This window comes from Arcobacter sp. CECT 8985, from assembly GCF_004116495.1.
Lineage (GTDB): Bacteria > Campylobacterota > Campylobacteria > Campylobacterales > Arcobacteraceae > Malaciobacter.
Genome location: NZ_PDKC01000014.1, coordinates 1 through 57,671, shown reverse-complemented (window position 1 = coordinate 57,671; position 57,671 = coordinate 1). Strand labels below are relative to the sequence as shown.

Annotated in this window: 59 protein-coding genes (1 of these 59 running past the window's edge); 35 read left to right on the top strand and 24 right to left on the bottom strand. The window is 27.1% G+C overall.

Annotated features, from left to right (window positions below; translation table 11 throughout):
- From CRU93_RS07700 to CRU93_RS07685, 4 genes are all read left to right on the top strand, one after another.
- Positions 1-370: the 3' portion of a cache domain-containing protein gene (locus tag CRU93_RS07700; RefSeq protein ID WP_129103613.1), read on the top strand. It extends 383 nt beyond the left edge of the window; only the last 370 of its 753 coding nucleotides appear in the window; its start codon lies beyond the left edge, outside the window; it ends in the stop codon at positions 368-370.
- 71 nt (positions 371-441) lie between these two features.
- Positions 442-708, top strand: a complete 267-nt coding sequence (locus tag CRU93_RS07695) for a DnaJ domain-containing protein (protein WP_129103612.1) — start codon at positions 442-444, stop codon at positions 706-708.
- Between the two features lie 14 nt (positions 709-722).
- Positions 723-1,577, top strand: coding sequence for an ADP-ribosylglycohydrolase family protein (locus tag CRU93_RS07690; RefSeq protein WP_129103611.1), 855 nt, complete (start codon positions 723-725; stop codon positions 1,575-1,577).
- Between the two features lie 225 nt (positions 1,578-1,802).
- Positions 1,803-2,081 (top strand): RNA-binding protein, encoded by a 279-nt coding sequence (locus CRU93_RS07685; RefSeq protein WP_129103610.1) that lies wholly within the window; start codon positions 1,803-1,805, stop codon positions 2,079-2,081.
- A gap of 59 nt (positions 2,082-2,140) precedes the next feature.
- Here the strand turns inward: CRU93_RS07685 and CRU93_RS07680 are convergent, their stop codons facing one another.
- Genes CRU93_RS07680 through CRU93_RS07670 form a run of 3 tightly spaced genes read right to left on the bottom strand, consistent with a single transcriptional unit; the run spans position 2,141 to position 3,404 of the window.
- Entirely contained in the window at positions 2,141-2,926 is a 786-nt protein-coding gene (locus CRU93_RS07680; RefSeq protein ID WP_129103609.1) for an exodeoxyribonuclease III, read from the bottom strand.
- Positions 2,927-2,929: 3 nt separating this feature from the next.
- On the bottom strand, positions 2,930-3,163 hold the full coding sequence (locus CRU93_RS07675; protein ID WP_129103608.1) for a hypothetical protein: 234 nt from the start codon (positions 3,161-3,163) through the stop codon (positions 2,930-2,932).
- A complete protein-coding gene (locus CRU93_RS07670; RefSeq protein ID WP_129103607.1) occupies positions 3,135-3,404 on the bottom strand; it encodes a hypothetical protein in 270 nt (89 codons plus the stop codon). Before CRU93_RS07670 ends, CRU93_RS07675 begins: the two co-directional genes overlap by 29 nt.
- Positions 3,405-3,511: 107 nt before the next feature.
- Here CRU93_RS07670 and CRU93_RS07665 point away from each other — a divergent pair, with 107 nt between their 5' ends.
- The 8 genes from CRU93_RS07665 to CRU93_RS07630 all read left to right on the top strand — a co-directional run bounded on the left by CRU93_RS07665 (position 3,512) and on the right by CRU93_RS07630 (position 12,036).
- Entirely contained in the window at positions 3,512-3,970 is a 459-nt protein-coding gene (locus CRU93_RS07665) for a hypothetical protein (RefSeq protein ID WP_129103606.1), read from the top strand.
- A gap of 56 nt (positions 3,971-4,026) precedes the next feature.
- Positions 4,027-4,743 (top strand): sulfite exporter TauE/SafE family protein, encoded by a 717-nt coding sequence (locus CRU93_RS07660; RefSeq protein ID WP_129103605.1) that lies wholly within the window; start codon positions 4,027-4,029, stop codon positions 4,741-4,743.
- 118 nt (positions 4,744-4,861) lie between these two features.
- A complete protein-coding gene (locus tag CRU93_RS07655) occupies positions 4,862-6,268 on the top strand; it encodes an ethanolamine ammonia-lyase subunit EutB (protein ID WP_129103604.1) in 1,407 nt (468 codons plus the stop codon).
- On the top strand, positions 6,265-7,134 hold the full coding sequence (gene eutC, locus CRU93_RS07650; protein WP_129103603.1) for an ethanolamine ammonia-lyase subunit EutC: 870 nt from the start codon (positions 6,265-6,267) through the stop codon (positions 7,132-7,134). Before CRU93_RS07655 ends, eutC begins: the two co-directional genes overlap by 4 nt.
- A 9-nt stretch (positions 7,135-7,143) precedes the next feature.
- A complete protein-coding gene (gene eat / locus CRU93_RS07645) occupies positions 7,144-8,547 on the top strand; it encodes an ethanolamine permease (RefSeq protein WP_129103602.1) in 1,404 nt (467 codons plus the stop codon).
- 117 nt (positions 8,548-8,664) lie between these two features.
- Positions 8,665-10,113, top strand: coding sequence for a sodium:alanine symporter family protein (locus CRU93_RS07640; protein WP_129103601.1), 1,449 nt, complete (start codon positions 8,665-8,667; stop codon positions 10,111-10,113).
- 116 nt (positions 10,114-10,229) lie between these two features.
- On the top strand, positions 10,230-11,366 hold the full coding sequence (locus tag CRU93_RS07635; protein ID WP_129103600.1) for a sensor histidine kinase: 1,137 nt from the start codon (positions 10,230-10,232) through the stop codon (positions 11,364-11,366).
- Positions 11,359-12,036 (top strand): response regulator transcription factor, encoded by a 678-nt coding sequence (locus CRU93_RS07630; RefSeq protein WP_129103599.1) that lies wholly within the window; start codon positions 11,359-11,361, stop codon positions 12,034-12,036. Before CRU93_RS07635 ends, CRU93_RS07630 begins: the two co-directional genes overlap by 8 nt.
- A 2-nt stretch (positions 12,037-12,038) precedes the next feature.
- Here CRU93_RS07630 and doeB2 read toward each other — a convergent pair whose 3' ends face one another.
- The 8 genes from doeB2 to CRU93_RS14160 all read right to left on the bottom strand — a co-directional run bounded on the left by doeB2 (position 12,039) and on the right by CRU93_RS14160 (position 20,391).
- Positions 12,039-13,199 carry a N(2)-acetyl-L-2,4-diaminobutanoate deacetylase DoeB2 gene (doeB2, locus tag CRU93_RS07625; protein ID WP_129103598.1) on the bottom strand — a complete coding sequence of 387 codons (1,161 nt, stop codon included), beginning with the start codon at positions 13,197-13,199 and terminating at the stop codon, positions 12,039-12,041.
- A 24-nt stretch (positions 13,200-13,223) separates the two neighbouring features.
- On the bottom strand, positions 13,224-14,507 hold the full coding sequence (locus CRU93_RS07620) for a TRAP transporter large permease (protein ID WP_129103597.1): 1,284 nt from the start codon (positions 14,505-14,507) through the stop codon (positions 13,224-13,226).
- 9 nt (positions 14,508-14,516) lie between these two features.
- Positions 14,517-15,104 carry a TRAP transporter small permease gene (locus tag CRU93_RS07615; RefSeq protein ID WP_129103596.1) on the bottom strand — a complete coding sequence of 196 codons (588 nt, stop codon included), beginning with the start codon at positions 15,102-15,104 and terminating at the stop codon, positions 14,517-14,519.
- Between the two features lie 60 nt (positions 15,105-15,164).
- Positions 15,165-16,178 carry a TRAP transporter substrate-binding protein DctP gene (gene dctP, locus CRU93_RS07610; RefSeq protein WP_129103595.1) on the bottom strand — a complete coding sequence of 338 codons (1,014 nt, stop codon included), beginning with the start codon at positions 16,176-16,178 and terminating at the stop codon, positions 15,165-15,167.
- Positions 16,179-16,243: 65 nt separating this feature from the next.
- The gene (locus tag CRU93_RS07605; protein WP_129103594.1) at positions 16,244-17,428 is read right to left on the bottom strand and encodes a M24 family metallopeptidase; all 1,185 of its coding nucleotides are present in this window, start codon (positions 17,426-17,428) and stop codon (positions 16,244-16,246) included.
- A 26-nt stretch (positions 17,429-17,454) separates the two neighbouring features.
- Positions 17,455-18,849 (bottom strand): NAD-dependent succinate-semialdehyde dehydrogenase, encoded by a 1,395-nt coding sequence (locus tag CRU93_RS07600; RefSeq protein ID WP_129103593.1) that lies wholly within the window; start codon positions 18,847-18,849, stop codon positions 17,455-17,457.
- A 10-nt stretch (positions 18,850-18,859) separates the two neighbouring features.
- Complete coding sequence (locus CRU93_RS07595) at positions 18,860-20,104, bottom strand: diaminobutyrate--2-oxoglutarate transaminase (protein ID WP_129103592.1); 1,245 nt, start codon at positions 20,102-20,104, stop codon at positions 18,860-18,862.
- Positions 20,105-20,235: 131 nt separating this feature from the next.
- Positions 20,236-20,391, bottom strand: coding sequence for a hypothetical protein (locus CRU93_RS14160; RefSeq protein ID WP_164967647.1), 156 nt, complete (start codon positions 20,389-20,391; stop codon positions 20,236-20,238).
- Between the two features lie 257 nt (positions 20,392-20,648).
- On the opposite strand from CRU93_RS14160, the gene aspA reads away from it, so the two are divergent.
- From aspA to CRU93_RS07555, 8 genes are all read left to right on the top strand, one after another.
- On the top strand, positions 20,649-22,061 hold the full coding sequence (gene aspA, locus CRU93_RS07590; protein WP_129103591.1) for an aspartate ammonia-lyase: 1,413 nt from the start codon (positions 20,649-20,651) through the stop codon (positions 22,059-22,061).
- Entirely contained in the window at positions 22,061-22,555 is a 495-nt protein-coding gene (locus CRU93_RS07585; protein WP_129103590.1) for an asparaginase domain-containing protein, read from the top strand. Before aspA ends, CRU93_RS07585 begins: the two co-directional genes overlap by 1 nt.
- Positions 22,556-22,684: 129 nt before the next feature.
- Positions 22,685-23,605 (top strand): manganese-dependent inorganic pyrophosphatase, encoded by a 921-nt coding sequence (locus tag CRU93_RS07580; protein WP_129103589.1) that lies wholly within the window; start codon positions 22,685-22,687, stop codon positions 23,603-23,605.
- Positions 23,606-23,664: 59 nt separating this feature from the next.
- Positions 23,665-24,432, top strand: coding sequence for a TSUP family transporter (locus CRU93_RS07575; RefSeq protein ID WP_129103588.1), 768 nt, complete (start codon positions 23,665-23,667; stop codon positions 24,430-24,432).
- Positions 24,433-24,434: 2 nt separating this feature from the next.
- A complete protein-coding gene (locus CRU93_RS07570) occupies positions 24,435-25,190 on the top strand; it encodes an AraC family transcriptional regulator (RefSeq protein ID WP_129103587.1) in 756 nt (251 codons plus the stop codon).
- A 207-nt stretch (positions 25,191-25,397) separates the two neighbouring features.
- Positions 25,398-26,699 carry a 2-isopropylmalate synthase gene (locus CRU93_RS07565; RefSeq protein WP_129103586.1) on the top strand — a complete coding sequence of 434 codons (1,302 nt, stop codon included), beginning with the start codon at positions 25,398-25,400 and terminating at the stop codon, positions 26,697-26,699.
- 509 nt (positions 26,700-27,208) lie between these two features.
- Positions 27,209-27,640, top strand: a complete 432-nt coding sequence (locus tag CRU93_RS07560; protein ID WP_129103585.1) for a hypothetical protein — start codon at positions 27,209-27,211, stop codon at positions 27,638-27,640.
- Positions 27,641-28,051, top strand: a complete 411-nt coding sequence (locus CRU93_RS07555) for a hypothetical protein (RefSeq protein ID WP_129103584.1) — start codon at positions 27,641-27,643, stop codon at positions 28,049-28,051.
- Positions 28,052-28,134: 83 nt separating this feature from the next.
- On the opposite strand, the gene CRU93_RS07550 is transcribed toward CRU93_RS07555, so the two are convergent.
- Both CRU93_RS07550 and CRU93_RS07545 read right to left on the bottom strand, forming a co-directional pair.
- The gene (locus CRU93_RS07550; protein WP_129103583.1) at positions 28,135-29,196 is read right to left on the bottom strand and encodes an agmatinase family protein; all 1,062 of its coding nucleotides are present in this window, start codon (positions 29,194-29,196) and stop codon (positions 28,135-28,137) included.
- A gap of 51 nt (positions 29,197-29,247) precedes the next feature.
- The gene (locus CRU93_RS07545; protein ID WP_129103582.1) at positions 29,248-30,459 is read right to left on the bottom strand and encodes an HD-GYP domain-containing protein; all 1,212 of its coding nucleotides are present in this window, start codon (positions 30,457-30,459) and stop codon (positions 29,248-29,250) included.
- A gap of 71 nt (positions 30,460-30,530) precedes the next feature.
- On the opposite strand from CRU93_RS07545, the gene CRU93_RS07540 reads away from it, so the two are divergent.
- From CRU93_RS07540 to CRU93_RS07520, 5 genes are all read left to right on the top strand, one after another.
- Positions 30,531-31,604 (top strand): DNA alkylation repair protein, encoded by a 1,074-nt coding sequence (locus tag CRU93_RS07540; protein WP_129103581.1) that lies wholly within the window; start codon positions 30,531-30,533, stop codon positions 31,602-31,604.
- Complete coding sequence (gene ybaK / locus CRU93_RS07535; RefSeq protein ID WP_129103580.1) at positions 31,601-32,068, top strand: Cys-tRNA(Pro) deacylase; 468 nt, start codon at positions 31,601-31,603, stop codon at positions 32,066-32,068. Before CRU93_RS07540 ends, ybaK begins: the two co-directional genes overlap by 4 nt.
- Before the next feature lie 125 nt (positions 32,069-32,193).
- The gene (locus tag CRU93_RS07530; protein WP_129103579.1) at positions 32,194-35,382 is read left to right on the top strand and encodes an NAD-glutamate dehydrogenase domain-containing protein; all 3,189 of its coding nucleotides are present in this window, start codon (positions 32,194-32,196) and stop codon (positions 35,380-35,382) included.
- Between the two features lie 110 nt (positions 35,383-35,492).
- A complete protein-coding gene (locus CRU93_RS07525; protein ID WP_129103578.1) occupies positions 35,493-35,702 on the top strand; it encodes a hypothetical protein in 210 nt (69 codons plus the stop codon).
- Between the two features lie 2 nt (positions 35,703-35,704).
- Complete coding sequence (locus CRU93_RS07520) at positions 35,705-36,982, top strand: SagB family peptide dehydrogenase (protein WP_129103577.1); 1,278 nt, start codon at positions 35,705-35,707, stop codon at positions 36,980-36,982.
- 11 nt (positions 36,983-36,993) lie between these two features.
- Here CRU93_RS07520 and CRU93_RS07515 read toward each other — a convergent pair whose 3' ends face one another.
- From CRU93_RS07515 to CRU93_RS07500, 4 genes are all read right to left on the bottom strand, one after another.
- Positions 36,994-37,428: a globin gene (locus tag CRU93_RS07515; RefSeq protein WP_129103576.1), complete on the bottom strand. Its 435-nt coding sequence runs from the start codon at positions 37,426-37,428 to the stop codon at positions 36,994-36,996.
- A 94-nt stretch (positions 37,429-37,522) separates the two neighbouring features.
- The gene (locus CRU93_RS07510) at positions 37,523-38,944 is read right to left on the bottom strand and encodes an SDR family oxidoreductase (RefSeq protein ID WP_129103575.1); all 1,422 of its coding nucleotides are present in this window, start codon (positions 38,942-38,944) and stop codon (positions 37,523-37,525) included.
- A 116-nt stretch (positions 38,945-39,060) separates the two neighbouring features.
- Positions 39,061-40,938, bottom strand: a complete 1,878-nt coding sequence (gene ciaB, locus CRU93_RS07505; RefSeq protein ID WP_129103574.1) for an invasion protein CiaB — start codon at positions 40,936-40,938, stop codon at positions 39,061-39,063.
- 83 nt (positions 40,939-41,021) lie between these two features.
- Positions 41,022-41,399 (bottom strand): DoxX family protein, encoded by a 378-nt coding sequence (locus CRU93_RS07500; RefSeq protein WP_129103573.1) that lies wholly within the window; start codon positions 41,397-41,399, stop codon positions 41,022-41,024.
- A gap of 199 nt (positions 41,400-41,598) precedes the next feature.
- Here CRU93_RS07500 and htpG point away from each other — a divergent pair, with 199 nt between their 5' ends.
- Together htpG and CRU93_RS07490 are read left to right on the top strand one after the other, a co-directional pair.
- Entirely contained in the window at positions 41,599-43,512 is a 1,914-nt protein-coding gene (gene htpG / locus CRU93_RS07495; protein WP_129103572.1) for a molecular chaperone HtpG, read from the top strand.
- 172 nt (positions 43,513-43,684) lie between these two features.
- Complete coding sequence (locus CRU93_RS07490; protein WP_129103571.1) at positions 43,685-44,704, top strand: DUF6602 domain-containing protein; 1,020 nt, start codon at positions 43,685-43,687, stop codon at positions 44,702-44,704.
- Between the two features lie 69 nt (positions 44,705-44,773).
- Here CRU93_RS07490 and CRU93_RS07485 read toward each other — a convergent pair whose 3' ends face one another.
- On the bottom strand, positions 44,774-45,109 hold the full coding sequence (locus CRU93_RS07485) for a DUF6172 family protein (protein WP_129103570.1): 336 nt from the start codon (positions 45,107-45,109) through the stop codon (positions 44,774-44,776).
- Between the two features lie 148 nt (positions 45,110-45,257).
- Here CRU93_RS07485 and CRU93_RS07480 point away from each other — a divergent pair, with 148 nt between their 5' ends.
- From CRU93_RS07480 to CRU93_RS07470, 3 genes are all read left to right on the top strand, one after another.
- On the top strand, positions 45,258-46,001 hold the full coding sequence (locus CRU93_RS07480) for a sulfite exporter TauE/SafE family protein (RefSeq protein WP_129103569.1): 744 nt from the start codon (positions 45,258-45,260) through the stop codon (positions 45,999-46,001).
- An 11-nt stretch (positions 46,002-46,012) separates the two neighbouring features.
- Positions 46,013-46,834 carry a LysR family transcriptional regulator gene (locus tag CRU93_RS07475; protein ID WP_129103568.1) on the top strand — a complete coding sequence of 274 codons (822 nt, stop codon included), beginning with the start codon at positions 46,013-46,015 and terminating at the stop codon, positions 46,832-46,834.
- Between the two features lie 94 nt (positions 46,835-46,928).
- The gene (locus CRU93_RS07470; RefSeq protein ID WP_129103567.1) at positions 46,929-47,885 is read left to right on the top strand and encodes a tetratricopeptide repeat protein; all 957 of its coding nucleotides are present in this window, start codon (positions 46,929-46,931) and stop codon (positions 47,883-47,885) included.
- Positions 47,886-47,896: 11 nt separating this feature from the next.
- Here the strand turns inward: CRU93_RS07470 and CRU93_RS07465 are convergent, their stop codons facing one another.
- Genes CRU93_RS07465 through CRU93_RS07445 form a run of 5 tightly spaced genes read right to left on the bottom strand, consistent with a single transcriptional unit; the run spans position 47,897 to position 52,941 of the window.
- Entirely contained in the window at positions 47,897-48,769 is an 873-nt protein-coding gene (locus CRU93_RS07465; RefSeq protein ID WP_129103566.1) for an efflux RND transporter periplasmic adaptor subunit, read from the bottom strand.
- A 13-nt stretch (positions 48,770-48,782) separates the two neighbouring features.
- Positions 48,783-48,983 (bottom strand): DUF1656 domain-containing protein, encoded by a 201-nt coding sequence (locus tag CRU93_RS07460; RefSeq protein ID WP_129103565.1) that lies wholly within the window; start codon positions 48,981-48,983, stop codon positions 48,783-48,785.
- Positions 48,983-51,091, bottom strand: a complete 2,109-nt coding sequence (locus CRU93_RS07455) for an FUSC family protein (protein WP_129103564.1) — start codon at positions 51,089-51,091, stop codon at positions 48,983-48,985. Before CRU93_RS07455 ends, CRU93_RS07460 begins: the two co-directional genes overlap by 1 nt.
- The gene (locus tag CRU93_RS07450; protein ID WP_129103563.1) at positions 51,075-52,508 is read right to left on the bottom strand and encodes a TolC family protein; all 1,434 of its coding nucleotides are present in this window, start codon (positions 52,506-52,508) and stop codon (positions 51,075-51,077) included. The genes CRU93_RS07455 and CRU93_RS07450 overlap by 17 nt, the downstream gene beginning before the upstream one ends.
- A 7-nt stretch (positions 52,509-52,515) precedes the next feature.
- Positions 52,516-52,941, bottom strand: a complete 426-nt coding sequence (locus tag CRU93_RS07445) for a MarR family winged helix-turn-helix transcriptional regulator (protein WP_129103562.1) — start codon at positions 52,939-52,941, stop codon at positions 52,516-52,518.
- Between the two features lie 197 nt (positions 52,942-53,138).
- On the opposite strand from CRU93_RS07445, the gene CRU93_RS07440 reads away from it, so the two are divergent.
- From CRU93_RS07440 to CRU93_RS07430, 3 genes are read left to right on the top strand one after another with little or no spacing between them, the layout of a single operon-like run.
- Positions 53,139-54,086, top strand: coding sequence for a TAXI family TRAP transporter solute-binding subunit (locus CRU93_RS07440; protein WP_129103561.1), 948 nt, complete (start codon positions 53,139-53,141; stop codon positions 54,084-54,086).
- 4 nt (positions 54,087-54,090) lie between these two features.
- On the top strand, positions 54,091-55,887 hold the full coding sequence (locus CRU93_RS07435) for a TRAP transporter fused permease subunit (protein ID WP_129103560.1): 1,797 nt from the start codon (positions 54,091-54,093) through the stop codon (positions 55,885-55,887).
- A gap of 12 nt (positions 55,888-55,899) precedes the next feature.
- Positions 55,900-56,382, top strand: coding sequence for a GNAT family N-acetyltransferase (locus tag CRU93_RS07430; protein ID WP_129103559.1), 483 nt, complete (start codon positions 55,900-55,902; stop codon positions 56,380-56,382).
- On the opposite strand, the gene CRU93_RS07425 is transcribed toward CRU93_RS07430, so the two are convergent.
- Positions 56,379-56,849 carry a hypothetical protein gene (locus CRU93_RS07425; protein ID WP_129103558.1) on the bottom strand — a complete coding sequence of 157 codons (471 nt, stop codon included), beginning with the start codon at positions 56,847-56,849 and terminating at the stop codon, positions 56,379-56,381. The genes CRU93_RS07430 and CRU93_RS07425 overlap by 4 nt on opposite strands.
- A gap of 136 nt (positions 56,850-56,985) precedes the next feature.
- Between CRU93_RS07425 and CRU93_RS14335 the strand changes: the two genes are divergently transcribed.
- Positions 56,986-57,120 carry a hypothetical protein gene (locus CRU93_RS14335; RefSeq protein ID WP_258238861.1) on the top strand — a complete coding sequence of 45 codons (135 nt, stop codon included), beginning with the start codon at positions 56,986-56,988 and terminating at the stop codon, positions 57,118-57,120.
- Positions 57,121-57,227: 107 nt separating this feature from the next.
- On the top strand, positions 57,228-57,671 hold a 444-nt coding region (locus tag CRU93_RS07420), incomplete at its 3' end, for a hypothetical protein (RefSeq protein WP_129103557.1).

Here is a 57,671-nt window from a genome sequence, read left to right as displayed (position 1 = left end):
AGATTTGACAAATATGAAAGACAAGGAAGGGAATTTTATGTTTAAAGATATTGTCTTTTTAGCAAATCAAAAAAAAGAGGGTGGTGTGGTTATGTATATGTGGCCTAAGCCAAATGAAAAATTAGCAAAAGAAAAATTTTCATATGTAAAAAAGTTTGAACCTTGGGATTGGATTGTAGGAACAGGTGCATATTTAGATGAGGTAGATGCTAAAGTAGCAAAGATGAAAAAAAACTCTGAAGAGAGTTTTGAAATAGTTATTTTAATTTGTTCTATAATTTTTGTTATTGTACTAATTATTATATCTTTGATGACTCTTGCTCTATCAACAAAAAGAGATAAAAAAAGTACAAAAGAAGAGTATGAATAAAAATATACTAATACAAATTTATAATATTAAAATAAATAATTTATGATATATTTTTATAAAGGTTAATGTTAATGGATAAAGAAGAGTTTGAAAAAGCAGTTGATCTGTTTGGTATCTTAACAAAAACATCAAAAAAAGAGTTAAAACAGAAGTATTTAAAGTTATCTAAAAAATATCATCCAGATACTCCAACAGGAAGTGATGAAAAATTTCAAGAATTAAAAGAATCATATGAACTTTTATTAAATTATATAGATAATTATAAGTTTAGTTTTGAAGAGGATGAGTTTAAAAAACAATATCCATCTTTTACAAACTATAAAAATTGGAATATTTAAAAAAAGGAAGATAAATGTTTGAGTTAAAAAAAGTAAAAGAGATAGTTTTGGCAACACTTATTACAGATTCATATTGTTTGGGTTCTCATTGGATATATGATGAAAAACAACTAAAAAACTTAAATATAGATTGGAATGAATTAAATAATGCTTGTTCTGTATGGCATAAAGGAAAAATTGCAGGAGAATTTACACATTATGGGGATCATACTTACTGGTTATATGAGTTTATAAAACAAAATGATACTTTTGATGAAAAAGAGTATGCAAAATATTGGTTAAAAAAAATGGATTCATATAATGGATATATTGATTCTTCTTCACGAAATAGTATTGAAAAATTAAAAGAGGGATTAGTAGAAGGTTCTAGTTCATCAGATTTTTCAATTGTAGGAAGAATTCCTTCTTTATTATTTGTATCAAAAGATAAAAATGAATTTTTTAGTAATGTAGAAAAATTTACAAAATTAACACATAATTCATATGAATCTTTAGCCGCAAGCTCTTTTTTTGCTAAATTATTAATAAAGGTATTAGAAGGAGAAGATATATCAAATGCAATAACTTCATTAAAAGAAAGTTCTCCTAAAGATATTCAAAAATACATAAAAAGTGCTTTTTCATCAATAAATGATGATACTTTTGAGACAATAAGACAAAATGGCCCAGCTTGTGATACAAAAGAATCTTTTCCAAGTGTTTTACATCTTCTACTAAAATATAAAAGTTTAAAAGAACTTCTAATTAACAATGCAAAAGCAGGTGGAGATTCTAGTGCAAGAGGTATGGTTGCATCGATGATATTTGTTGCTAAAAATGGTATAAATTCTCTTCCAATTTCATGGTCAAAGATAAAAGTTATTATCTAATGATAAAAAATGTTGCATTTTGTTACCATTAATAGGGCTTTTTGATTAAAATTTATAATTATTTTAATATTTATACTAAAAATTGACATATTTTCCCTTTTTTTATAGTATAATCTTCTTACTAATATATTTAATGTTCCTTAACTGGCAATATTCATATTCCCAAATATAAATAAAGTTAAGTAAAGGTTCGTTAATTATATAATATTTAAAGGAAAAGAAATTATGCAAATTTACGTTGGGAATATGTCTTATGGGACTACTGAAGAGAGTTTAAGAGCTTTATTTGCTCAGTATGGAGAAGTTAATTCTGTTAAAATCATCACAGATAGAGAGACTGGAAGAGCAAAAGGTTTCGGTTTCATTGGTATGGATGACAATGCAGCTGGACAAAATGCAATTGATGAATTAAATGGAAAAGAATTCGAAGGTAGAACTCTTAAAATTAATGAGGCAAAACCAAGAGAAGAGAGACCAAGAAGAAACTTTAATAATAGATTCTAGTATATTATTTTAAAGTTTTAAGGTTTTTATTTGGAGGGGTGTATTTTACACCCCTTTTTTTATAGCTCAATCTCTAATGCGATCGGACAATGATCACTTCCCATATAATCATCTAAAATATAAGCACTTTTTATATTGTCTTTTAAATCTTCACTTACATAAAAATAATCAATTCTCCAGCCTACATTATTAGCCCTTGCATTTGCTCTATAACTCCACCAGCTATATTTATCTTTTAAATCTTTATTCATGTATCTAAAAGTATCAATATATCCATGATTTAAAAAATTAGTAATCCACTCCCTTTCCATTGGAAGAAATCCTGAAGTTTTTTCATTTGCCTTTGGTCTTGCAATATCAATTTCTGTATGTGCAGTATTTACATCTCCACAAATTATTATAGAAAATCCATCTTTTTTTAAGTTTTCACAATGTTCTAAAAATCTATCATAAAATTCCATTTTGTAAACAAGTCTTTCTTCTTTACTTTGTCCATTTGGAAAATATACATTAAAATAGGCTACTTTTTTCCCATTAAAATCAAAATGTGCTTCGTTTATTCTTCCTTCTTTTAATATATCTACATTTATAGTATTGTCACTAAAGAAAGGTTCAATTTGACTATAAAGTGCAGTTCCCGAACGTCCTTTTATGCTACAAGGATTAATATGTTTAAATTTGTACTCTTTTTCGAATATAGTTTTTGGAATTTGATTCTCTTCTGCTTTTATTTCTTGTAACCCTAAAATATCAACGCTATCTTCATCAATCCATTTTAAACCATCTTTTCTATCAACTGCTCTTATTCCATTTACATTCCAAGATATAAATTTGTATTTTTGCATATGTTAATCCTTCTTTTTCTTTTTTTTATCGTTTTTATTATTTTTTCTTTTTAGCTCTTTTTTATTATTATCTTTTGTAAAAGAATTTGAAAAACTATTAAAATTTTTCTTTTTAAAACTATTACTATTATTTATTAAACTATCTTGCTTTCCTCCATGCATATCTATTTTTCCATAAGTAGAATTTGCAAAAGAAAAAGTAGCTAAACTAAGAATTAAAATTAGAATTTTTTTCATTTTTTTTACCTTTTAAATTTTTTAATATACCATATATTGTAATAACAATCCAGAATACCTCAATTACAAAAGAACCAAGATTAAAATGTACAAAAAGAGAAATTAATAACAGTATTGCACCTGTTAAATTCAATATTTGATATGAAGTAGAGTAAATATTACATTTATTCACTTGTAATAGCATATATGCAGTTACTACAAATGACATACCTAAAAAACCAATCCATTGAAAGATATCCATAATTTTATGCCTTTTTAAATAGCACATTAAAAAATTATTTTAATGTGCTATTATAAGTTGTGTTTTTATTTTATTCCATATAATTTTTGTCTTCAAAAGGAATAATAATGAAATTAATTTTCATATCTGTTTTTTTATCAGTTTTTATGCATGGATCTTCATATAAATATAATAATATTTTAATGCAAGGAAAATTTAATGTATCATACAATAAAAACAAAATAAAAAATTTAAATTTTTTTTATAATTTAGGAATTTATCAGAATATAAAAAATGACTTTAAAGTACCATCTTTTTGCTTTTTGGTACCTAAAGAAGATAGAAAATACTATGTAAAAAATAAATCAAAATTTAAAGTATGTATTTACGCTAATAAAAATATAGTATACATATTAAATAAAACAAATAGATATACTAAAAATGATGACTTTATTGTAAAATTAGATAATGTAAAAATATCTGTATCTGGTGAAAAGCATAAGAATAAATGTACTTCTAATGCAAAAAGCTTTTTATCAATGACAAATAAAATTAATTACTGTTTAAAAGATATAAATAATATGTAATAAATCTATAATTATTAAGGCAACTTTTGTTATTTTATTTCATTTAACGAGGTCTTATGCTTATTGATTTACTACTTGGATTAATTACTTTTTTCACTTCTACTGTTGCAGGTGTTGTTGGATTAGGTGGAGGAATGATTTTAATTGCAATTCTACCTTCTTTTTTACCTGTTAATGCTCTTATTCCTGTACATGGGTTAACACAAATGACAAGTAACTTTAGTAGAGCAGTTTTTGGTTATAAAGATGTACAATTTCAAGTACTTCCTAAGTTTATTTTAGGTTCTTTACTTGGAATTGCATTGATTTCTTCAATTATATATTATATCTCATTAGAGTATGTACCTTTATTTATTGGTGTATATATTCTTCTTTCTTTGTGGTCACAAAAATTCAATGAAAAAATAAAAAGATTTGAGAGTTATTTTATTATTGGTTTTTTTCAAACTGGATTATCTTTAGTTGTTGGAGCAACTGGACCTTTAACAATGACACTTCTTTATAAAGATTTTGAAGATAAAAATAGAGTTGTTGCAACTGCTGCTGCACTTATGGGAATTACACATATCTTTAAAGTGTTTGTTTTTATATTTTTTGGTTTTGCATTTTTTGATTATATTTCTACTTTACTTTTTATGATTATTGGTGCAGTATTGGGAAGCTATGCAGGAACTAAATTAAGAGATAAAATAGATGGAAAAAAATTTAGAAATATACTTAAAATCCTTTTATCTTTATTAGCCATAAAAGTAATAGTAAGTGTTTTTTTATAAAATATAATTTTATATATTAAATGTTCAATATATATGTATATTTTATATACATAAAAAAGTGTTACTATATAAATAAAAAATGATATCATTCTTCTATCAACTTTAAAGGATAGAATGAATGACAAGTCCTTATAGATATAATTTAGGTAATAGAACTTACAGTTTTAAAAACTTAGCTGAACTTATGGCTAAAGCAACTCCAAAAAGATCAGGAGATGTACTTGCACAAGTTGCAGCTAGCTCTTCACAAGAAAGAGTTGTTGCTCAAATGAAACTTGCAGAAGTACCTTTAAAAACTTTTCTAAATGAAGCATTAATACCATACGAAGAAGATGAAATTACAAGACTTATTTTAGATGAACATGATAAAGAAGCTTTTAGTTGTATTTCTCATATGACAGTAGGCGATTTTAGAAACTGGTTATTAAGTGATGAAACAACAACAGAAGTAATTCATAAAGCTCAAGATGGTTTTACTCCAGAAATGATTGCAGCAGTTAGTAAAATAATGAGAAATCAAGAACTTATTTTAGTTGCAAAAAAAGCAAAAGTTGTTAAATCTTTTAGAAATACAATTGGATTAGATGGAAGACTCTCAACAAGATTGCAACCAAATCATCCAACAGATGATGTTGTTGGAATTGCTGCAAGTATTTTAGATGGTTTATTATATGCAAATGGTGATGCAGTAATTGGAATAAACCCAGCAACAGATAATATATCTCAAGCTACAAAACTTCTTAAACTTATGGATGAAGTAATTCAAAAATATGAAATTCCTACACAATCTTGTGTATTAACACATGTTACAAATACTATTGAATGTATTGAAAATGGTGCTCCTGTTGATTTAGTATTCCAATCAATTGGTGGAACGCAAGCTACAAACTCAAGTTTTGGATTTAATTTAAATACTTTAAAAGAAGCACAAGATGCAGCACTATGTTTAAAAAGAGGTACAGTTGGAAATAGTGTGATGTATTTTGAAACAGGACAAGGAAGTTCACTATCTGCAAATGCGCATCATAACGTTGACCAACAAACTTGTGAAGCAAGAGCTTACGCAGTTGCTAAAAAGTTTGACCCACTATTAGTAAATACTGTTGTTGGATTTATAGGTCCTGAATATTTATATGATGGAAAAGAGATAACTAGAGCAGGACTAGAAGATCATTTTTGTGGGAAACTTTTAGGTGTACCTATGGGATGTGATATTTGTTATACAAATCATGCACAAGCAGACCAAAATGATATGGATGATTTATTAACTTTATTATCTGTTGCTGGATGTAATTTCATTATTGGAGTTCCTGGAGCTGATGATATTATGCTTAATTACCAAAGTACATCATTTCATGATGCTTTATATGCAAGAAAAGTATTAGGATTAAAGCCTGCTCCTGAGTTTGAACAATGGCTAGAAAAAATGGATATTTTTAGTGATATGAAAAACTTCATATTAAATAAAAAAATGCCACTAGCTTTCTCAAAACCTTTAAATAACTTAATAGGAGTTAGTGCATGAGTAAATCAGAAGATTGTGTAATAAAAAATAGATGGGATGTACTTAAAGAGTTTACTGAAGCTAGAATTGGTTTAGGTAGAGTAGGAGTAAATCTTCCTACAAATGAGTTATTGGCTTTTCAATTAGCACATGCACAAGCACAAGATGCTGTACATTTACCATTAGATGTTGAAAGCTTAAGTCAAGAGTTAAATAATATGCCAATTGATATGAAACTTTTAAATAATCAAATCACTGAGACTGGATTAATCCAAGATGGTTGTACTCCAATACTTTTACATTCAAAAGCACAAAATAGAAGTATATATCTTCAAAGACCAGATTTAGGAAGAAGGTTAGATGAACACTCAATTAACTTATTAAAAAACTTTTCAAATGAAGATACTACGTATGATTTAGCAATAGTTATTGTTGATGGGTTATCTTCTTTTGCTATAAAAGAAAATGCAGTTAAATATATACAAAAATTAACTTCATCATTGGCAAATGAACAAGATAGTTGGAAATTAGCTCCTATTACAATTGTTCAACAAGGAAGAGTTGCAATTGGTGATGAGGTAGGCTCACTTTTGAATGCAAAAGCAGTAATGGTTTTAGTTGGTGAAAGACCTGGACTTAGTTCTCCTGATAGTTTAGGATTATACTTAACATATAATCCTAAAGTAGGGCTTACTGATGCATATAGAAATTGTATTTCCAATGTTAGACTAGATGGTTTATCTTATGATGAAGCTGTAAATAAATCAATGTACTTAATTAAAGAGTCAAGAAGGGTTAAATTAAGTGGAGTGAATTTAAAAGAAAGGACGCAAGATAACATAATAGAAAATAGTTTTGATGAAGAGAAAAATTTTTTAATTAAATAAGGAAGAGGAATGGAAACATTAAATAAAGATTATTTAGCAAAAAGACAACTAAAAAGAGGAACAGCAGGTTGGCTATTATTAACTGGATTAGGAATTTCATATGTAATTTCAGGTGATTTTGCAGGTTGGAATTTTGGTATAGCAGAAGCAGGTTGGGGTGGTTTTGCAATTGCAGCAGGACTTATGGCTTTAATGTATTTTTGTTTGGTTTTATCATTAGCTGAAATGTCAGCAGCAATTCCAGCTGCAGGTGGTGGTTATAGTTTCGCAAGACAAGTTATGGGTCCAGCAGGTGGGTATTTAACTGGTCTTGCAATTCTAATTGAGTATGCATTAGCACCAGCTGCTATTGTTATTTTTATTGGTTCTGCAGTTGAGGCACTACTAGGAATAAATGGTCCAATTGTATATGCTACTTTTTATGCTGTATTTATTGCAATTCATCTTTTAGGTGTTGGTGAAGCATTAAAAAGTATGATGATTATTAGTGGATTTGCTGTATTTGCAATTATTGCTACAGCTTTTGCGTTACTTGGTGATTTTAATGTTACAAATTTATTTGATATAAAAGCAAGTGCTGATGCGATGGGTGCAAGTGAATTTTTACCATATGGTTGGTATGGAGTATGGGCTGCTTTACCTTTTGGTATGTGGTTATTCTTAGCAGTTGAAGGTGTGCCTTTAGCAGCAGAAGAAGCAAAAAATCCAGCAAAAGATGTACCTAAAGGTATAATTGCAGCAATGGTATTTCTATTTTTTACTGCAGTATTAGTACTATTTTTATTAGCTGGTTCTTCAAGTGCAAGTATGATTGGAAAAAGTGCAGTACCTTTAGTTGATGCATTAAATGCAACTGGAAGTACTACTTTAGCAACAATAGTAAATGTATTAGGGTTAGCTGGTTTAATTGCATCATTCTTTTCTATTATTTTTGGATATAGTAGATTGATTTTTGCTCTATCAAGAGCAGGATATTTACCAAAATTTTTATCTTTAACAAGTAAAAGAAAAACTCCTACTTGGGCTTTAGTTATTCCTGGTATATTAGGATTTTTAGCATCATTAAGTGGTGAAGGTGACTTGATGTTAGCTATGGCAGTTGTTGGTGCAACTATTTCATATGCATTGATGTCTTTAAGTCATATATTATTAAGAATAAAAAGAAAAGATTTACAAAGACCATATAAAACTCCAGGTGGTGTTATTACATCATCAATTTCATTGATTTTAAGTCTAGTTGCTTTAACAGGTGTTTATGCATTTGATCCAAGAGCATTTAACTATACATTGATTATATATGCAATAGGGGCAATATATTATTTCTTCTATAGTAAAAATACACTTGTTGCAAAAACAGCAGATGAAGAGTTTGCTATGCTTGAACAAGCAGAAAGTGAACTAGAAGCAGCATAATAATAAAATAAGAGATTTTCTCTTATTTTTTATTATATCTATCAATTTACATATAAATTACACTTTTACCCCACCTTGATATGTTAAAGTTTTTTAATAACATATAAGGAGAGAATAATGTTATCAGAAATAAATGAATTTTTGAATAATTTAATATGGGGTAATATCTTACTTTATTTACTTCCAATATTAGGTCTATTTTTCACAATAAGTTCAAGATTTGTACAGTTTAGATATTTTTTTAAGATGTTTAATATATTAAGAGATACAGTACATGATAAAGAGGGGCATATTAGTTCGTTCCAAGCATTAATGTTAAGTGTTGCTGGTCGTGTTGGTGGTGGAAACATTGCCGGTGTTGCAGTTGCAATTACTTTAGGTGGACCAGGAGCAGTTTTTTGGATGTGGATTATCGGTCTTATTGGTATGAGTACAAGTTTCTTTGAGTGTTCTTTAGCTCAACTTTATAAAGAAAAAGATGGTATTGATTCTAATGTATATAGAGGTGGACCAGCATATTATGTAACTAAAGCATTAGGTCAAAGATGGTTAGGTATTATTATTTCTATATTACTTATGATTACTTTTGGCTTTGCTTTTAATGCAACACAATCTTTTATTATTACTACTTCTTTTGAATCTTCATTTTCTATTCCTACTTGGGTAACTGGTATTGCATTAACTTTAGTTTTTGGTTTTGCAGTTTTTGGAGGAATTAAAAGAATTACAAAAATTTCTGAAGTTATTGTTCCTATTATGGCATTAGGATATTTATTAATTGCAATAGTTGTTATTGGACTTAATATATCTGAAATTCCATCTTTAATCTCTTTAATTGTTAAAGAAGCATTTGCACCAAGTTCTGCAATTGCAGGTGGTTTAGGTGCTGTTATTTTACAAGGTGCAAAAAGAGGAATGTTCTCAAATGAAGCAGGTCTTGGTTCAGCACCAAACGTTGCAGCAGTAGCTTATGTTGCTCACCCAGTACAACAAGGTATTGTTCAATCTTTTTCTGTATTTATTGATACAATTATTTTATGTTCGTGTACTGCATTTATTATTCTTCTATCTGGTGTTTATACTCCTGGTATTTCTGGTGTTGATGGAGTTTTATTAACTCAAAACTCTTTAATTGAACATATTGGGCCATTAGGTGGATATTTTGTAACAATAGCACTATTTTTATTTGGTTTTTCTTCAATTTTATATAATTATTACCTTGCAGAAAACTCATTAAACTTCTTCTCAAAAGGAAATAAATTATACTTTAATTTATTTAGACTTTTTGTAGCTGGATTAATTATTTGGGGATCATTACAAGATTTAGGTTCAATCTTCTCATTTGCAGATTTATCTATGGGATTATTAGCAGTTATTAATATGACAGCAATTGCTTTATTATATAAACCTGCATTAAGACTTATTAAAGGTTATGATAGACAAATAAAAGAGGGTAAAAAACCTGTTCTAAGATATAACGATTATAAAGAATTTAAAATCGATGAAACTACTTGGAAAGAGATTGTTGATAATATCAACGACAAAAGAGAGACTACTAAAGCGTAAGAGATTCAATCTCTTACACTTTATTTATATGCTACTTTAACTAACTAGGAATAATACCTATTATTAAAACTTTGTTATAATATTTTAAATTAAATAGATATTTTCAAGGGACTACTATGTTTACAAAAGAGGGAATACCTTTTTTTACTATTATCATGCCTTTTTTATTTGTAATATTTATATCTTTTTTTGCTACTTCTTATTATTTGAAATTATCAGAAGAGAATTTTTATGAAGATTTAACTGAATATAGAACTATATATGTAAAACAAAATAAGTCTAAAGAAGAGATAACTAGACTTCTTACTAATATAAAACAAAAACATGAAAAAAGAGAACAAAAATATAAAGAATTTATGATGTTATTAACTCAAATAGTAGTAATTACAATGGCAATATTCTCTTTTATTATGGTCTCAATTATAAATGATGTTGTAAGAAAATATAAAAACCAAGTAGAATCAAAAGAGAAAAAACTTCAAAATTTAAACCAAAGCTTATCCCAAAAAGTAAATGAAGGAATCCAAGAAGCAAAAAGAAAAGACAAGAAAATTCTTCAACAATCGCGACTTGCAAGAATGGGTACAATGTTAAGTATGATTGCTCATCAATGGAGGCAACCTTTAACTCAATTATCTGTGATTTTAATGGAATTAGAAGTTGCAACAAGATTAAAAAAAGTAAACAATAATCACATTTTGGACTCTGTTGAAAAAAGTGATAAAATGATTGAATTTATGTCAAATACTATTGATGATTTTAGAAATTTTTATAAACCAGATAAGAAAAAAGAACATTTTCTTGCAATTGATGCTTGTAATAAAGCAATAAATTTAATTAATGCAACTTTAGATTATAGTTCTATAAAATTAAATATAAAAAATGAAGATGGTAAATCTATTTATGGTTATCCAAGTGAATATTCACAAGTTATTTTAAATCTTTTATCAAATGCAAGAGATATTTTAGTAGAAAGAAAAATAAAAAATCCTAAAATTGATATAATAATACAAAATAAAGAAAATGCAAGAATTGTTAAAATAAAAGATAATGCAGGTGGAATAGAAGAGGATAATATTGATTTGATTTTTGATCCATATTATAGTACAAAAGATTCATCCAAAGGTACTGGCTTAGGTCTTTATATCTCTAAACTAATAATTGAAACAAATATGCATGGGCAATTAGAAGTTTATAATGATATTGATGGAGCAGTATTTAAAATTACAATAATGGAAGAAAATAATGAATAACAGATTATTAAAAGAGTTAAAAGATATACCAATTTTATGTGTAGAAGATGAAAGTGGAATTAGAGAAGTAATAGTTCAAACTTTAAAATACTATTTTGATGATGTTTATGAAGCTCAAGATGGAGATGAAGGTTTTGAGTTATATGAATATTATAAACCTAAAATTATATTAACTGATATTCAAATGAAAAATTGTAATGGAGTTGAATTTATCAAAAGAGTAAGAAAAGTTGATAAAGATATTACTATCTTTGTGATAACTGCTTATTCAAATGAAGAGTATTTGATGGATTTAATAAACCTAAATATAAATCATTATATTTTAAAACCTTTAAATTTAAAAAAATTAAATGAAGCATTGGTGAAATTTATTGAAAAGAATTCAAAACCAATTGTTTTATGTGAAGATTTAGTTTTAGATATTGAAAAAAGACAATTACATTATAAAAATAAAGAAACAATAGTTCTAAGAAAAAGAGAAAAAGATTTTTTGCAACTACTAGCTAAAAGAAAAAACTCTATTGTAACATATGAGCAAATAGAACAAGAACTTTGGGTTGAAAAAGAGATGACAACCCATGCTTTAAAATCTTTTATAAAAGACTTACGTTCAAAACTACCTGTAAATATAATCAAAAATGTTCCTCAAGAAGGTTATATTTTAATTTAGTATTACTCCTTAAAATCAAAATTTGCTAATTTCATAAGAGAAATACTTACAGGTTTTATTAGTTTGTCATTAAAATCATAATAGACATTGTGACAAGGCTTTTGGTGCTTTTCTTCACCATCATTACTACCTATTAATGCAAAAGCACCAGGGATTGTATTTAAATAATAACTAAAATCTTCACTTGCCATAATTGGTGTAGCAATGGAACTTTGCCAATTTTCTCCTAGAGTGTCTTTTAAAACTTCTCTAAATCTTGATGCAGGTTCTTTATGATTTATTGTAGGATTATATCTTTCTTTTAATTCTACTTCAACATCTACATTATATGCAGTTGCAATACTTTGGCTAATTTCTTTTATTTGTTTAAATACTTTTTGTTTTAATTCAATTTTTGGAACACGAATTGAACCTTCTATTTTTGCTTTGTCTGGAATTACAGTAACACCGCTAATTGCATCAATTGAAGTTACAGAAAGAACAACTGCTTCTTGAGGTGATATTTGACGACTTACAATTTGTTGTAGTGCCATTGTAAGTGCAGATGCTGCAAGTACTGGGTCTTTACATAGTTCAGGCTGGGAAGAATGACCACCTAAACCTTTTAATGTTATATGAAAAGTTGCATTTCCTGCCATTACTGTGCCATCTGGACATACTGCTTTGCCATACTCAATTGCAGGCCAATTATGCCAACCAAAAATCATATCAACACCTTCTAAACAACCCTCTTCAATCATTTTTTTAGAACCATGTCCTCCTTCTTCAGCAGGCTGAAAAATCAAAGAAATAGGATTTGTTAATTTATCTTCATTTTGTTTTAACCATATTGCTGTAGCAATTAAAGTTGCCGTATGTCCATCATGCCCACAAGCATGCATGCATTTTGGTTTTGTTGATTTATATTTAACATCTGTTTTTTCTTCTAAAGGTAAAGCATCTATATCACCTCTTAATGCAATATGCACTCCTTTTTTATTTTCTCCAAGAAGTCCAACAGTTCCTGTATTAGCATAGGTTTTATATGAAATATTATGTTTACTTAAAATCTCTCTAATTTTTTTTGCAGTATTTATTTCATCCCATGTTAACTCTGGATTTTTATGTAAATTATGTCTAAAGTTTGTAGCAAATTCTACTACTTCATCAAAATTTTTATACATTTGAACTTCCTTTTTATAATAAGTTTATCTAAAAGCTAAATCCCTAAAATATAGTGCAATTTGAGGGAAAAATATCAGTAATACTGCAACTGTTAATAAAATAAATATAAAAGGAGGTGTTCCTTTTATCACATCAAAATATGGTCTTTTAAATATTGCAATTGCAGTAAATATATCACATCCAAAAGGAGGTGTGGCAGAACCAATAGCAACTTGAAGTGTGATTATTGTTCCTACTAATACTGGGTCTAATCCTACTTGATTAACAACTGGCATAAAAATTGGTACTAATACTAAGATTACAACTATTGGATCAACAAACATACAACCTACAAAAAAAGCAAGCGATATTATACCAAGCACTTGGTATTTACCCATTTGTGCAATACCAATAGAAGATAAAATATCTTGCGGTACTTGTGCAAAAGATAAAACCCAAGCAAATGCAGCACCTGCACCTACTAATATAAATACAACTGCTGTTACAAGACCAGTTGCAACTGCAGAATTATAAAAATCTTTTAGTTTCATAGTTCTGAAAATTATTGCTTCCAAAAATAATGCATATGCAACACTAACAGCAGCAGCTTCAGTTGGACTAAATATTCCGCCAAATATTCCACCAATAATAATTACTGGAAATCCAAGTGGCCATAAAGCATGATAAAATGCAACAAATCTTTCTTTCCAAGTAGATTTTCTTTGTGTTGGAATATCATGTTTATATGCATAAAAAATACTATATGCAGAAAATAATAAAAGTATTAAAAGTCCAGGACCAATACCTGCTATAAATAGTTCAGGTATAGATGCTTTTGCAACAATTCCATAAATAATCATTCCAATACTTGGAGGAATTAAAAATGCGATATCACTGGAGTTTATTATTAAAGCTAAAATAAATGAGTCTTTGTATCCTCCCTCTTGTAATTTGGGTCTAAGAGGAGAACCTATTGCAACAACAGTTGCTTGTGTTGAACCAGACACTGCTCCAAACATAGTACATGCGCAAGCAGTACTTACAGCTAATCCACCTTTTATGTGTCCTACAAAGGACATTACCAAATCAATTAGTTTTTCAGCTGATTTTCCTCTTGTCATAATATCAGCAGATAAAATAAACATAGGTACTGCAATAAGTGCTGCTGGTCTAATTCCTGCCATCATTTGCTGTATCATAAATTGCATTTTATTTAAATCACCAAAAATTTCATAAAATCCAACTGTAGATCCTGCAATTAAAGGTACCATCATAGGAAAACCGATTAATAATAATACTACCATTATAGAAAAAATTAAAAGAGCCATCTCTATCCTTTAAGCTTCTGCTTCATTAAATTCATTTTTATATCCGTCTTTTATACTTGTAGATAGATAAACATCTTCTTGTGTAATATTTTTTATAATAGTAGAGTAATATTGAAAACCAGTTATGATAAATCCTATTGGAACCCAAAGATAGATTACATAAACAGGTATTCCTAATGCTGGCAATATTCTTCCACTTGAATAAACATCATTAATATATAAAACTGAGAAATATGCTAGAAAAAGCATAAATGAACCAGTTACAAATGATATAATTACCATTACTACTTTTTTTAAGTTTTTACCTAATAAGTCATATATAGCAGACATTCTAATATGTCTTCCTTGTCTTGCTGCAAAACTTAATCCAGCAAAAGTAATAACAACTATAAAAATCATATTTAATTCATCTGTTGATACAATTGCATCATCAAATATAAATCTACTTATAACTGCTGCAATTGTATTTAGAGCCATGGCTATTACTCCAATTCCAAGCATAAACTTCTCAAATTTACTAATTACCAAATCAATATAATCAAGACTACTTAGAAAATATTTGATACTATTTTGGAAATTATCTTCTGAATTATTCATTATATAACTCCTGCAAAAAAATAGTATTTCTCATATTTTAAATAAGACCATAAAAAGGTCTTATTTACTATTGTTTTTTTCTGCTTCATGTAAATCTTCTTTCATTTGATTTAATAACTTCTTATTTGAAACGCTTTTTGAAGCAAACTTATCTTGAACTTTTTTTGCTTTTTCTTTAAATAAACTTTTTTCTTTTTCAGATAATCTAACTATTTTATAATCAGGATTATTTTTCTTGATTTTTTCAATTCCTTTTTTGTCAAGATTTTTTGCAGCTTTTAAAATAACTTTATGTGCATATTTTGCTGCTTCTTGAACAAGCTTTTTATTTTTTTTACTTAATCTATCATAAAAGTCTTTATTTGCAACTGCAACTGCATTAAAACTACTATGACCAATATAAGTTAATACTTTTGATAATTTATCTAAATTATAAGCTGCTATCCAAACTGTAGGATTTTCTTGTCCATCAACCATATTTGTTTTAAGTGCACCAATTAAATCACCCCAACTCATAGGTACAGGAGAAGCACCAAAAGCTTCATATGTATCAACTAAAATAGGAGAACCTGGCATAACTCTCATTTTTTTACCTTCTAAATCAGCAGGAGAATGAAACTCTTCATTTGTAGTAATTGCCATTTCACCTTCTGGGAATACTGATAGTAGTTCAAGTTTATGCTTATTGAAAATTGGAGGTAACATTTTATTTATTACTTTAGAGTGTTTAAAAAAGTAATCTAACTCTTTTGTATCTGTTGGTAAAACATAAGGTAGAGTAAATAAATCCATTTCAGGAATTGTTGCACCCATATATCCTGTAGATTGACCTAAAAATTGAATAATACCGAATCTAGTTTGTTCCATCATGTCAGTCTCTTCTCCCAAAGAACCAACTGGATAGATTTCTATTTTATTATCAGAGTGTTTTTCAATATAGTTTTTAAAAGCAACTGCATAAATACCTTGTGGATCTTTCTTGCCTTCTCCCATGGCATATTTCCATGTTGCTGCACTTAAGCTTGTAACTGTAATTAGACTTGCTAAAACAAGTAATTTAAAATTAAATTTCATATTCTTCCTTTTTTTTTAATTTGAAATGGTAATTAAATGCCGCTTTTTTATCACTTATGCATGTATTACTTAATAAACAATTCTCTTGGAAAATCACAAAAAGTTTCAACTCCTGTATCAGTTATGTATATACTTTCAGTTATTTCTATTCCCCAATCGTCTTGCCAAATTCCAGGCATAAAATGAAAAGTCATTCCAGGTTCTAAAACAGTTAAATCTGATGATCTTAAACTACAAGTTCTTTCACCCCAATCAGGTGGATAGCTAACTCCTACTGGATAACCACATCTTGCACCATTTCTATTAATTCCAAATTTTTTCATAATTGCATCAACAGCATTTGCAATATCACAAGTCCTATTTCCAGGTTTTGCTTGTTCTAATCCAGTCAAAATTGCTTCTTGTAAAGCCTTTTCAGCATCAAGATATTTTTGTTCAGGTTTACCCATGAAAATTGTTCTTGACATTGGGCAGTGGTATCTTTTATAACAACCTGATATTTCAAAATATGTTGCTTCTTTTCTCTTAAAAGGCCTTTCATCCCATGTAATATGAGATGCAGATGCATCAGCTCCAGAAGGTAACAATGGAACAATTGAAGGATAATCCCCACCATATCCATCAACACCTTCAATTGCAGTTTCATAAATTTGTGATACTACATGACTTTTGGGAATACCAACTCTAACTACATCTAAAACTCTTTGATGAATTTTTTGTGTAATTTTTCCTGCAATTTTCATATATTCAATCTCTTTTTTAGATTTAATACCTCTTGCCCAATTAACCAAATTATTTGCATTTATAAATGTTGCATTTGGTAAAGTTGCAGTTAGTCTAAAATGTGCTTCAGCTGTATAATAATATGTATCTCTTTCTGTTGCAATAATACCTTTAGTCCAACCTTTTTTTTGAAAGACATTTTCACCTATCCATGTCATTGGATGTTCATCTAGATTTTGTACATATTTTTCAGGATAACCATAAAGATTATCCTCTTTCATAAAACATTTTATAAGTGCTGCATTTCTATCCATAAGTCTTCCAAACCAAATCGGTTCTTCTTCATCTAAAGAGATAATTACTCCTTGGTGAACGTAAAAAGACCAACCATCATAACCTGTTAACCAATTCATATTTCCTGGGTCAGTTGCAACAAGAACATCTATTCTTCTTTGTTGCATTAAAGATTTTACTTTTCGTACCCTTTGGATATACTCTTTTTTTGTAAATGGTAATTTACCCTTCATCTTTTAATCCCTTTGATACTTATAAGTTATTTTACAGGTCCAACCCAAACTTGTTGAGTATTTACAAACATTTTTATGCCATGTGGTCCTAACTCTTTTCCTAACCCAGATTTTTTTACTCCACCACTTGGAAGTCTTGGATCTGATTTCACAATGCCATTTACTGATACTTGTCCAGTGACAATTTTGCTAGCTATTTTTTTACCTTTTTCTATATCTCCTGTCCATACAGAACCTCCAAGACCATAATCTGTATCATTTGCAATTTTTATTGCATCATCTATATCTTTAGCTTTTATAACTGCTGCAATTGGACCAAAAGTCTCTTGGCAAGAAACAACCATACCTGGATCAACATCTGCTAAAAGTGTAACAGGGAAAAAGAAAGCTTTTCCTTCATATTTTTGCCCTCCTAAAACCAATCTTGCTCCAGCAGCTATAGATCTGTCAACTTGACTATGCATCTCATCAACTAGTTCTTTTCTAGCAATTGGGCCTATATTTGTTGATTCATCTTTCGGGTCACCAAGTTTTAATTTAGAGAATTTTTCTTTAAGTAATTCTATGAACTCTTCATAAATTGGTTCTTCTACAATTATTCTTTTTGCAGCAATACAAGATTGTCCTGCATTAATATATCTTGATAATACAATAACATCTGCTGCTTCATTTAAGTCTTTTGTATCAGCTAAAACAATCGCAGGATCACTTCCTCCTAATTCTAAAACAACAGGTTTTATTTCGCTACCTGCAATTGCACCAATAATTGAACCAGCTTTTGATGAACCAGTTAAAGAAACACCTGTAATAAAAGGGTGTCTTATTATTGGTTCAATTTGTGTATGATCAATAACAATATTTTGAACAAGATTTTTAGGCATTCCTGCTTTTTCAAATGCTTCAACAATCTTTAAAGCACATAATGGAGTATGAGAATCATGTTTCATAATACAACTATTGCCTGACATTAGTGCAGGAGCAAGATATCTAAATGCTAGCCAAAAAGGGGCATTCCAAGGTAAAATACCAAGTGTTGCACCTAATGGTAAATATTGAACATAACTTTGTGTAGCATCAGATTCTAAATATTCAGTTTTTAAATATTCTTCACCAAATTGGGCATAATGTTCAGCAGCCCATGCAGCTTTTTTTACTTCACCTCTTGCTTCATTGATTGGTTTACCCATCTCTTCAGTCATAGGAAGTGCATATTCATCAAGATTATCAAGCATCTGTTTTGCAACTTCATTTAATAGTTGAGCTCTTTGTTTAAAAGGTGTATCTCTCCAAACATTTATATATACATCTTGAGCATTTTCGATAATCTGTTTTACTTGCTCATTTGTATGCATAGGGATTTCGCATACAGTCTCTTGTGTATAAGGATTAATTGATTTAAAATGTGTTGAACTATAACTCATAATATTCTCCTTAACCTAAGATTGACTCTACTGATTTTACAAATCTGCTAAGTCCCTCTTTTAAAGTATCTTCTTCAATTGTTAATGGTGGAATAAATTTAACAATTTCACCAGTACTACAAGCTCCAATAATTAACCCATTTTCAAAACATTTAGTTGTAATTTGTTTGGCTAATGCAGCATTTTCAAAATCAATTGCTAACATCATTCCTTTATGTCGTACACCTTTTACTTGATCATATTTTGAATTTAATGAGTCTAAAGTATCTTTTATTATTTGACCTTTTCTTTTTGTCTCATTATTAAATTCTTCATCTTTAAAGTTTTCTAGTCCAATTTTACCTGCTACATAAGATATTCCTTGACCTCTAAATGTACCAGTATGTTGACCTGGACTCCATGCTTTGTCATATTCTGCTTTATTTAAGCACATACCAATAGGAGTTCCTATTCCTCCAAGACCTTTTGCAAGTACAACAATATCTGGATCAATTTCTAAATCATCAAAACTAAAATAACTTCCTGTTCTTCCACTTGCACCTTGAATATCATCAACAATGAAAAGTGCACCAGTATCACGTGCAAGTTTTTGAACTTCTAAAATCCATTGTTTATCTGCTTCATGTACTCCACCTTCTGCTTGAAGAGTTTCTACCATAAATGCTGCAGGGGGAACAAGTCCAGAACCTGTATGTTCAATTTGCTCTCTCATTAATTTTAATGCATGCATATCATTAAAAGTTCCTCTTATTACATTATTTAAAGGAACTCCTGATGAACTTCTAAAAGCATTATTTGCTGTGCAAGCTAATGATCCTAAAGTCATACCATGAAAACCTCTATGAAAAGCAACTACTTCTGTTCTTCCTGTTACTTTTCTTGCTAGTTTTAATGCAGCTTCAACTGCGTTTGTTCCAGTAGGGCCTGTAAATTGTAATTTTCTATCTTCCCAACCTCTTGGTTTTAAAATTAGTTTAACAAATGTATCAATGAATTCTCTTTTTACATCTGTAAACATATCTAAAGATTGAATTACTCCATCATTTTCAATAAATTTGATAATTGCTTCTTTCATTTTTGGATTATTATGTCCAAAATTTAAAACTCCTGCACCCGCAAAAAAATCTACATATTCTTTTTCATTTTCATCTATCATTTTTGCATTAGATGCTGATTTGAAAACTGTTGGTGCCGCTCTACAATATGCTCTGATTTCTGATTCATACTCTTCAAATATATTCATTTCATTTGCCATTTTAAATTCCTTAAAAAAAATATTTAATATATAAAATTGGAATGACCCACTAAATTAATCAATAGTATTCTAAAAATAAAGTCAATTGATTAAAATCACAATTAACATTGGACTGGATTAATTGCGGGGGTCTAAATGGCAGCCATTATGAAGTTTTTATCTTGAATAAGTAAGTTTTGTATTCTTTTGATAGGTTTTGTAAATATTTCTACAAGTCTAAATAGTTTTATAAGGAGTAAACTTAGTTCATGTTTTAGTTTCATTGTTAAAAAACAAAAAAAGTTCATTTTATCTCCTTTTTTTTAGTTCATAGAAAATTGTAACTAAAATTATATATTTATGCAAATTTTGATTGTTTATAAAGTGTACAGATTTATTCAATTAAGGTGTTTACAATACCTGCTCTTTTTAGTATATTTACATATGATTTTGAGGCTATTAAGCTTATTTTTTATAAAAATAATAAGCATAAATTTAAAAGCACACTTTTTATATACTTTTATAATATATGCTTTTGAAATTAAATTATAATAAAGAGGATGACATGGCAGATAGCATTAGAATCGAACACGATTTTATAGGTGAAAAAGAGATTGAAAAAGATTGTTATTATGGAATTCAAACATTAAGAGCAAAAGAGAATTTTGATATTACGAAAACTAGTTTATCACTATTTCCTACTTTTATTAAATCACTTGCAAAAGTTAAAAAAGCTTGTGCCTTAACTAATTTTGAATTAGGTGATTTAACACTTGAACAAAAAGATGCAATCATACAAGCTTGTAATGAAATTATTGATGGGAAATTTCATGATCAGTTTATTGTTGACCCAATTCAAGGGGGAGCAGGTACTTCTACAAATATGAATGCAAATGAAGTAATTGCTAATAGAGCACTTGAAATATTAGGATATCCTAGAAGTTCATATGATATTATACATCCAAATAATCATATTAATATGAGTCAGTCTACAAATGATGTTTATCCAACAGCAATAAAAGTAACTCTTTATGAACTAATTTATAAGTTAAAAGATTCATTAAGAGATTTAAGGGATGCTTTTCATGATAAATCTATTGAGTTTAAAGATGTATTAAAAATGGGAAGAACACAGCTTCAAGATGCTGTTCCTATGACTTTAGGACAAGAGTTTCAAACTTTTGCAGTAATGTTAAATGAAGATATTTTTAGATTAAGTGAATCTCAAGCTTTATTAAAAGAAGTAAATTTAGGTGCTACTGCTATTGGTACTGGAATTAATGCAAAAAAAGAGTATCAAAAAAAAGTTATAAACCATTTAAGAAGCGTAACTGGTATTGATTATGAAAGTGCTGGGGATTTAATTGAAGCAACTCAAGATACTGGAGTTTTTGTGCATATTTCTGGTATACTTAAAAGAGTTGCAATCAAAGTTTCTAAAGTTTGTAATGACTTGAGATTACTAAGTTCAGGTCCTAGAGCTGGGTTTAATGAAATAAATTTACCAAAAATGCAACCAGGAAGTTCAATCATGCCAGGAAAAGTAAATCCTGTAATTCCTGAAGTAGTAAATCAAGTGGCATTTGAAGTAATTGGTTCAGATTCTACAATTTCAATTGCTTGTGAAAGTGGACAACTTCAACTTAATGTTTTTGAACCATTAGTTGCATATAAATTAATGAATTCAATAAATATGATGAGAAGAGCATTTGATTCATTAGGTGAAAAATGTGTGAAAGGTATAACTGCAAATGAAGATGTTTGTATGGAATATATCTTAAATTCAGTAACACTTGTTACTTGTTTAAATCCAATTTTAGGTTATGAAAAAAGTTCAGCAATTGCAAAAGAGGCACTAGCAACAAATAAAAGAGTTTATGATCTTCTTTTAGAAAAAGAGTTATTTACAAAAGAAGAGTTAGAAGATTTACTTCACCCAAAAAATATGGTAAATAATTATGAAGGAAAGGACGTTTAATGAAAGTAACTATTATCAATACTGGTGGTACTTTTAATAAAAGATATAATCCAATTAAAGGACAATTAGAAGTTCCAGCTGATAATATAGCTTTAGATAAAATTGTAGCATCATGCCACAATGTAGATTTTGAAATTGTAAATGTTGTATCAAAAGATAGTTTAGATATGACAGATGAAGATAGAAAAGAGATTTGTGATGCTATAAAAAATACACAAAATGATAATATTATTATAATTCATGGAACAGATACTGTTCATTTGACAAGTGCATTAATAAAAGAAGAAAAAATAGCTAAAAAAATTGTATTTACAGGGGCAATGGTTCCAATGAGTATAGATACAATTGAAGCTACTATGAACTTTTCTCAGGCTTTAGGATTTTTAAGTGCTGAGGTTAATAATGGTACTTATATCTCTATGCATGGAGTTGTAGTTGATTCTTCTAAACTTGTAAAAAATAGAGAACTTGGACAATTTCTTATCCAAAACTAACTAAAATAAGAGGAATCTTCCTCTTATTTTAACTTTTTTTCTCAACAAATAACTCTAACTTCACTTTTTAAAATTAAAATAACTTAACTTTAGGTAAAATCACAAAAACTTAAATATAGGATATTTTTTATGGCAATTTATACATGTGGACATACTACTCCTGATTCAGATTCAATCTGTTCAGCGATTTCATTAGCTTACCTTTTAAATAAAATTGGGCGTGAAGCAATACCTGCAAGACAAGGACCAGTTAGCCCTGAAACTCAATTTATCTTAGATAGATTTGGTTTTGAAGCACCTGAACTTAAAACTGAATTTGCAGGTTGTGAACTATTTATTACAGATTATTCAGATAGAGGACAAGCACCAAAAGATTTAGATGAAGCAACTGTTGTTGGTATAGTTGATCATCATAAATTAGGAGATATTACTACTTCTACTCCATTAGAGTGTTGGATTAGACCTGTTGGATGTACTAATACAATCGTAAAAGAGATGTATGACTTCCATGGTGTTGAAATTCCTGCTAATATTGCTGGAGTAATGTTATGTGCAATTTTAAGTGATACAGTAATTTTTAAATCACCAACATGTACACAAACTGATATTAAAGCAGTAAGAGAATTGGCAGAAATTGCTGGTGTTGAAGATTTTGGTGCACTTGGAATGGAGATGTTTAAAGTTAAATCAGCAGTTGAAGGTGTTCCTGTAAGAGATTTAATTTTAAGAGATTATAAACCATTTGATATGCATGGAAAAAATGTTGGTATTGGACAATTAGAAGTAATTGATTTAAGCTTATTTGATAGTATAAAATCTGAATTACAAGCAGATTTAGATAAATTAAGAGAAGAAAACAATTTACATACAGCATGTTTACTTCTTACAGATATTATGAAAGAAGGTTCTGAAGTATTAGTTTCTTCAGAAGATACATCAATTTTTGAAAAAGCATTTGATGTAAAACTTGAAGACAACAAAGTTTGGTTAGATGGTTGTCTATCAAGAAAAAAACAGATTATTCCTTTCTTACAACCTGCATTTGCATAAATTTTAAAAGATAGCTTTTTGCTATCTTTTATTGTATTTAATATTAAGGCATTCACATAATGGAACTTTTTAATGATATTGCCCTTTCATGGGTTATTTTTCTTCTTGTAGCTGGTTTTATTGCTGGTTATATTGACTCAATTGCTGGTGGAGGAGGAATGATTCAAGTTCCTGCACTTCTTTTTATGGGAATATCTCCCGTTCATGTTTTAGCTTCAAATAAAGTAGCAAGTTTTTTTGGTGTATTTATGGCAACAATAAAATATGCATTAAGTAAAAAAATATCTTGGTATGTTGTCTCAATCGCGATTATTCCTTGTTTAGTATTCTCTTATATTGGAAGCTCTTTAGTTATGTTTTTATCAGATGAAACTATAAAATGGGCTATATTAATAGCAATTCCAATTGCATTAGCTTTTCTTTTTAAAAAGAGTAAACACATAAAAAAAGATAAAGAAGAAGTGACTAAAAAAAGAATTATTCTTTCAACTGCTCCAATTGGATTTTATGATGGTTTACTTGGCCCTGGAACAGGGACATATTTAACTATTTCAATGAAGAAATTTTTGAGTTTAGATTATTTAACTGCGACAGCTTCAACAAAACCTTTAAATTTTGCAACAAATGTAGGTTCTGCAATTGCATTTATTTTTGCAGGAAAAGTTCTTTGGGCAGTTGCACTTCCTTTAGGATTAGCAAATGTAGCTGGATCTTATGCAGGAAGCCATTTTGCTATTAAAGGTGGAGAAGAGTTTATAAAAAAAGTGCTTATCTTTGTGCTTATTTTTATGTTAGTTGGAAATATTATTAAAATATTTGTGTCGTAATTATGAATGAAATTAAGATTTTTAAAAATGATAAATTACCTTTTTTAGAGTTAAGATATATAAAACATATTAAAGAGTGTGAGAAATTACACTCTCATAATCAAATAACAATAACTTCGATAAAACAAAATAGTATAAATATCAATTTTAAAGATGAATCTATTTTATTAAAACCAAATAACTTTATAATAATAAATAAATTAGTAGCACATAGTGCAACTTTACAAAGTGAAGCTAAAGATGGTTATGTTTTGTATTTGGATACTTCATTTTTAAATAGTATTGGCTTATTTTTTAATAGTGATTATACTTATAAAGAAAATAGTTTAGACTTTGAAAATTTATGCCAAATTATCTTAGATGAAAAAGTAAGCATAATTCAAAAAGAGGAGTTTGTCTTAGAATTTTGTATAAAATTTTTTAGTTATAAAAAAATAAAAGAAGATTTTAAAAATGATATTTGCTTTAAAATAAAAGAGTATTTAGATGAAAATTACTTAGAAGAACTTAGTTTGGAATATATTTCTAAGATATTTAATATAACCCAAATTCACCTAATTAGAGTCTTTAAAAAGACAATACACTCATACATCTTAAATAAAAAAGTACATAAAGCAAAAGAGCTTTTATCAAAAAATATACCAATTGTTGATGTTGCTTTACAGTGTGGTTTTTTTGATCAAAGCCACTTAAATAGAAACTTTAAACGAGTATTTCAACTAACACCTAAAGAGTATCAATCAAATATATCTTCATAAATGTTAATTTTGTACAAGATTTAAATTCTTTTATTTTATATACTTAGGCAAATAAAAGGAGAAACTATAAATAGTATGAAAAAATATAACATTATTCAAATAAACAATCTACTCTTAAACCTCTAATTCCTAAAATAATTTTCAAATCATACCTTATCAATTTTAGTCGCAAATATTTGCAAAATATATAAAATCATGGAGAATAAAATGACTTATAAAAAATATAGACAATATCCTATTGTCAAAAACTTCGTACGTACTTGGCCAAATAATCAAATCACAAAAGCACCTATTTATGGAAGTGTAGATTTAAGAGATGGAAATCAAGCTTTAGTAAACCCTTTAAATATTGAACAAAAGTTGCAGTATTTTAATACTTTAGTAAAGATGGGATTTAAACAAATAGAAGTAAGCTATCCAAGTGCTAGTGATACTGATTTTAATTTTACAAGAAAATTAATTGAAGAAAATCTTATACCTGATGATGTTGCTATTCAAGTATTAATACCAGCAAAAAAAGAGTGGATAAAAAAAAGTGTTGAAGCTATGAGAGGAGTGAAAAATGGAATTTTTCATCTATACAATCCTACAAATGAGTTCCAAAGAAGAGTAGTTTTTAAAAAAAGTGATGAAGAGATAATAAATATGGCAGTTGAGTCAATGAAATACTTAAGGGAACTTACTAAAGATTTTGAGGGCAATGTTATATATGATTATTCCCCAGAGAGTTTTTCCCAAACCAATTTAGAGTTTGCAGTAAAAATATGTAATAAAGTAATCGATGTAGTAAAACCAACAGTACAAAACAAGATGATAATAAATTTACCAAACACTCTAGAAGCTTGCACTTCAAATATTTATGCAGATAGAATAGAGTGGATGTGCAATAATTTGAACAATAAAGATGCCCTTATAATAAGTGTTCATCCTCACAATGACAGAGGAACATCAGTAGCCTCAGCAGAACTTGCAGTTTTAGCAGGTGCAAATAGAGTTGAAGGAACACTTTTTGGAAATGGTGAGAGAGCAGGGAACTTAGATTTAGTAAATTTTGCTTTTAATTTACACTCACAAGGTATTGATTCTACTCTTGATTTGTCAATTATAGATGAAGTAAAAAAGATGTATGAAGAAAAAACAAGTTTAAAAGTTCACTCAAGACATCCTTATGTGGGAGATATGATTTTTACAGCTTTTAGTGGAGGCCATCAAGATGCTATAAAAAAAGGAATAGACTTTTATAGAGAAAACTCTTGTCAAGAGTGGAATGTCCCATACTTGCCAATAGACCCAAAAGATATAAAAAGGGGATATGAAGATGTTATTAGAGTAAATTCCCAATCAGGGAAAGGGGGAGTTGCTTTTATCATAAGTGAGTTTTTTGGAGAAAATTTAACTAAAGAAGAGTCTATAAAATTTGGTATTTTAGTAAAAGAGCAAAGTGATAAATTGAAAAGGGAATTGAGTAAAGAGGAGATTATTGAACTTTATGAGGGGCATAAAAAATAGTATTCTCTTGAAGAGGATAAACCTCTTTGTTCTCTTACTTTTGTGTTGACGAAAAGTAAGCAAAAACAACTACGGCTTCGGAGGCAAAGCTTCCCGCATTTATTATTTTTAATTTCTATCTTGCGGGACTTATAAAAAAGAGTGAGATTATCACTCTTTTTTATTTCAAATAACTCCTTGTTCGACTAATTTGTCAAGGTCAACAATATTACACTTTTAATTTTAAACTTTTTATTCATACTTAATACTATGCCTTTTTGAAAATCATTTTTTATCTATAACGTCAAGTATAGATTTATTATTAAATATCATCTTTCCAATGAATTCTTTTTCATCTACATCTTTTACAATCACTTTATCAATCTCATCTGTTTCATCTAATGATACCCAGATTATTGGAGATAAAGCTCTTTTTTGGTATAAAAAGATGTAATAATTATGTTGTTAATGTGATGCACATATGATAACTTATGTTAGATAAAACCTAAGTATAACAAGGATAATGTTAAGTGATAAAGTTCATATATGTGGCTGTATTAGTTTTGATTTTTACGGCTTGCTCATCTACTAATGAGCAAAAAGAAATATATCTTTACGGTACGCCTGCATATAATGCACAATTAAAAAATGCAAAAGTATCATTGCAAGGTGCAAAAAATATAGTTTGTCAAACTGTTTTGAATGATACAAAATTAAGAGATATTTTTTTTAGAAATACTAAAGAAGTCGGTTACTATTTTATTTATAAAGACAACTATCTTTTTGCAACTTCATATCTCATAACTAATCATGACGGCAGTACCACTATTACTAGCTGGATTGAGGTTGATATTTATACAGGTGAGTTAAAAAAATATAGATATCCCCAAAACAAAATGCTCTATGTTAATCAGTTAAAAAATATAATTGAATCGTTTAATTGTAAGAAATCGGAGAAATAAATGGCAGAAATTTTCATGCAACTTTATATATATGTATGTATTCCATTTACAATACTTGTATATATATACACATTAAACTATAAGTTAAGTACTCAAATATTAATTTTAAGTATATCAATTATAATACTTTATTTATTGATAAATCCTACATTTTTATATGAAGTTCAAAATCAAAATATAATCTCATCAACTCAAGGATTACTATTTTGGACACTTGTAAAAGAAGGAGTTATAACATTCTTAATCTTAATTGGATTAAAAAGAAGTTATTTAGTTGATCATGAAAGTATTGATATATCAAATAAGTTTTTTAAGATAGTTAAAATTGTCTCATTATCAATCGTAATTATTGTTGTTTTTATAATAATAAGTATGAGATTACTTTTTTTCTTTGATTCTGATTTTTTTTAATTTTACTATTGAAATAAAGGGCAAGTTATAACGATAACATAAAACATTTCATTTTAATCCTTTAATTTAGCATAATACATATTTTAATTATAATTTATCTTATTTTGACTTGCAAGTAATGCAGCACAAAGTTGATATAAAACTCTTGCCCCCACATTTTCATCCCAATCATTCTCACTACTTCCTACTTCACATAAATCAAATCCTATTATATTTTTATTACTTTTTACAACCATATAAATTAAGTGTTCTAATTGGCTATATCTTAATCCACCTGGAACTGGTGTTCCTGTATTTGGGCAGTTTAAAGGTTCTAATCCATCAATATCAATAGAAAGATATACATTTTTAGGTAGTTGTTCAATATAAGAAGAAAAAATATTTTCTAAAGATTCTCCTTTTGCAAGAAGTTGTTGCATATTTGTATCATATAAACATGCACCTTTTTGTTTATAATTTTTCATTCGTAAAGATTCTTCACTACTATAATCTCTTATTCCAACTTGAACAAGTTTATTAACTTTTTCACACTCTTTCATAGTATTATAAAAAATTGAAGCGTGTGAATAAGTAAAACCTTCATATGCCTCTCTTAAGTCATGGTGAGCATCAACATGAAGTATTCCAAATGGTTCTTTTTGAGTATCATTTAATGCTTTTAAAAGACCTAAAGGTGAAGAGTGGTCACCTCCTACAACACCTACAAATTTTCCTTTTTTTAATTGTTTTAAACATTTTTTATAAATAGAGGCATTTAATATATTTGATGCTTTATTTACAAAATCTAATGCTTTTTTATTTGTTGAATTATTTTCTAATGCTTCAATTACTTTAATAGCTTTTTTTCTTGCTTTATTGCTTAACTTTAAAAGTTTTTTATCTGTTTTAAGCATTGCAATTCCTGCAGCATATGGTTTTTCATAGTGAAAAGTTTCTAAATCAAGTTGATGACTTGATATTTTAATTTTATCAGGGGCTTTTGCTGTTCCTTCACCAAATGAAACAGTAGCTTCCCAAGGAACTGGAATCAAAATCAAATTAGCTTCTTTGGGATTTAGTTTTCCTCCTATAAATCCATCATCTTCTTGTGGAGGTAAACCTTGTTCTAATACTTCTATTTCTTCTTTTAAAGTTCTATAAGACATCAATCTTCCTATTAAATAATATATTGTAATTATAGACTAAATTAATCAAATTCAACTAAAAACCTTATGTATATCATTGACAATTGTGCTATCAATATAACCTTTTGAAGCTTGCTCTTTTAATATTTCCATTGTTTTTGTATGTGACATACCTTTTCTATATGGTCTATCTTCGGTTAAAGCTTGGTAAATATCTAAACAAGTCATTAATCTTGAATCAAAACATAATCTTTTAGCATCAAAACCATATGGGTATCCATTACCATCTAATTTTTCATGATGATTTGATGCCCATTCAACTATATCTTCAAAGCCATTTACTTTTTGTAATGCTTGTCTTGTATAATAAGTATGGCATTTTATGATTTCAAATTCATCTTTTGTAAGTGCTGATTGTTTATCAAGTATTTTATTTGGTACGGCTAGTTTTCCTAAATCATGAAGATTTGCAGCAATTATAAGTTTCATTATTTTTTCACTACTATAGTTGTAATGGTAACTCATCTTTTCAACTTTATTGCTAAGTCCAGATGAGTGTCTAGATGTAAATGCAGAGTTAGAATCAATAATAGTAGTAAAAACAGAAGATAATTTTACTAAATGTTCCAATTCAATATTCATAGTGAAATTCTCAACTTTGCTCAAGACAAGTTTTTCTAAATTTGAAGATTGTAAATCCAACCAAAATGATGTTTTATTTGCTAAAAAGTTAAAGTTATTTACTAACTCTTCTGAATATAAAATATTTTTTTTATCATTTATAAATCTAATTATTTTTTGTCTATTTTCTATTGTTGGTGTTTCAAAATGAAAAATATTATCTACAGTATCTGCCAATGCAATAATTTGTGCTAAAAGAGGAATTTGATCATCTTTTAATTTAAAAAAACCACTTCCATCAAAATTTTCATGATGATATTTTACTATATCTTTATGTTCTGATAAAAAAGGAAAACCTTTTATATTCTTTTCTCCAATATGACAATGTTTAGAATTTTGTTCTAAAATAGAATGATTTTCATTTTTTGGATCTTGCTCAAATTTACTTATTGTAACTTCTTCAGCCAATCCATTATCATGTAAAATTGAAAAAGAGCATAAATCAAATTTTTCTTTTTTATTTAAGATATAAAAATCTGCTAATCTTAAAGCTATATAAGCTACTCTTTTAGAATGAAAAGAAGTTGAACCTAAAGTATTTATTTCTACAAAATCCAAAGCATCAGATAAAGCAAGAAGAAATTGATTTAAGTTAAATTTCATAATAAACCTTTTTATATTATTATTTTATTATATCAAAATAAATAAAATATTATAAAACTCTTGGAGTATAAATGGCAGAACTATTAAAAAATGTATATACAAAAGATTATATTGAAAACTTAGCAAATAATATATCTATATTTTATGAAAAATTTGAAAAACAAAATTTTATTAAAACAATATTTTGTAAGAATTGGGATAATTATGAATTAAAACAAAGAATGAGACATATTGCAAAATCACTTAATACTTTTTTGCCTTTTTCTTATGAAAAGCAAATAGAAATTTTAAAAGAAGTTTCAAAAGAATTTTCATCTTTTGAATCAATGTTTTTTCAAGATTTTGTAGAAGTTTATGGTCTTGATAATTTTGATATTTCAATGCAAGCACTTGAAGTTTTTACTATTGATTCAAGTAGTGAATTTGCAATCAGAGCTTTTATTTTAAAATATGAAGATAAAACAATGAAACAAATGAAAAAGTGGGCAAAATCAGAAAATGAACATATAAGAAGATTAGCAAGTGAAGGTTGTAGACCAAGACTTCCTTGGGCAGTTGCTTTACAAAATTTTAAAAATAACCCTTCAAAACTATTTGAAATAATTGAAATTTTAAAAACTGACAAAAGTAAATATGTACAAAAGAGTGTAGCAAATAATCTTAATGATATTTCAAAAGATAATCCAGACTTAATTATTGAGTTTGTTAAAAATAACCTAGGAAATTCTTCTACTTTAGATTGGATATGTAAACATGCTTCTAGAACTTTACTTAAAAAAGGCAATAAGCAAATATTAGAGTTATTTTCATATGGAAAAACAGATCATATAAATATTTTAAATTTTGCATATGATAAAATTGTAAATATTGATGATTATTTAAACTTCTCTTTTGAAATTGATTCTTTTGAGACAATAGGAAATGTAAGAGTTGAATATATAATATATTATTTAAAATCAAATAATATTCATAATAAAAAAGTTTTTATGATAAGTCAAAATGAGATAAAATCAAAATATAAAAAATTTTCTAAAAAACAGAGTTTTAAAAACATGACTACAAGAAAACACTATTTAGGGAAACACTATATCTCTATTATGATAAATGGTAAAGAAATGATAAAAAAGGAATTTATTTTAAAATGACACCAGCAATAAATATATTAAAAAAAAATAAAATAGAATACAAATTACATAAGTATGAGCATGATCCTGATAATACAGATTTTGGAAATGAAGCAGTTGAGAAATTAAATTTAAATGCACAACAAGTATTTAAAACTCTTTTAGTTGAATTGGCACCTAAAAAATTAGCAGTAGCAGTAGTTCCAGTATCAAATCAATTAAGTTTAAAAAAAGTAGCTTCTAGTTTAGGCGAAAAAAAAGCAGTTATGGCAAATAAAGATGAAGCTTCAAAAGTAACAGGATATTTACTTGGAGGTATCTCTCCATTAGGACAGAAAAAAAGACTTCCTACAATTATCGATGAAGTTGCATTTTCTTTTGGAACTATATATATAAGTGGTGGTAAAAGAGGTTTAGATATTGAGTTAAATCCTATTGATTTACAAAAAATATTAAATGCAAAAAAATCTGATATTAAAGCATAAGATTAAACTTAAATTAAAAAATTAGTTTCTGTGGTAATTTTAAAACTTATTTAATTGTAACTATAGTGTAATTAGGATATAAAATATATTGGAATAATTATATAAACTACTTAAAAGGAAAGACTATGGCTACTGCAGATATAGAAGCTGTGTGCTCGCAGCTACTAACAAAAGATGATTTAAAAATCACAGACGAGTTTTTCAATGAGATTAAAAATAGAAAAGTAATTACTGAAATATCAAAAAAAGATGATGTTCATTATATTAAGATTTTTTCTCAAAAACAGTTATATTTATCTTCAATCACACCAATTTTACATGATGTTGGTTTTGAAATTATTGATGAGGTAACATACAATATTTCAAAAAAATCAGATGTTATTTTTGTAAGTAGATTTAATCTATTTGTAGAAGATGAAGAATCACTTCACACTGCAAGCAAAAATTTAGAAACTATTATAACAGATGCATTATTTGACTCTTCAATGAAACATTCGAAGATATTTTCATTAGTTTTATTAGAAAACTTTACAATAAGAAAGATACAGCTTTTAAAAGCTTTTATTGAGTATTTGGATCAAGTTGTTTTGACAATAAATACAGAGACAATATTGCATACTTTTACTACACATCATAAAATTGCAAATCTTTTTATTGATTATTTTCTTACAAAATTTAATCCTGAATACAAAGGTAAAAGAGAAGATGCATTAGCTAAGTTAAGTAAAGATATTGAAAGTAAAATTAAAACTATTCCACAAATAATGGATGATAAAATTCTAAAATTAACATTTAGTTTTTTACAAGCACTTTTAAGAACAAATTACTTTTTAGAAAAACAGACAATTGCATTAAAAATTGATACAAAGTGTTTCTCTGAGAGTTTAAAAGGTATACAGCCTAATTTGGAGAATTTTATTTATCATCCAGAGTTTTATGGTGTTCACTTAAGAATGAGTAAAATTTCAAGGGGTGGATTAAGATGGAGTGATAGACATGAAGATTATAGACAAGAAGTAAAATCTTTGATGATTACTCAAGAGGGTAAAAACTCTATTATTATTCCAGATGGTTCAAAGGGTGGTTTTGTAATAAATAAAGAGACTTCAGAAGTTACAAAAGAGTATTTTGAACATATCTATTCTATGTATATTAATGCAAACTTGGATTTAGTTGATAATATGGTTGATGGAAAGGTAGTAAAAGATAAAAAAATCATTTCATATGATGGTGATGATGCATATTTTGTAGTTGCTGCTGATAAAGGAACTGCATCAATGAGTGATGTGGCAAATGGTATTGCAATTAGTCGTGGCTATTGGTTGGGTGATGCATTTGCAAGTGGTGGAAGCAATGGATATGGACATAAAGATTTAGGTATCACTGCAAAAGGTTCAATTATGTCAACCAAAAGATTTTTTTTAGAAGATGGAGTTGATATTTACAAAGATTCAATTACAGTAATGGGACTTGGTTCTATGAGTGGAGATGTTTTTGGAAATGGAATGATTGAATCAGATAAATTCAAGCTTCTTGCTGCAATTGGACATAAAGAGATTTTTATTGATCCAAATCCAAATTTAAAAGAGAGTTTTGAAGAAAGAAAAAGACTATTTTATTCAAAACAAGCAAGTTGGAGAAATTATGATAAAACAAAAATCTCAAAAGGTGGAGGAGTCTTTTTACGAAGTGAAAAAGAGATTGAGTTAACACCTGAAATAAAAAAACTTATAGGAACAAATAAAAAAACACTAAGCGGTGAAGAGTTATGTGTAAAACTAATCACTATGAATGTAGATTTACTATTTAATGGTGGTGTTGGGACATATGTAAAAGCAAGTGATGAAAATAGTATAGACATTGGAGATAAGCAAAATGAAGCAGTAAGAGTTGACGCAAATGATATAAAAGCTTCAATTGTTTGTGAAGGTGGAAACTTAGGATTTACTCAAAAAGCAAGAATTGAGTATGCTTTATCTGGTGGTAGAATTAATCTTGATGGAATCGATAATGCAGCAGGAGTTAATACATCAGATCATGAGGTAAATCTAAAAATTTTATTAAATAGTTTAAAAGATCAAAAAGTTCTTTGTGATGAAGAGAGTAAGAATACTTTAAATAGTTTAACAGATCAAGTTGTTTCACTTGTATTGAATAATAACTATAATCAATCTTTAGCAATTTCGCTTGATGAAAGATTTTCTAGAAAAAATCAAAATGCATTTCTAAAAGCAATTGAAGTTTTAGAAGATAATATTGAAGCATTTAATAGAACTGATTTTTATATACCAAAAAATGAAAACATAAATGAAATAATAGATATAAATGGTTCAATAGTAAGACCAATTTTAGGTTCACTTTTATCTTACTCTAAAATTTTTATAAAAAAAGTTTTACTGGATTCTACTTTAATTGATGAACAATTCTCACTACAATATTTGTATAAATATTTTCCTAAATCATTTGTTGGAGCATATGAACATGAGATACTTTCACACCCTTTAAAAAGACAGATAATAGCAACTAAAATTGCAGATATTTTGATTAATTCTCAAGGTTGTACTTTTATAGCTGATTATGAAAAGTTAGGAAAAGATAAATTTATCAAAAAAATCAAAGCATATTTAATTGTAAAACAATTATTTGGTTCAAAAGAAATAAGAGAAAAGATATATTCACAAGATTATAAATTGAATTATGAAAAACAGTATGAGTTAATAGTAAAACTTGAATATATTTTATATACAAGTACAAAATGGATGTTGAAATATTTAAGAAAAAATCAGATTGATTCAAATCATATAATTGATCATAGAAATGAATTATTCTCTTTTCTTTCACAAGTTCATACTCAACATATTGAAGTATTAATAAAAGGTGATGATGAGTTTAATTTATTTTATAGTGTGATTGATTATCTAAGATTTGCAGTTGCAGCAATTGTAATTCAAGAAAATACTCAACACTCATTTAAAGATGTGATAATTTTATTTTATCAATTAATTCATGAGTTTAATATCTTAGAGATAATTTTATATCTAAATAGAATAAAAATACATTCTAAAACTGATGTAATATTAAGAAATCAAGCTTTACAATTTATTGATCATATTGTAGTTCATTATACAAGAAAAGTTTTAGATTTTAAAAGGATAAATGAAGCACCAGAAGATGCTTTTACAAACTATGTTTCAAATGAAAAAGAGGTGTTTTATAAAATTAGAGAACATCTTGATGTATTTATTACAAAAGAAGAAAAAGAGATAAAAGATATAGTAGCAACAGTAAATCAACTTATGGTTTCTACTATATAAAAATAAAAAAGAATATTAGTAAAACTTTAAAAACAACTATAAGTTTAACTTATGTGTTTTTAATTAAGAAATATTTGCTATAGTTATTAAATATAGAAAAAGGAGTAGTTATGAGAACACAAGATGATGAATTATCAATGCATAAAATTGAAGATTATGACAATAAAGAATCTCAAAGCAAAAGAAATACAGTAAGAACTGTTATTGCAATAGGACTGATTATTGGTGCAATTTTTGCAATATTTAAATATGAAAATAATGTTGTTGATGATTATGTAGGTACTCAAGATAATCCGGGAATTAATACAGCTAAAAAATAAATATGAGCTTTAAAGAATTTTTCGATTATCATTTAAAGACAAAACACTCATACTTTTCAATAAGAAATTATCCTAATAGATTAAGTTGGGATAATCAACCAATAGTTTTTAAAACCTATGATATGTATGAAAAGTATGAGTTAAATATTGATAACTCTATGCATGGATTTTTATATTATATTGCTGGGCTTAATGCAAAAAAAAGTTATCCAGGAGTTGAGTATTACTTAAGAATGAACCCAAGTGCAGGTGCTCTATATCCAAATGAAATATATTTTCAAAGTAGAAATAATGAAAATATAAAAGATGGAGTTTATCATTTAGATATTGTTAGTATGAGTATGACTTTATTATCTTCAATAAAAGATGAAGGTTTAGAAAAAGATATTGGATTAGATACTAAAGTAGATGGGTTTATATTTTTTATTTCTTCACTATATTATCGTTCTTCTTGGAAATATAAAAATAGAGCTTTTAGATATTGTCTTTTGGACGGTGGACATATTTTAGGTAGCTTAGAAGCTAGTTGTTATTTGTATGATAAAAATTATGAAATAATTTATGATTTTGATAAAAAAAGTCTAAATAACAAGTTTAATTTTAAAAATGAAGAGTTTTTTCAAAGCTGTGTTATTGTTGGGACAAAAACAGATGCTGAAGTTATATCTTTTGATTTAAATATTAATAATGTTGATGGAACATATTTTTTTGAACCAAATGAAATTATTGAAAAAGCATACAATGATTCTTTACAAATTATAAATGCAAAAAGACAAGAAGAAAAACCATATTTTTATTATGATAAAGAAGCTTTTAAAGATATAATTTTTAAAAGACGTTCAATCAGAGGGTTTTCAAAACAAGCTATTAAAAAAGAAGAATTTTTTAAAATACTTGATATTCTGAATGAAAAGATTACTAGTGATTGTGATGAAGAAATTGATATATATTGTGTGATTAATAGAGTTAAAAGTATGCCTTTAGGACTATTTAAAGGTTTAGAATATATAAAAAAGGGTGATTTTCAAAATCAAGCTGGATATTTGTGCTTAGAACAAGATTTAGGTAAAGATAGTGCAGTTACTTTTTTTATTACTTCAAAAGGAAAAAATTATCAGGCTTTATATCAAAAAGCTGGAATAATTGGTCATAGATTATATTTAGCTGCTAATTATTTGGGATATGGATGTAGTGGAATAGGTGCATATTATGATGATGAAGTTTGTACTTTTTTAGAAGATAATACTATGGTTTTATATGCACTTGCAATAGGTAACTAAGCTTTAAAAGCTTAGTTTTCGTTTGAGTTCATCATCCAAATAGAAAAAATATCTATATAGTTCCAAAATGATTGTTTTAAATCATCTGAAATATCAAGTTCATTAAGAACAATAGCATAACTCTCAAGCCAAATTCTTCTTGCTTCTTGATTGATTTTAAAAGGACTATGTCTTGCAGCCATCATTGGTGCACCTCTTTTTTCATTGAAGTATTTTGGTCCACCACATATTTGTATAAAAAAATCAGCAGAATGCTCTTTAGCTTTTGCAAATCCTTCTTCAGTTGGAGGAAAAAGTCCACTAATATTACTTTCTTTTAATAAATCATAATGATCTGAAACCATCTTTCTTATTCCATCTTCGCCTAATACTTCTAAAAGCTTTGGATTAGGAAGACTAACAGGCGGTCTTGTTCCTACTTGTCCATTAGTCATAGTATATTGCATTTTGCACCTTTGTTTTTTGTGGAAATATACAATTTAATATATATTAAAAAAAGAAAAAAAAGTATTAATTTTTAAAATTTATTTTTATTTTTGGTTACAATTGTTTTGCTCTTTTTACAATACTTGAAACCATATTATTAAAAACAAAATAGTGCAAAGGAACAAGTATATACCAATATGCTCTTCCTAAAACTCCTCTTGGATAAAAATATGCTGATTGAATAAATTTATCATCTTCTATTTTAAACTCAAGCCATGCACTTCCTGGTAGTTTCATTTGTGCAAATAGCAGTAATCTTTCATTTTCTTTTATATCTACTACTTTCCAAAAGTCCAAGCTCTCACCAATTCTCAATTCATCTTGACTTCTTCTTCCTCTTTTTAAACCAACTCCACCAATAACTTTGTCAATAATTCCTCTTAATTCCCATAAAAAATCATAATCAAACCAACCTTCTTTTCCTCCAATACTCATAAAACTTTTATATACATTTTCTTTTGGTATATTTGTAATATCTATTTCTTTTCTATCAATAAATATCGCATCTGCAATCTCTTTGATGTGGTCTTTATCCCAAATTGTTCCAGCATGGTCACTCCATCTACTTATAACTTGATGTTTTTCTATTTCATCAACTGCTTTTTTTACTGAATCAATAAATGACATTGGTTTTATATTTGGAAAATATTTTTCTGCATTATTATTTTGAATTATCACTTCAGAACGTAAACCTTCAATTAACTCTTTTGCAACTTTAAAAGGTACAGGTGTAAATAAATTTAACCAATAAGAAGATAATGTAATTGATAAAAAAGGAAGTGGAATCAAAATTCTTTTTAGTCCCAGCGCTTTTGCTGTTTGAAGCATCATATCTTTGTATTGAAGCTGTTCTGCTCCTATATCAACTATTAGGTTCTCTTTTTCTTCTAAATACAAAGATTGTTCTAGATATTTTAATACATCTTCAACTGCAATTGGTTGTGCTTTTGTTAATACCCATTTAGGAGTTGTCATGATAGGTAGTTTTTCAGTTAGATTTCTAATAATTTCAAAACTTGTACTTCCTGAACCTATTATAACGCCAGCTCTTATCCATATTGTTTGAACTTCTTTGCAACTACTTAATATTTCACCTGTTTCTAATCTACTTAATAAATGTTTACTTGTATGCTCATTTTTTACACCTAATCCACCAAGATAAATAACCTTTTTAACTTTACACTCTTTTGCAATTTCTATAAAGTTTTCAGCTGAAATTTTATCAAGATTTTTATAATCATCACTATTTAAAGAATGTATTAAATAATAAGCAACATCTACACCTTTTAATGCATCTTTTAAGCTTTCTTTATCAAAAGTATCGCCTTCAAAAATTTCAATTTCTTTGGGTACTTTTGTAGAAATTGTTTTTTTATTTCTTACAAAAAGCCTTAATTGTATATCACTATTTTGAATAAGTTTTTGTTTTAATCTTCTTCCAATATATCCTGTTGAACCAGTTAGTAATACTTTCATGATATATCCTTCTTGACTATAATATATTCATTCTAGCATCTTAAAGTGTAGATTAGTAGATTTCTTTTGTAATTTAAAAGTTATAAAGGCAAATAAACAATAAGAGGCATTGCCTCTTATTTTATATAGTTAGATTTTTTATCTTCTGTATCTAGTTCTTGTCCAATATCTTTATATTTTTCAAAATAGAATTTAACAAAAGAGTTTATTTTTTCATTTACAGGCATAAAAAATTTACCTTCTTTTACTGCAAATTGGTTTAAAAATAAAGTTGCATCTTTTTTGTCTAGATAGTGTTTTGCTAAGTTTGTATAATTTTCAATATACCATTTTTTCAATTCTTCTTTTTTGCTATCTTCTAAATCAATAATTAATTTTTCTTTATCAAAGTCTAAAATAGCTGAATCAAATAGTGCATTTAAGTGAATTAGTCCTTCACAATAATAAGGTTGAACTTCATCAACTTCCATCCATCCAATAAGTCCAATTGCTCTTTTTACTAAGTCAATAAATACTTGTTCTTCTAGTTCTTTTTCATCATCTTCTTCATCACAAAAAAATGAAATTAATCCACCAGTTGTTGCTTTAAATTCTTCAATATTTTTAAAGTTTCCTGTTTTATTCATAGTTGCTTCTGTTTCATCATCACACCATAAAATATGTCCATATTCATGACCAATTGTACTTATATCATAAACTTTATGCCATTTTTCTGTTTCATTAAATAAAAACTCTCTATCTTTTTTAAGTAACTCTTGTCCAAAAATATCTTTTGTTAATTTTAAAAATGGTTTTGCTCTACTAATTTGTAAAATCTCATCAGAGAATGCAAATATTTTCTTTCCTTCTTCTTTACTTACTATTTCGTCATTTGGTACAACTTGCGCTGAAAATAAGCCATTGAATTCAGCTCCAAAAAATAGTGCTGGTCTACCAATATATAATTGAACTTTATCAAGAGATTTAAGTGAGAAATTATAAATGTTTTCATACTTTTTATTTGATTCAAAGCTGCTATATATTTTTTCAAATGCTGATTTTATTTTATTTACTCTATTTTCATTTTTAGCAAATGTAGGGTTTGTAAGTCTTATATCCCACTCCAAAGCAACTGCTTTTCTAAAGTGATCTTCATAATATTCAAGTGGATGTCCTATTTGAATAGGTGTTTTTATTTTCATCCAAGCTCTATCAACATCTGCCCATTTTTCTACAAGGGCATTTACATCTTGCTCACTAAAGGCTTTTATTAGTGCTTGAATATATAAAATATAATCCCATTTTTGATTATATATTTCATCTTCATGTTCAAGTAATCTATCTGCAAAGTTTTCTAATGCATCGACTACTTCTGTTACTTCTTTTTTAAATGCATCAATATATGCTTTTGATTTGTATTGGTCATTTTGTTTAACTAATGCAGAATAACATCTATCTGCAATTTCTCCACCATGTCCTAAATCAAAAAGTTTTTCATTTTCTAAGTATTCAAATACTTTAGTTTCATCACCATCAAATTTTTCAAGTAGTTGTTTATTTGTTTTATTGATAATAAGTGCAGTCCATGAACTTTGCCATTTACTCATCATCTTACCAACACTATAAACTCCTACAAAAATCTCTTTATAAAAAGGTGTTAATAAGTTTTCTTTTTCAATAAAATCGATTAATTTTAAGTGCTTTTCTTCCCAAATCTCTTTTACAAAACGATATGCTTTTTCTTGTAAGTCTATAATCTCTTTTTCATCTTTACCTTGTTTTTTAAGAACTTGTACTAAAGAATCATCTCTTAGATTAACTAATCTTGTAATAAGTGCAAATCTCAAATTATTATCCAATTGAAGATCTAGTTTTTGTGCAAATTCATCAATAATTGATAGTTTATCTAGTTCATTATTTTCTAAGTAAGTTATTAATTTATTTGTATTGTTTTTTTGTTCTTCTAAAAATTGATATATTTTTTCAACATCTTTTAAAAATTGGTTTTCATTCATAATTATAAGTCCTTTGTCATAGATTTTGTAAGTTTATCGAGATTATGTTTATTTTTTTATAAGTAGAAAGAAATAGTGAAGAATTAATCTTCACTATTAAAGATTGTTGCTCTATTTCTAAGTAGAAATGATATTACTAAAATTGCTAAAAACACTAATGGAATAATAATTTCCCCAATACTACTATTCGAACTATAATGTGAATATGAAGCAAATAAAAAATCTAATGTAAATCCAGCATATGCTAAATCTCTAATTCTATCTAGTTTTGATGGAAGTAGAAGCATAGCTGCACCTAAAATCTTCAAAACACCTAATGCAGTAAAGAAATATAAAGGATAGCCAAGTTTATTAGCAATTTGAATCACAGAGTCTAATAATAAGACATCTACTGCTCCACCTGCAAAACCTGCAATTATTACAATAGTCAATGTCGATATGATATAAACTTTTCTTAACATACTTTTCCTTTAGCAAAATTATATAAAAAAAATCATTATTTTTAATTTAGCATTATGACTAATCTGTAAATTTAAGATAAACAGTAACATGATTAGCACTTTGTATATAAAAGTGCTAATTTGTTTAAAAACTTTAGCCAACTTTTATAAAGATGTGATAAAATTATTTCGAAAGTTTAAAAAATATATAGGAGAAATTATGGCAAAACATCAATTTCAGACAGAAGTAGGTCAATTATTACATTTAATGACTCATTCTTTATACTCAAATAAAGAGATTTTTATAAGAGAACTTGTATCAAATGCAAGTGATGCAATAGATAAATTAAACTATTTAAAATTAACAGATGACAATATGAAATCAAAACTTCCAGAAGATTGGAAAGGTGAAATCAATATTGCATTTGACGAAGATGACAAGTCAATTACTATAGTTGATAATGGTGTTGGTATGAATGAAGAGGATTTAATCGCTTCTATTGGTACAATAGCAAAATCAGGAACAAAATCATTTGTAGAAGCACTAACAGGTGATGCTAAAAAAGATAGTAATTTAATCGGACAATTTGGTGTTGGTTTTTATTCTGTATTTATGGTAGCATCAAATGTTGATGTTATTTCTAAAAAAGCAGGTGAAGATCAAGCTTATAAATGGTCAAGTACAGGTACTGGTGAATTTGATATTGTTCCAGTTACTAAAGAATCAAATGGTACTGTTATTTATATCAAATTAAAAGATGAAGAAGCAAGTGAATTTGCTTCAAAACCAAGAATTCAAAATATTATTGAAAAATACTCAAATCACATCGCTTACCCAATTTTCTTAAATTATCAAGAAGAAGTTGAAGAAGAGTTAAGTGAAGAAGATAAAAAAGCTGGAAAAGAAGCTAAGAAAACTAAAGAGAAAAGACATGAACAAATAAATGCAGCAACTGCACTTTGGACTCAACCAAAATCTAAGTTAAAACAAGAAGATTATAATGAGTTCTATAAGTCAATCTCTCATGATTCACAAGACCCAATGGCTACTATTCATACAAGAGCAGAAGGTGTAAATGAATATACAACACTATTTTATATTCCAAAAACTGCACCAATGGATATGTATAGAGCTGATTATCAACCAGGTGTTAAATTATATGTTAAAAGAGTATTTATCACAGATGATGAAAAAGAGTTATTACCAACTTACTTAAGATTTGTAAGAGGTATTATTGATTCTGAAGATTTACCTTTAAATGTAAGTAGAGAAATCTTACAAGAAAATAGAATCTTAGCAAATATCAAACAAGGTTCAGTTAAAAAAATCTTAAGTGAAATCAAAAAATTAGCTAAAGATGAAGAGAAATATAAGGAGTTTATTGCTCAATATAATAGACCTTTAAAAGAGGGTGCTTACCAAGACTTTACAAATAAAGAAACAATCTTAGATCTAATTAGATATAAATCTACAAAAACAAAAGATGGTGAGATGACTTCTCTTGCAGCTTATAAAGAGTCTGCAGATACTGAACAAAAAGCAATCTACTACATAGTAGGTGAAAATGAAAATGTTCTTAGAAACTCTCCATTATTAGAAAGTTATAAGAAAAATAATATCGAAGTTCTTATTTTAGATGATAAAGAGATAGATGAAATTATTACTCCAACTCTTGGTGCATATAAAGAGTGGGAATTTAAAGATATTACTTCAGTTGAACCTCCAAAAGTAGAGCAAACAGAAGAAGAGAAAAAAGAAGTAGAAGAAAAATTCCAAGATATCACTAAAAAAATCAAAGATATTTTAGGTGAATCTGTAAAAGAAGTAAAAGTTACAAATAGACTTTCTGATTCTCCATCTTGTGTAGTTAAAGACACAGGTGATGCACAAATGGCTCAAATGATGCAAATGATGAGAGCAATGGGACAAGAGATGCCAGAATCAGCACCAATCTTAGAAATCAACCCAGACCATGAAATAGTTAAAAAACTAAATGGTTGTCCTGATGATAAAATGATTGATGATGTATCATGGGTACTATTAGACCAAGCGAAACTATCTGAAGGTATGGAAATTACTGATGCAGTAGCGTTTGCACAGAGATTATCAAGAATCACAGCAAAAGCTCTATAAAAGAGCTATTTACATAAATCTCCTGCGTTGAAGTAAATTTTTGGCTCAATCACATACTTTAGTATGCTCAATCGCCAAAAACTTACTTCGCCTTGAATCTTCATACAACTAACTCTTCTATAAAAATAAGTAATATAAGTATTTATATTTTATAATCTATTAAAGGAATATTATGAGTAATTATATAAATGAAATAATAAATACAAAAATTGACTTTTTAAAATCTTCTTATACCTCAAATAAGAATGTAAATCATCAAGGAATAAAAGGCAGTTTAAATGAAATATTATTTCTTGAACTAGTAAAAGATTTAATACCAAATAGATTTAAACTATCAAAAGGTATTGTACAAGATTCTTCTGGATTCCAGTCCAATGAAAGTGATATTATTTTATATAACAATGAAATTCTTCCTGCTCTTCTTTTTGGTGTAGAATTAGGGTTTGTACCTTGTGAAGCAGTTGAATATATTTTTGAAATAAAAAGTACAATAAATTCTAAAGAATTAGATACAACAATTGAAAAGTTTAAAAACTTAAAAAAGTGTATTGGATATAAAGGAAGAAATGTATTATTTTCTTTTTCAAGTGATATTCAAAGTAAATCAGAATTAAGAAGATATTACGAAAAGGATAATGCCTTTTTATATAATCCTCATATTAAAGCATATTGTGTTTTAAACAAAGGATACTATTTTTTCACTTTCCAGAAAATTTATTTAAAAGACTCTATAAATAAAAATGATTTTGTAAAACAATTCATAAAACAAAATAAGTGTCATGATATGATAGTTGGGGACAATAGCTTCAAAATTGAATATGAAACAGAAAATATTGACGTTAATATAGAAAAAGATTTAATAATAAATGATATAAATTATGAAGATATATACTTTACTTATTATTGCTGGGCAGGAATAGAAGATAAAAAAGGTAACTGTAATTTACTTGGGCTTTTATCTGGTATTTCAAATACTTTATGTAAAGAAAAATTTGGAACTTATTTGTTATCTAATTGTATTGATAATAGTTTTAATATTTATACGGAATATATTGTAGATATGTGGAATAATGAAAGTTATGAAGAAATAGATTTTAATGGACTTAAAGAGACTATTTTAAATTCAATAACATTTACTTTATCTTCAAATAATGATGGAAAATTAAATAAACTTATAGTTAATAAAAAATAGAAGAAAACCATTAAAAAGTGAAATCGAAAATTTGATTTCAACTTTCTAATAATAAGAAGAAGATTAGTTCTATTTAATATCATCTTCTGATAATTCAGGAATATTTTCTATTTCTTCTACTTCTTTTTCAGGTCTTTTTTCTGCTCTTGCTATGATTTCAAGATAGAATGTTTCTTTTCCTGATGCGGCTGCTTCATCAATTGATTTTGTAATTTCTGAAAATTGTATTACTTTTGGTTCGTCACCTTCTATTGCAAATTTACAATCAAAAAACCAAAAGTCTTTATCTTCAGGAAGTTGCTTTTTATTTTCTCTTTTTATATATTTTCTTACTTCGTGTTTTATACCTTCTACAACTCTATCTGGATGTTTGTTTTCTACTTGTAGTTTAAATGTTTTTTTCACAAGTTTCCTTTTGTTTTTTTGCAATTGTATCTAAGTTTTACTATATTTTATATTTTTTATTTATTTTATTTTTATATTCTATAGATATAATTACTAGTAATATTATTTGATATTACACATAATTATAGATAATATTAAGGATCCTCATATGGAATATACTTTTATCATAGCTTTATGTTTAACTCTGTTTTTTGCATCAACTGTTCATGGGGCTATTGGTTTTGGTTTTGGGATGATTTCTACTCCTATTATTGCACTTTTTACAGATATGCAAACTACTATTTTATATATGCTTATTCCGACTATGGGTGCAAATATATTAAGTATTTTAAGTGAAGGTAAGTTTTTACAGGCTTTAAAAAAGTTTTGGTTTATTATAACTTTGATGGTAGTTGGAAGTGCTTTAGGTACAGTTTTACTTCTATACACAAACTCAGATCTTTTTAAACTATTACTTGCAGCTATTATATTTTTGTATCTTCTTCAATCAGTTGTTAAAATAGAAGCAACTTTTATTTCTAAATATCCACGAAGTTCAACTTATAGTTTAGGTATTTTTGGTGGAATGTTATCAGGTCTTACAAATATTGTTGCGCCATTGATGATTATGTATACTTTAGAGATGAAATATACTAGAAAAGATACTGTTCAATTATCAAATCTTTGTTTTTTGTTTACTAAAATTGGGCAAATAACAGTTTTTTTATTGCATGACAGTTTTACAGTAGATGATTTTAATATCTCTATGATAGGTCTTGCAGCTACATTTATAGGTATGTTTTTAGGAATAAAAGTTAAAAAACTAATTGATTCAAAACTATATGTAAAGATATTAAAAGTACTTCTTTTTATTATAGCTTCTATGTTAGTTGTACAAACAATAAGTTTTTAAAAGGAAAAGATATGGATTCTAACTTACTGAAAGTTTTTCTTGCAGTTGCAAATACAAAAAGTATTTCACTTGGTGCAAAGGAGTTGAACTTTACTCAATCAAATGTAACACTAAGAATAAAACAGCTTGAAAAAAGTTTGGGATATGAACTGTTTCACAGAACAAATAGGGGAGTTATTTTGACACAAGAGGGAGAAAAACTCTATCCTTTTGCTATTGATATTGTAAAAAAAGTTGAAGAAGCAACTTTAAAAATGCAAAATATAAATTATCATGAATTATTGAAAATTGGCTCAACTCAATCAAATGCTACGATTAGACTTGCTGATTTTATCAAAAAATTAAATCATGATTATAAAGATATGAAGTTGGAGTTTGTTGTTGATAGTAGTTTAAATTTAATAGATAAGCTTTTAGAGTATAAGTTAGATATTGCATTTGTAAATGGTGATCCTAAACATAAAGATTTAAAAGTATTAAATATAATAAAAGAGGATATTGTTTTAGTTCAAGCAAAAGATAAAACTCCTGAAAATAAGATTTTTGCATATAAAAATGGCTGTTTAAATAGAATATTTTTAGAAAAATATCTTTTAGAAAAAAATAAAAACAAATATAAAAAAGTCAATTTAGAAAATTATGAGGTAATTCTTGCTTGTGTTGAAGCAGGATATGGAGTTGCGCTTTTCTCTAGGCAAATAATTGAAAAATTTGGTTATTTACATAGATTAAAAGTTACAAATATGGACTTTGAACTTGACACACATTTAGTATGTAGAAAAGATTTTCCATTGATTATTGAAAATTATTTAAAAAAACTTACTCTTTCATAGTAAAAGTCATATTTATGTCATCTCAAATTAGCTTATATTAAGAGATTGTGTTATATCTTATTTATATACAATATAATTAATTTTAGGAGTAAAGTTGAGTCAAATTGAATTTAAGAATGTATACGATGAGTTTAATATGAAATTTCATAATAAACAGTACAAAGAAGCTTTAGATTTAACTTATCAACTTTTACAAATCGCGGATGAAAAAGATTTGGAAGTTGCTTATGCTTTGATGGCAAAAGCAAGAGTATTATTGGCATTAGATAAAAAAGATGATGTACTTATAACTTTTGATGAAATTATAGATACTTTTTTTTATTCTGAAGATGAAAATGTTTTATATATTCTTGCTTATGCTTTATACAATAAAGCTATGATTTTAGCAAAACAAAAAAGATATGAAGAAGAGCTAGTTTGTTATAATAAAATTCTAGAAAAATTCATAACAGATATCTCACCTAAAATAGAAATAATTTTAGTAAAAACATATTTAAACAAAGCTATTTGTACAAAACAGATAGGGAATTTAGAAGATGTTGCTTCAATTTATGAAGAATTTATTAAAAATTTTGAAAACACAAAACAAGATGAAGTATTATATGATGTATCAAGTGCACTATTTAATCTTTCATCAACATATCAAAAACTAGAGCAAAATAAAAAAGCTCTTGAAGTTTATGATAAATTATTAAATAAATTTAATGATACGAAAAATGAGAAAATATTAGAAGTTGTAGCAAAAACGATGGTAAATAAAGCTTCTGTTTTAAGAGATGAAGAAGAGGTTTTAAAAGCTTTAGAAGCATACACTGAGATAATTAATAGATTTGAAAATAGTGCAAATGCAAAATTATTAGCCCAAGTTGCTCTTGCTTCATATAATAAAATTCTTTTATTAGGTGAACTAGGAAGAGAAAAAGAGTTATCTGAAGTTTGTGATAAGTTTATTGAAAAGTTTGCTAATACAAAAGATACAATTATAAATGATATGGTTTTAACAGCTGAAGTTTTAAGGGATAAAGAAAGATTTAATACAAACTCTTTTTAAGAGTTTGTATTTTATTTAGTTTTGATTTCAATAGTACAAGTAGTACCAGCTCTTAAAGTATAATCTTTTGGCATTTCATCAACAACAATTCTAACAGGAATTCTTTGTGCTAATCTTACCCAAGTAAAAGATGGATTTACATTGGCAAGTAAACCTCTTCCTATTTTATTATCTCTATCTGTAATACCATTTGCAATACTTTCTACATGACCTTTTAATGTTATGTCTGTTCCAAGTGGATTCATAATTGCAGTATCCCCAATATGAATTTTAGGAATTTTATGCTCTTCAAAATATCCATAAACCCAAAAACTATCTTGATTTAAAATTGATAAATGACTTTGACCTTTTTGTATAAAGTCACCTTTTTTTAATAATAAGTTATTTACCCAACCATCAGTTGGTGCATAAATTGTACTTCTTTTTAAGTCAAGTTCAAAAACTTCAAGTTTCGATTTTGCTTCATTTAATTCCTCTTTTGCCATAAGTAGATTGTACTTTGCATCATCTTTTACATCTCTAGGAATAATTGAATCATCACCTTTTATTCTTTTATTGTATTGCGCTTTTTTCTTTTCATAGTTTGCTTCTTTTTCTGCAACAATTGATTTTTGTCTTTTTAAATTAGCTTCAAATCTTTTTTTATCTATTTCATATAGTTTATCATTTTTTTTGACATGTTGATTATCTTTAACATAGACTTTAGTAACTATACCTGAAACATCAGGAGCAATAAGAGTTATATCAGCTCTTACTCTTCCATCTCTTGTCCATGGTGAATCAACATAGTTATGCCATAATGTCATTCCTAATATAATGGCAATTGTAACTACACTAAATGTGATGATATATCTTATAAGTTTTATTATTTTATTTTTTTGCATTTATGTTATGTCCTTATTTATAAATTATTAGTGAAAAACTTGCAAATATGCATACAAATATTGCTGTTCTAAAAAGTCCTGGATGCCATACAAACTCATAGACTCCTAATTCAGCAAATACTTTATTTAATAATATTTGAATTACACCTGCTATTAAAAATATTAAAATTAATGCAGGTATTTGAATACCAAAAAGTGATATTATTGGATGCATTATACTTCTCCTTTTATTGGTAAAAACTCTGTATTTTTTATAATAGAGTAGATAATTGACAAGTTAAGATAGATATCTTTTAATAAAATTTGATCATTTGCAGAATTTAAATGTAAATGTTCAAACTCATCAATTTTTTCTTTGATTACTTTTAGTTGTTCTTCTTTATCTTTTAAATTTTTATTATCAAAATATTTTCTAATTAAAGTAAGAATTTTATGTACTTGTGCAGGTCTTTGTTTTGAAAATAAAGTAGATATTCTTCTTATATTAATTATAGCTTTTCCTAGTTCCAACGTTGAAAGAACCCATCTAAAAATCATACGATTTGATTTATTATCCAATCTCCCAACTGTAGAATATCTTTGAATTAAATCAAAACTTGCACTTTCTAGTTTTACTCTTTGAAGAGCAAGTTTATTTTTGATTGATTCTTCTAATTGAACACTTAACGCTTTTTTTACTCTTGATTCTATCCATGCTGTTGATGCAAAATCAATTAAAACATAACTAAGCCCAGATATTAATAACCCCAAAATTGTTGCTAAACTCATATCTGCAAAAGGTATAAAATGCATATTATAATGGCTATAAATAGCAGCTGTATTGATAAATACTAATAATATTCCAAAACCTATTGTATTTTTGCCTGGAAGTATCATTAGTAGTGATATAAAAGCAAGAATAGGTGATAAAAATATCCAAAATGTAAAGACATCATTTACATACATTGGAATAATATAAAAATTATATAAGGGTGTTATTATTAAAGCGATTATTGTTCCTGTTAAAAAACCTTTTGTTGCTCCTACTGGATTTGGTGCTGTACTTAATAGTAAAGTATTTGCAACTGCAGGAATTACTGCAAAAGGTGCATATTTCCACCCTGTTGCCATCCAAAAAATCATCATTATTATAAAAGCAAAAGCACCTCTTATTATCATTACAGATATAAGTACATTATCTGTATATGTTGAAAATTTTAGTTTTTGTGAAAATTTCTCAAGTTTTTTTATACTTTTATCATCAGATAAGAAATTAAGATAAGTAGTGCAATATTCACTTAATTCTGAAATCATTCTTGTTAATAAATATATTGTACTTTTATAATCATGTACTAAATCAAAATCATCTTTATTTATCTCTTTATCTTCTTTTGCTTTTTTTATTATTTTTGTTTTTGAATTTTTTAAATCATAAATTAAAGTATTAATATTTTTTGCTGTTTTAGGTTCATCTACATATTTATTTAAACAGTTTTCTAATAACTCATAAGTTGATTTTATAGTATTTATATAATTACTATTATCTTTATTGTTGTTTATTATATTTTTTAGTGAGAAAAAAGTTGTACTTATATGCATAAATTCAGAATTTAATCTTTTGTAATAAAGTTTTTTTGTTTGTTTCATTCCTGTTTCAAAATTACTGTTAACTCTTAATGCATCAGTACCCAAAATATCTTTATTGTAGTTTATACTCTCTTTATCAAAATCAAATATATTCTCACTTTTTCTAAAAGTATTTAAAAGTAAATCAAATTTACTTTTTTCTACTTTATCTAGTGTCTTTCCTAGTCTTTCAGGAAACAAAATTTCACTTATAAAACTTGCACATAATAGTCCAATAACAACTTCTGATAATCTATCAATACCAAAAGTAAATATATCTTGAATTCTATCTGTGATAATTGGCATTGTTACAAGTGCAATTGTATAACCTGATAATACAAATCCATATGTCATAAAGTTTCTTGACATAAATCCAATAGCTGCACAAAGTCCAACCCATAGCGCAAAAAATAGTGTAAAAGATACTCTATCTTGAGCATAAGCACCAACTAAAACAATAGCCATCATAGTACCTATAAATGTTCCAACGAGTCTATAAAAACTTTTTGAATAAACAAGACCACTAAATGGCTGCATTACAATAAATACTGTAAATACAGAAGTCTGAGGCATTGATAAGTTAAAATACATACAAATAGTAAGTGCAAGCAAAGCTGAAATTGTTGATTTTATTATATATTTTACAGCTGGTAAATCTTTGTCTAACCATTCATTACCCGCTGTAAGCAAAATATCTCTATTAATTGCTAGCAACATTAGTATTTACCTTATTTTTATATCCACCACCAAGTGATTTTATTAACTCAATTTGAAGCTGTATTTTTTTGTCATTTAATATAATACTATTAATATCTTCTTTTTGAATATCAATCTTTGAATCTATATATGAAAGCTTATTTTTTAATCCTAATTTAAAGATTTTTTTCTCAATATTTTTATTTTTTATTTTATTTAGTAATACTGTTTTTTGAGAAGATATATCTGATTTATTTAACTGCATTAGCTTTAGTGTTTTTACTATTTTATTTATTGCTTCTATTATGCTTTGATTATAAGCATAAACTTGTGAGTTATAATCATTTAATTTTGAATTTAAATTTATTTTTCTTCTATTCCCATCAAATAAAGGAAGAGATACTGCTACTCCAGCTTCAGGACCAAAAGATGTACTTTTAAATAAGTTACTCCAAGGAAAAGATGTAAATCCAATTAAACTTTTGATACTTATATTTGGATAGAATTTTGCTTTAGCATTTTTTATATAAGCATCTTTACTTGCTAATAAATATTTTTGAACTGCTATTTTAGGTAGATGTGAAATTACATCTAAGTGAATATCTTTTGGAAGATAAAATTGATATTTATTTGAAATTTTTGGTTTATTTAATCTTTGTATTTGTGAAGGAAAAAGTCCTGCAATTACAGCTATTGACTCTTTTATATTTTCTATTTCTTTTTTCATTCTTAAGATATTTTGATTTATTTTTTCTATTTTGTAGTTACTTTCATTTTGTCTTTTTTTATTTTCCAAACCAAGTTTATTTAATTTTCCTAATATCAAATGCTTTTCATATACTAGTTTTTTTATAGAGTTTAATTTTCTTATTTTCTCTATTTTAAAATTCCATGATATGTATAATTTAGTAATTGATGTTGAAATTGCTAATTGTTTAACTTTTATAAGTGCTTTTTGAGCTAATGCTTCATTTTCAGTAGCTTTAATCAAAGAAGCTCTCTCATCCCAAAAATCAAAATCATAATTTATATTAAGACCTGTATTGTATAAATTTTGATAACTTCCTCCTAATGGAGCAGGGAAAATGTAATTTTCACTATATCTTTTTCTTGATATATTTGAATCAAAATCAACACTTGGTAAATTTCTTGATTTAGTTGATTTCATTAGATTTGTTGCAATTTTAAATTTTTGTTCCAATTGTTTAATAGTTGGTGAATTTGTAATTGCATTTTTTATTAAATTATTTAATTGAGGATCATTGAATTTTTCCCACCAGTTAGATTCTAATTGAATGTCTTTACTATGAAATTGATTTAAATCTTTTAATAATTCATTTTGTATTTTTAAATCTTCTATCTTATCTAACTTATTCACCTTTGGCACACAGCCAGTAAATAAAAAGAAAATTGTAATTGTGAATAATAATATTTTCATGTGATTCTTACTTTAAATTTGAATATACTTTTTTTAACGTTTGAATTATAAGCTCTTTAGTATCATTATCAATACCTTCTAAAGCTTCACCTTCTACTTTTTTTATACCAGCTTTTATAACTTGCTCTAAGTCTCTACCTTTTTGTGTAATACAAATCAGAAAGGCTCTTCTGTCATTTTTTTTATTTTTTCTTTCTACAAAACCTTTTTTTTCTAATTTATCTATCAATAAAGTTAAACTAGGTTGTTTAAAATATGTATCTTTAGCAAGTTCTTTTTGTGTTAAATTATCTTTTTCACAAAGTCTTCTAATGATTATACTTTGTGCTGCAGATATCTCATATTCTTGTAAAATTTTTTCTAAATTATTTTTTAGATGATTTCTTATATTTGCAACTAAAACACCAAATATGTTGTCTGACTCAAATGCCATATTTATACCTTTAATTTAATTGATTAAAAACTTAGATAGTTAATAGTTAATATGTTAACTATTATGAAGTTAAGCGTATTTTACGCAGTTTAACTTAAAATTTTATAAATTTTTGTTCTTACGGATAAAATCCTTATAAAATAGGCTTTCTTTAATATTAAATTGTTATAATTTTTTAATTTCAAAGAGGAGAGAAAATGAAATTATCCAAAATATTAACAGTTATTACTGTTTTTTTTATGTCAATTAATTTAAATGCAACTGAAAGAGTTACCCTTAAAGCTGCAAAATCATCATCTTCATATTATCAAATGGCAGTACAAATGGCAGAGAACATTAATAAAGCTTCAAATAATCAACTTAGTATGACAATAGAAGAGAGTCAAGGTTCTGTTCAAAATCTAAAAGAAGTTAGAAAAAGATTTGCTAATTATATGTTTACTACGCCTCCAGTTTTAATAAAACTTGCAAAATCAAAAAAACTAATGTTTAAAAATGACAATCCAAAAACATATGAAAAAGTAAGGGCACTTTTTCCTATTCCTTATCTTACTATGCATGTAGTTGTAAGAAAAGACTTAGGTATCAAAACTTTTAAAGATTTAGAAGGCAAAACTTTACTTATTGGTAGAGGAAGTTATGGAGCAAGAGAGATAAGAAAATATATTAAAGCATTTGGCTTAAAAAATGTTAATTTAATAAAAGCAGAACTTTCAGGTGCAGTAGCTACACTTAAAAATGGACAAATTGATGGTTTTGCAACATCTGGTTCTTATCCTGCTCCAAATGTAATTGAAGCAGCTGCAAGTACTGATATTAGATTATTGAGTATGAATGATAAACAAATTAAATTAACAAAAAGAGATAAAATAATAATTCCTGCAAATACATACTCAAATGTTAATACTAATACAGTAACAACTACTCTTCCTGTTGGAGTATATACAACTACAAATATGAGTGAAGATACAGCTTATAAATTAACAAAAGCATTTTGGCAATCAAAAAGTAGTTTGGAAAAACAAAATATATGGTGGGAAGCTATTACTTTTAAAAATCTTAATATGTTTAAAACGAAGCTTCATAAAGGAGCATTAAAATATTATAAAGAAGTAAATGCCTCTGTATCAAAAGATTTAGAGTAGTTATATGGATTCAACAATAAATAAATCAAGCTATTTTAAATATGTTTTTATAACAATTCTTGCATTTGCAACTGTATTTTTTCATATATATTTAGTATTTACAGGTCTTATTCCAAATTTAATTAGTAGACCTTTACATTTGACTTTTGTTTTACCTTGGATTTTTCTTTTTTCAAAAGATGAACAGTTGTCTAAAACAACTAAATATTTTGGTTATATATTATTAATAATTGCACTATATAGTTCATATTTTATTGTTAATAATTATATAACTTTAGAAGATCAATATGGTTCTTTAGAAGGTGATTTTCAATATTTTATTGCAATTAGCTTAATTCTTGCAGTATTGGAAATGGCAAGAAGAGCAGTAAAGTTAGCACTTCCTTTAACAGCTGCAGTTGCTTTAGCTTATGGAATTTGGGGACATTATATTCCAGGAAATTTTGGACATGAAAAAATTCCTTTAGATAGTTTTTTAGGTACATTAGTTATCTCAGAAGGTGGAATATATGGTTCATTAACTGGTATTTCTGTAAATGTAGTTGCTGTGTTTGTAATACTTGGAGCATTTGTTTCAGTTGGAGAAGGTGGAAATGCTTTTATGACAATGTCCACAAAATTAGCAGGTAGATTAAAAGGAGGTGCAGCTAAAGTTTCTGTTTTAGCTTCAGCTTTTTTTGGTTCTATTTCAGGTTCTGCTTCAGCAAATGTTGCATCAACAGGATCTTTTACAATTCCTACTATGAAAAGATTAAAATATCCTGCAAGTTTAGCAGCAGCAGTAGAAGCAGTTGCAAGTACGGGTGGTCAAATTATGCCACCATTAATGGGAGCAGGGGCTTTTATCATGGCTGAACTTTTGGGAGTTCAATACTCTAAAATCATGTCAAGTGCAATTTTCCCTGCAATCTTATTTTTTGCAGCAGTTTGGATAGGAATTGATGTTTTTTCTAAAAAATATAATTTAGTAGCAATGAGTGAAGAGGAAATACCCAAATCAAAATTTGTATTAAAGCTTTGTCCTTTTTTTATTATTCCTTTTGGAATACTCTTATATGCACTTTTAATAGTAGGTAAAACGCCACAATATTCTGCAGTATTAGCAATATTTGCTTCAGTTCTTTTACTTTTAGTAAATATAGATTGGAAAATATCATTTAAAGAGTTTGTAATTAAATTTAGTGATGCTTGTATTACGGCTTCAAGACAAATTGCAACTATTGCATCTGTTATAATTTGTGCGGGAATTATTATTGGAGTACTAAATATTACAGGAATTGGTGTAAAAATAACTTCTTCAATTTTATATCTTGCAGATGGTCAATTATCAATTGCTTTATTTCTTACTGCATTTGCTTGTTTGATTTTAGGTATGGAAGTTCCAACTACTGCAGCTTATATCATATGTGTATCAGTTGCTGGACCAATACTTGAACAATTTGGACTAAGTCCTATACAAACACATCTATTTATATTTTGGTTTGCATTACTTTCAACTATAACTCCACCTGTATGTGGAACTGTATTTATAGCTTCAGGAATAGCACAAACAAATTGGCTAAAAGTTGTCTCAAAAGCTATGAAATTAGGAATTGGTTTATATTTGATTCCAGTTGCTTTTATTGTAAATCCATATTTAATAAAACCAGATATTAACTTTACAATGTCAGTATTGGCATTTTTAAAAGTTGCGGCTGGATTAGCTGTTTTATCAAATGCTTTAGTAAATGATAAATTTACAAAAATTTTAAGATTATTTTTAATAATTTTAGCTTTAATAATAATCTTATTACCAATGTAGGAGAAAAATTAAATGTCAAAAGTAACAATACGAGAGGCAAAAGTTGAAGATTCAGAAATTATTTTTAATTTTATAAAAGAATTAGCAATATATGAAAAAGCATTAGATCAAGTTAAAACTAGTGTAGAAGGTATTAGACAAAGTGTTTTTGGAGAAAATAGTGTAAGTTATGTATTGATTGCAGAAAATGATGGTGTTGCTGTTGGAATGGCTTTATACTTTTTTAATTACTCAACTTGGGAAGGTAAAAATGGTATTTATCTAGAAGATTTATATGTAAGTTCAAAACATAGAGGTATTGGTGCAGGAAAAGCATTATTAAAACAATTAGCTAAAATTGCAATAGAAAAAGATTGTAAAAGAGTTGAATGGCAAGTTCTTGATTGGAATAAACCTTCAATTGATTTTTATGATAGTATTAAAGCTAAAGGTTTGACAGAATGGATACCTTATAGATTAACAGGAGAAGCATTAGTTGAATTTGCTAAAAATTAACTTTTAGCTTCTAATTCTTTTAGGGAATCTTGTATTGCAGTTGATACTTCATCTGTTATTACTAGTTCCCATTTTTCAATCTGCTTTTCTTGACTTTCCTCGCAAATTTCTATCATTGTTCTATTGAAAAAATTATTATCATTTATATCATTTATTATTGGTTCAATATCTATTTTTGAATTTTTTACAAATTCCATATTGTTATTTATGAAGTTTTGAGTTGCATCCATAGCTGCTTGATTTCTTAGCTCACTTGGAAATAGTTCTTCACCATTGTCAAGTTTTTCTAAATCTTTTATTAGTTCATAAATTGACCCAAGAGCATATTGAAATTCGATATTTGCATCTATATTATTACTATTATTTGTAATATTTATTAGTTTACCTACAGATATTTGATAGTACATATCGTATTTTGCTAAATTATCTATTATTTTCTCTTTAGAAAAGTGTCGTTCAATATTCATTAAATCCCTTAGTTATAAAATTAAAGTATATCAAACATTAACCTAAACTTATATTATATCTTTCAATTTGTAATATAAATGATAACTTAACAAAAAATATAGTATTATTCCAAAAAAACTTACTTTGGAGAAAATTATGTTTGAATTGATATGCTTAATATTGGTATTTTTAATTGTTCTATCCTTTGCATATTATAATGAAAAAGCAAAACAAAAAGGTAAAATGCCATTTGATATACTAGAAAAGAATAAATTACATAAACAAAACTGACACACTATTGTAGAAAGAACATAATCTGCCCTTTATATTATAAAAAAAACTTGAAAAAAAATAATTTATATGATAAAGTAATCTATTAAATATTTAAGGGTATTACTATGGGCTTTTTAAAAAAAATTTTGAAATTATTTATAAAAGTTTCAAGACCCATATTTTCACTTGAAGATAATACTCTAAAATTTAAAGTAAATTCTGATTATTTTTATACATATACTTTAGAAAATTTTGAAATAAAAACAAGACATGATCCTTATGTTATAGATGCATATACTCTCAAAACAAAAGATTTTTTTTTAGAACATATAAGAGTAGATACTGATGTATCTTGGAATGCAGATGCATTGAGTTTATATGAGAACTTTTTAGTAGAAAACTTGAAGCTTAAAAATATAAAATTATTAGAAAAAAAAGAGTTTGAACATTTTGAGTTTATAATTTATCAAATTGATAAAATACATATTTTGCCATTAGTATATGTTTGGGAAGTATATAAAGATATCTTTATTTTGGATTTTAACCTTAGCTTATATGAAGATTTGATT

Coding starts and splice junctions, on each gene's coding strand:
- CRU93_RS07570 (WP_129103587.1), top strand. CDS start 24,435: ATGAATGAAATTAAGATTTTTAAAAATGATAAATTACCTTTTTTAGAG.
- CRU93_RS07575 (WP_129103588.1), top strand. CDS start 23,665: ATGGAACTTTTTAATGATATTGCCCTTTCATGGGTTATTTTTCTTCTT.
- CRU93_RS07460 (WP_129103565.1), bottom strand. CDS start 48,983: ATGCATCCAATAATATCACTTTTTGGTATTCAAATACCTGCATTAATT.
- CRU93_RS07435 (WP_129103560.1), top strand. CDS start 54,091: ATGGATTCAACAATAAATAAATCAAGCTATTTTAAATATGTTTTTATA.
- CRU93_RS07580 (WP_129103589.1), top strand. CDS start 22,685: ATGGCAATTTATACATGTGGACATACTACTCCTGATTCAGATTCAATC.
- CRU93_RS07490 (WP_129103571.1), top strand. CDS start 43,685: ATGAGTAATTATATAAATGAAATAATAAATACAAAAATTGACTTTTTA.
- CRU93_RS07540 (WP_129103581.1), top strand. CDS start 30,531: ATGGCAGAACTATTAAAAAATGTATATACAAAAGATTATATTGAAAAC.
- CRU93_RS07630 (WP_129103599.1), top strand. CDS start 11,359: ATGAATAACAGATTATTAAAAGAGTTAAAAGATATACCAATTTTATGT.
- htpG (WP_129103572.1), top strand. CDS start 41,599: ATGGCAAAACATCAATTTCAGACAGAAGTAGGTCAATTATTACATTTA.
- CRU93_RS07660 (WP_129103605.1), top strand. CDS start 4,027: ATGCTTATTGATTTACTACTTGGATTAATTACTTTTTTCACTTCTACT.
- CRU93_RS07640 (WP_129103601.1), top strand. CDS start 8,665: ATGTTATCAGAAATAAATGAATTTTTGAATAATTTAATATGGGGTAAT.
- CRU93_RS07545 (WP_129103582.1), bottom strand. CDS start 30,459: ATGAAATTTAACTTAAATCAATTTCTTCTTGCTTTATCTGATGCTTTG.
- CRU93_RS07465 (WP_129103566.1), bottom strand. CDS start 48,769: ATGCAAAAAAATAAAATAATAAAACTTATAAGATATATCATCACATTT.
- CRU93_RS07675 (WP_129103608.1), bottom strand. CDS start 3,163: ATGAAAAAAATTCTAATTTTAATTCTTAGTTTAGCTACTTTTTCTTTT.
- CRU93_RS07680 (WP_129103609.1), bottom strand. CDS start 2,926: ATGCAAAAATACAAATTTATATCTTGGAATGTAAATGGAATAAGAGCA.
- CRU93_RS07615 (WP_129103596.1), bottom strand. CDS start 15,104: ATGAATAATTCAGAAGATAATTTCCAAAATAGTATCAAATATTTTCTA.
- CRU93_RS14160 (WP_164967647.1), bottom strand. CDS start 20,391: ATGAACTTTTTTTGTTTTTTAACAATGAAACTAAAACATGAACTAAGT.
- CRU93_RS07515 (WP_129103576.1), bottom strand. CDS start 37,428: ATGCAATATACTATGACTAATGGACAAGTAGGAACAAGACCGCCTGTT.
- eat (WP_129103602.1), top strand. CDS start 7,144: ATGGAAACATTAAATAAAGATTATTTAGCAAAAAGACAACTAAAAAGA.
- doeB2 (WP_129103598.1), bottom strand. CDS start 13,199: ATGTATAAAAATTTTGATGAAGTAGTAGAATTTGCTACAAACTTTAGA.
- ciaB (WP_129103574.1), bottom strand. CDS start 40,938: ATGAATGAAAACCAATTTTTAAAAGATGTTGAAAAAATATATCAATTT.
- CRU93_RS07655 (WP_129103604.1), top strand. CDS start 4,862: ATGACAAGTCCTTATAGATATAATTTAGGTAATAGAACTTACAGTTTT.
- CRU93_RS07605 (WP_129103594.1), bottom strand. CDS start 17,428: ATGAAGGGTAAATTACCATTTACAAAAAAAGAGTATATCCAAAGGGTA.
- CRU93_RS07455 (WP_129103564.1), bottom strand. CDS start 51,091: ATGTTGCTAGCAATTAATAGAGATATTTTGCTTACAGCGGGTAATGAA.
- CRU93_RS07685 (WP_129103610.1), top strand. CDS start 1,803: ATGCAAATTTACGTTGGGAATATGTCTTATGGGACTACTGAAGAGAGT.
- CRU93_RS07430 (WP_129103559.1), top strand. CDS start 55,900: ATGTCAAAAGTAACAATACGAGAGGCAAAAGTTGAAGATTCAGAAATT.
- CRU93_RS07665 (WP_129103606.1), top strand. CDS start 3,512: ATGAAATTAATTTTCATATCTGTTTTTTTATCAGTTTTTATGCATGGA.
- CRU93_RS14335 (WP_258238861.1), top strand. CDS start 56,986: ATGTTTGAATTGATATGCTTAATATTGGTATTTTTAATTGTTCTATCC.
- CRU93_RS07510 (WP_129103575.1), bottom strand. CDS start 38,944: ATGAAAGTATTACTAACTGGTTCAACAGGATATATTGGAAGAAGATTA.
- CRU93_RS07585 (WP_129103590.1), top strand. CDS start 22,061: ATGAAAGTAACTATTATCAATACTGGTGGTACTTTTAATAAAAGATAT.
- CRU93_RS07635 (WP_129103600.1), top strand. CDS start 10,230: ATGTTTACAAAAGAGGGAATACCTTTTTTTACTATTATCATGCCTTTT.
- CRU93_RS07440 (WP_129103561.1), top strand. CDS start 53,139: ATGAAATTATCCAAAATATTAACAGTTATTACTGTTTTTTTTATGTCA.
- CRU93_RS07520 (WP_129103577.1), top strand. CDS start 35,705: ATGAGCTTTAAAGAATTTTTCGATTATCATTTAAAGACAAAACACTCA.
- CRU93_RS07450 (WP_129103563.1), bottom strand. CDS start 52,508: ATGAAAATATTATTATTCACAATTACAATTTTCTTTTTATTTACTGGC.
- CRU93_RS07480 (WP_129103569.1), top strand. CDS start 45,258: ATGGAATATACTTTTATCATAGCTTTATGTTTAACTCTGTTTTTTGCA.
- CRU93_RS07500 (WP_129103573.1), bottom strand. CDS start 41,399: ATGTTAAGAAAAGTTTATATCATATCGACATTGACTATTGTAATAATT.
- CRU93_RS07600 (WP_129103593.1), bottom strand. CDS start 18,849: ATGAGTTATAGTTCAACACATTTTAAATCAATTAATCCTTATACACAA.
- CRU93_RS07555 (WP_129103584.1), top strand. CDS start 27,641: ATGGCAGAAATTTTCATGCAACTTTATATATATGTATGTATTCCATTT.
- eutC (WP_129103603.1), top strand. CDS start 6,265: ATGAGTAAATCAGAAGATTGTGTAATAAAAAATAGATGGGATGTACTT.
- dctP (WP_129103595.1), bottom strand. CDS start 16,178: ATGAAATTTAATTTTAAATTACTTGTTTTAGCAAGTCTAATTACAGTT.
- aspA (WP_129103591.1), top strand. CDS start 20,649: ATGGCAGATAGCATTAGAATCGAACACGATTTTATAGGTGAAAAAGAG.
- CRU93_RS07445 (WP_129103562.1), bottom strand. CDS start 52,941: ATGGCATTTGAGTCAGACAACATATTTGGTGTTTTAGTTGCAAATATA.
- CRU93_RS07595 (WP_129103592.1), bottom strand. CDS start 20,104: ATGGCAAATGAAATGAATATATTTGAAGAGTATGAATCAGAAATCAGA.
- CRU93_RS07690 (WP_129103611.1), top strand. CDS start 723: ATGTTTGAGTTAAAAAAAGTAAAAGAGATAGTTTTGGCAACACTTATT.
- CRU93_RS07695 (WP_129103612.1), top strand. CDS start 442: ATGGATAAAGAAGAGTTTGAAAAAGCAGTTGATCTGTTTGGTATCTTA.
- CRU93_RS07475 (WP_129103568.1), top strand. CDS start 46,013: ATGGATTCTAACTTACTGAAAGTTTTTCTTGCAGTTGCAAATACAAAA.
- CRU93_RS07425 (WP_129103558.1), bottom strand. CDS start 56,849: ATGAATATTGAACGACACTTTTCTAAAGAGAAAATAATAGATAATTTA.
- ybaK (WP_129103580.1), top strand. CDS start 31,601: ATGACACCAGCAATAAATATATTAAAAAAAAATAAAATAGAATACAAA.
- CRU93_RS07670 (WP_129103607.1), bottom strand. CDS start 3,404: ATGGATATCTTTCAATGGATTGGTTTTTTAGGTATGTCATTTGTAGTA.
- CRU93_RS07620 (WP_129103597.1), bottom strand. CDS start 14,507: ATGGCTCTTTTAATTTTTTCTATAATGGTAGTATTATTATTAATCGGT.
- CRU93_RS07525 (WP_129103578.1), top strand. CDS start 35,493: ATGAGAACACAAGATGATGAATTATCAATGCATAAAATTGAAGATTAT.
- CRU93_RS07565 (WP_129103586.1), top strand. CDS start 25,398: ATGACTTATAAAAAATATAGACAATATCCTATTGTCAAAAACTTCGTA.
- CRU93_RS07530 (WP_129103579.1), top strand. CDS start 32,194: ATGGCTACTGCAGATATAGAAGCTGTGTGCTCGCAGCTACTAACAAAA.
- CRU93_RS07550 (WP_129103583.1), bottom strand. CDS start 29,196: ATGTCTTATAGAACTTTAAAAGAAGAAATAGAAGTATTAGAACAAGGT.